This is a genomic window from Pseudomonas sp. 05N432 (assembly GCF_056396945.1).
This window is the reverse complement of sequence record NZ_JBFTMM010000022.1, coordinates 1-56,312: the sequence shown is the minus strand read 5'-3', so window position 1 is coordinate 56,312 and position 56,312 is coordinate 1. Positions and strand designations below refer to the sequence as shown.

The 56,312-nt window shown below is 58.3% G+C and carries 54 protein-coding genes and 4 pseudogenes (1 of these 58 running past the window's edge); 32 read left to right on the top strand and 26 right to left on the bottom strand.

Features of this window, described 5'->3' with window-relative positions:
- Window positions 1–449 carry the 5' portion of a GntR family transcriptional regulator gene (locus tag AC1DHT_RS24915; protein WP_427528246.1) on the bottom strand. The gene continues 274 nt to the left of window position 1, outside the view, so the window shows 449 of its 723 coding nt (coding positions 1–449); its start codon is at window positions 447–449; the stop codon falls past the left edge of the window.
- 270 nt (window positions 450–719) lie between these two features.
- Between AC1DHT_RS24915 and rloA the strand changes: the two genes are divergently transcribed.
- The 4 genes and pseudogenes from rloA to pabB all read left to right on the top strand — a co-directional run bounded on the left by rloA (window position 720) and on the right by pabB (window position 5,218).
- Window positions 720–1,256, top strand: coding sequence for a retropepsin-like aspartic peptidase RloA (rloA, locus tag AC1DHT_RS24910; RefSeq protein ID WP_427528248.1), 537 nt, complete (start codon window positions 720–722; stop codon window positions 1,254–1,256).
- Between the two features lie 5 nt (window positions 1,257–1,261).
- On the top strand, window positions 1,262–2,794 hold the full coding sequence (gene rloB, locus AC1DHT_RS24905) for an osmotic stress tolerance membrane protein RloB (RefSeq protein ID WP_427528250.1): 1,533 nt from the start codon (window positions 1,262–1,264) through the stop codon (window positions 2,792–2,794).
- Window positions 2,794–3,720: pseudogene (locus AC1DHT_RS24900) on the top strand (alpha-L-glutamate ligase-like protein); the annotation flags it as partial. The gene rloB and the pseudogene AC1DHT_RS24900, both read left to right, overlap by 1 nt.
- A gap of 154 nt (window positions 3,721–3,874) precedes the next feature.
- A complete protein-coding gene (gene pabB / locus AC1DHT_RS24895) occupies window positions 3,875–5,218 on the top strand; it encodes an aminodeoxychorismate synthase component I (RefSeq protein WP_427540278.1) in 1,344 nt (447 codons plus the stop codon).
- A 107-nt stretch (window positions 5,219–5,325) separates the two neighbouring features.
- Here pabB and thrH read toward each other — a convergent pair whose 3' ends face one another.
- A complete protein-coding gene (gene thrH, locus AC1DHT_RS24890) occupies window positions 5,326–5,943 on the bottom strand; it encodes a bifunctional phosphoserine phosphatase/homoserine phosphotransferase ThrH (protein WP_427540281.1) in 618 nt (205 codons plus the stop codon).
- Window positions 5,944–6,117: 174 nt separating this feature from the next.
- Here thrH and AC1DHT_RS24885 point away from each other — a divergent pair, with 174 nt between their 5' ends.
- Window positions 6,118–6,852 carry a phosphoadenylyl-sulfate reductase gene (locus AC1DHT_RS24885; protein ID WP_019689457.1) on the top strand — a complete coding sequence of 245 codons (735 nt, stop codon included), beginning with the start codon at window positions 6,118–6,120 and terminating at the stop codon, window positions 6,850–6,852.
- A gap of 212 nt (window positions 6,853–7,064) precedes the next feature.
- Here the strand turns inward: AC1DHT_RS24885 and AC1DHT_RS24880 are convergent, their stop codons facing one another.
- Complete coding sequence (locus AC1DHT_RS24880) at window positions 7,065–7,988, bottom strand: LysR family transcriptional regulator (RefSeq protein WP_427540286.1); 924 nt, start codon at window positions 7,986–7,988, stop codon at window positions 7,065–7,067.
- 125 nt (window positions 7,989–8,113) lie between these two features.
- On the opposite strand from AC1DHT_RS24880, the gene AC1DHT_RS24875 reads away from it, so the two are divergent.
- Entirely contained in the window at window positions 8,114–8,860 is a 747-nt protein-coding gene (locus AC1DHT_RS24875) for a 3-oxoacyl-ACP reductase family protein (RefSeq protein WP_477761499.1), read from the top strand.
- A 77-nt stretch (window positions 8,861–8,937) separates the two neighbouring features.
- On the opposite strand, the gene AC1DHT_RS24870 is transcribed toward AC1DHT_RS24875, so the two are convergent.
- Complete coding sequence (locus AC1DHT_RS24870) at window positions 8,938–9,630, bottom strand: HAD-IA family hydrolase (RefSeq protein ID WP_427540291.1); 693 nt, start codon at window positions 9,628–9,630, stop codon at window positions 8,938–8,940.
- Window positions 9,631–9,884: 254 nt separating this feature from the next.
- On the opposite strand from AC1DHT_RS24870, the gene AC1DHT_RS24865 reads away from it, so the two are divergent.
- Entirely contained in the window at window positions 9,885–10,139 is a 255-nt protein-coding gene (locus AC1DHT_RS24865; RefSeq protein WP_427540294.1) for a type II toxin-antitoxin system RelE family toxin, read from the top strand.
- A complete protein-coding gene (locus AC1DHT_RS24860) occupies window positions 10,120–10,446 on the top strand; it encodes a helix-turn-helix domain-containing protein (protein ID WP_019689429.1) in 327 nt (108 codons plus the stop codon). The genes AC1DHT_RS24865 and AC1DHT_RS24860 overlap by 20 nt, the downstream gene beginning before the upstream one ends.
- Before the next feature lie 131 nt (window positions 10,447–10,577).
- Here the strand turns inward: AC1DHT_RS24860 and AC1DHT_RS24855 are convergent, their stop codons facing one another.
- The 4 genes from AC1DHT_RS24855 to AC1DHT_RS24840 form a co-directional block, all read right to left on the bottom strand.
- Window positions 10,578–10,922, bottom strand: coding sequence for a hypothetical protein (locus tag AC1DHT_RS24855; RefSeq protein WP_054593274.1), 345 nt, complete (start codon window positions 10,920–10,922; stop codon window positions 10,578–10,580).
- 364 nt (window positions 10,923–11,286) lie between these two features.
- The gene (locus AC1DHT_RS24850) at window positions 11,287–11,478 is read right to left on the bottom strand and encodes a hypothetical protein (protein WP_427540297.1); all 192 of its coding nucleotides are present in this window, start codon (window positions 11,476–11,478) and stop codon (window positions 11,287–11,289) included.
- A 188-nt stretch (window positions 11,479–11,666) separates the two neighbouring features.
- Complete coding sequence (locus tag AC1DHT_RS24845; RefSeq protein WP_427540300.1) at window positions 11,667–11,987, bottom strand: YbjQ family protein; 321 nt, start codon at window positions 11,985–11,987, stop codon at window positions 11,667–11,669.
- A gap of 344 nt (window positions 11,988–12,331) precedes the next feature.
- Window positions 12,332–13,321: an SDR family oxidoreductase gene (locus tag AC1DHT_RS24840; RefSeq protein ID WP_427540303.1), complete on the bottom strand. Its 990-nt coding sequence runs from the start codon at window positions 13,319–13,321 to the stop codon at window positions 12,332–12,334.
- Between the two features lie 95 nt (window positions 13,322–13,416).
- Between AC1DHT_RS24840 and AC1DHT_RS24835 the strand changes: the two genes are divergently transcribed.
- Both AC1DHT_RS24835 and AC1DHT_RS24830 read left to right on the top strand, forming a co-directional pair.
- The gene (locus AC1DHT_RS24835) at window positions 13,417–14,322 is read left to right on the top strand and encodes a LysR family transcriptional regulator (RefSeq protein WP_427540306.1); all 906 of its coding nucleotides are present in this window, start codon (window positions 13,417–13,419) and stop codon (window positions 14,320–14,322) included.
- Between the two features lie 66 nt (window positions 14,323–14,388).
- The gene (locus AC1DHT_RS24830; protein WP_427528275.1) at window positions 14,389–14,967 is read left to right on the top strand and encodes a DUF4337 domain-containing protein; all 579 of its coding nucleotides are present in this window, start codon (window positions 14,389–14,391) and stop codon (window positions 14,965–14,967) included.
- Between the two features lie 52 nt (window positions 14,968–15,019).
- On the opposite strand, the gene AC1DHT_RS24825 is transcribed toward AC1DHT_RS24830, so the two are convergent.
- A complete protein-coding gene (locus AC1DHT_RS24825; protein WP_427528277.1) occupies window positions 15,020–15,355 on the bottom strand; it encodes a hypothetical protein in 336 nt (111 codons plus the stop codon).
- A 412-nt stretch (window positions 15,356–15,767) separates the two neighbouring features.
- Between AC1DHT_RS24825 and osmE the strand changes: the two genes are divergently transcribed.
- From osmE to AC1DHT_RS24805, 4 genes are all read left to right on the top strand, one after another.
- Window positions 15,768–16,133, top strand: a complete 366-nt coding sequence (osmE, locus tag AC1DHT_RS24820; RefSeq protein ID WP_103315390.1) for an osmotically-inducible lipoprotein OsmE — start codon at window positions 15,768–15,770, stop codon at window positions 16,131–16,133.
- Between the two features lie 231 nt (window positions 16,134–16,364).
- On the top strand, window positions 16,365–16,751 hold the full coding sequence (locus tag AC1DHT_RS24815) for a hypothetical protein (RefSeq protein ID WP_427540309.1): 387 nt from the start codon (window positions 16,365–16,367) through the stop codon (window positions 16,749–16,751).
- Between the two features lie 305 nt (window positions 16,752–17,056).
- Window positions 17,057–17,740 (top strand): response regulator transcription factor, encoded by a 684-nt coding sequence (locus tag AC1DHT_RS24810; RefSeq protein ID WP_427540312.1) that lies wholly within the window; start codon window positions 17,057–17,059, stop codon window positions 17,738–17,740.
- Window positions 17,718–19,097, top strand: a complete 1,380-nt coding sequence (locus tag AC1DHT_RS24805) for a sensor histidine kinase (protein ID WP_427540315.1) — start codon at window positions 17,718–17,720, stop codon at window positions 19,095–19,097. The genes AC1DHT_RS24810 and AC1DHT_RS24805 overlap by 23 nt, the downstream gene beginning before the upstream one ends.
- A gap of 72 nt (window positions 19,098–19,169) precedes the next feature.
- Here AC1DHT_RS24805 and AC1DHT_RS24800 read toward each other — a convergent pair whose 3' ends face one another.
- Together AC1DHT_RS24800 and AC1DHT_RS24795 are read right to left on the bottom strand one after the other, a co-directional pair.
- Window positions 19,170–19,580 (bottom strand): PA0061/PA0062 family lipoprotein, encoded by a 411-nt coding sequence (locus tag AC1DHT_RS24800; RefSeq protein WP_427528285.1) that lies wholly within the window; start codon window positions 19,578–19,580, stop codon window positions 19,170–19,172.
- 77 nt (window positions 19,581–19,657) lie between these two features.
- Window positions 19,658–20,062 (bottom strand): PA0061/PA0062 family lipoprotein, encoded by a 405-nt coding sequence (locus AC1DHT_RS24795; RefSeq protein ID WP_427540318.1) that lies wholly within the window; start codon window positions 20,060–20,062, stop codon window positions 19,658–19,660.
- Window positions 20,063–20,287: 225 nt separating this feature from the next.
- On the opposite strand from AC1DHT_RS24795, the gene AC1DHT_RS24790 reads away from it, so the two are divergent.
- From AC1DHT_RS24790 to AC1DHT_RS24780, 3 genes are read left to right on the top strand one after another with little or no spacing between them, the layout of a single operon-like run.
- Window positions 20,288–23,521 carry an efflux RND transporter permease subunit gene (locus tag AC1DHT_RS24790; protein ID WP_427540321.1) on the top strand — a complete coding sequence of 1,078 codons (3,234 nt, stop codon included), beginning with the start codon at window positions 20,288–20,290 and terminating at the stop codon, window positions 23,519–23,521.
- A complete protein-coding gene (locus AC1DHT_RS24785; protein WP_427540324.1) occupies window positions 23,511–24,677 on the top strand; it encodes an efflux RND transporter periplasmic adaptor subunit in 1,167 nt (388 codons plus the stop codon). The genes AC1DHT_RS24790 and AC1DHT_RS24785 overlap by 11 nt, the downstream gene beginning before the upstream one ends.
- Entirely contained in the window at window positions 24,661–26,085 is a 1,425-nt protein-coding gene (locus AC1DHT_RS24780; protein WP_427540327.1) for an efflux transporter outer membrane subunit, read from the top strand. Before AC1DHT_RS24785 ends, AC1DHT_RS24780 begins: the two co-directional genes overlap by 17 nt.
- 158 nt (window positions 26,086–26,243) lie before the next feature.
- Here the strand turns inward: AC1DHT_RS24780 and AC1DHT_RS24775 are convergent, their stop codons facing one another.
- The 3 genes and pseudogenes from AC1DHT_RS24775 to AC1DHT_RS24765 form a co-directional block, all read right to left on the bottom strand.
- Window positions 26,244–27,335 carry a methyl-accepting chemotaxis protein gene (locus AC1DHT_RS24775; protein ID WP_477761519.1) on the bottom strand — a complete coding sequence of 364 codons (1,092 nt, stop codon included), beginning with the start codon at window positions 27,333–27,335 and terminating at the stop codon, window positions 26,244–26,246.
- 198 nt (window positions 27,336–27,533) lie between these two features.
- A pseudogene (locus tag AC1DHT_RS24770) lies at window positions 27,534–27,809 on the bottom strand (PAS domain-containing protein); the annotation flags it as partial.
- 243 nt (window positions 27,810–28,052) lie between these two features.
- Window positions 28,053–28,889 carry an IclR family transcriptional regulator gene (locus AC1DHT_RS24765; protein WP_427540330.1) on the bottom strand — a complete coding sequence of 279 codons (837 nt, stop codon included), beginning with the start codon at window positions 28,887–28,889 and terminating at the stop codon, window positions 28,053–28,055.
- A gap of 243 nt (window positions 28,890–29,132) precedes the next feature.
- Here AC1DHT_RS24765 and AC1DHT_RS24760 point away from each other — a divergent pair, with 243 nt between their 5' ends.
- The 8 genes from AC1DHT_RS24760 to phaR all read left to right on the top strand — a co-directional run bounded on the left by AC1DHT_RS24760 (window position 29,133) and on the right by phaR (window position 36,518).
- Entirely contained in the window at window positions 29,133–30,161 is a 1,029-nt protein-coding gene (locus tag AC1DHT_RS24760) for an ABC transporter ATP-binding protein (RefSeq protein WP_427528295.1), read from the top strand.
- A complete protein-coding gene (locus tag AC1DHT_RS24755; RefSeq protein ID WP_427540333.1) occupies window positions 30,158–31,030 on the top strand; it encodes an ABC transporter permease in 873 nt (290 codons plus the stop codon). The genes AC1DHT_RS24760 and AC1DHT_RS24755 overlap by 4 nt, the downstream gene beginning before the upstream one ends.
- Before the next feature lie 3 nt (window positions 31,031–31,033).
- Complete coding sequence (locus tag AC1DHT_RS24750; RefSeq protein ID WP_427540336.1) at window positions 31,034–31,828, top strand: ABC transporter permease; 795 nt, start codon at window positions 31,034–31,036, stop codon at window positions 31,826–31,828.
- Between the two features lie 15 nt (window positions 31,829–31,843).
- Window positions 31,844–32,134 (top strand): (2Fe-2S)-binding protein, encoded by a 291-nt coding sequence (locus tag AC1DHT_RS24745; protein ID WP_427540339.1) that lies wholly within the window; start codon window positions 31,844–31,846, stop codon window positions 32,132–32,134.
- On the top strand, window positions 32,131–33,483 hold the full coding sequence (locus AC1DHT_RS24740; RefSeq protein ID WP_427540342.1) for an FAD/NAD(P)-dependent oxidoreductase: 1,353 nt from the start codon (window positions 32,131–32,133) through the stop codon (window positions 33,481–33,483). Before AC1DHT_RS24745 ends, AC1DHT_RS24740 begins: the two co-directional genes overlap by 4 nt.
- Window positions 33,480–34,631 carry an NAD(P)/FAD-dependent oxidoreductase gene (locus tag AC1DHT_RS24735; protein ID WP_427540345.1) on the top strand — a complete coding sequence of 384 codons (1,152 nt, stop codon included), beginning with the start codon at window positions 33,480–33,482 and terminating at the stop codon, window positions 34,629–34,631. Before AC1DHT_RS24740 ends, AC1DHT_RS24735 begins: the two co-directional genes overlap by 4 nt.
- Window positions 34,632–34,645: 14 nt before the next feature.
- Window positions 34,646–35,689: an ABC transporter substrate-binding protein gene (locus AC1DHT_RS24730; protein WP_427540348.1), complete on the top strand. Its 1,044-nt coding sequence runs from the start codon at window positions 34,646–34,648 to the stop codon at window positions 35,687–35,689.
- A 295-nt stretch (window positions 35,690–35,984) separates the two neighbouring features.
- A complete protein-coding gene (gene phaR / locus AC1DHT_RS24725) occupies window positions 35,985–36,518 on the top strand; it encodes a polyhydroxyalkanoate synthesis repressor PhaR (RefSeq protein ID WP_427528304.1) in 534 nt (177 codons plus the stop codon).
- A 35-nt stretch (window positions 36,519–36,553) separates the two neighbouring features.
- On the opposite strand, the gene phaP is transcribed toward phaR, so the two are convergent.
- Window positions 36,554–37,117 carry a TIGR01841 family phasin gene (phaP, locus tag AC1DHT_RS24720; RefSeq protein ID WP_477761498.1) on the bottom strand — a complete coding sequence of 188 codons (564 nt, stop codon included), beginning with the start codon at window positions 37,115–37,117 and terminating at the stop codon, window positions 36,554–36,556.
- Between the two features lie 251 nt (window positions 37,118–37,368).
- Between phaP and AC1DHT_RS24715 the strand changes: the two genes are divergently transcribed.
- Complete coding sequence (locus AC1DHT_RS24715) at window positions 37,369–39,687, top strand: DUF3141 domain-containing protein (RefSeq protein ID WP_427540354.1); 2,319 nt, start codon at window positions 37,369–37,371, stop codon at window positions 39,685–39,687.
- 13 nt (window positions 39,688–39,700) lie between these two features.
- Here AC1DHT_RS24715 and AC1DHT_RS24710 read toward each other — a convergent pair whose 3' ends face one another.
- Window positions 39,701–40,840: an AraC family transcriptional regulator gene (locus AC1DHT_RS24710; RefSeq protein ID WP_427540357.1), complete on the bottom strand. Its 1,140-nt coding sequence runs from the start codon at window positions 40,838–40,840 to the stop codon at window positions 39,701–39,703.
- 272 nt (window positions 40,841–41,112) lie between these two features.
- Here AC1DHT_RS24710 and phbB point away from each other — a divergent pair, with 272 nt between their 5' ends.
- The 4 genes from phbB to AC1DHT_RS24690 all read left to right on the top strand — a co-directional run bounded on the left by phbB (window position 41,113) and on the right by AC1DHT_RS24690 (window position 45,283).
- Window positions 41,113–41,859 (top strand): acetoacetyl-CoA reductase, encoded by a 747-nt coding sequence (phbB, locus tag AC1DHT_RS24705; RefSeq protein WP_427540360.1) that lies wholly within the window; start codon window positions 41,113–41,115, stop codon window positions 41,857–41,859.
- A 64-nt stretch (window positions 41,860–41,923) separates the two neighbouring features.
- Complete coding sequence (locus AC1DHT_RS24700) at window positions 41,924–43,102, top strand: acetyl-CoA C-acetyltransferase (protein ID WP_427540363.1); 1,179 nt, start codon at window positions 41,924–41,926, stop codon at window positions 43,100–43,102.
- A gap of 160 nt (window positions 43,103–43,262) precedes the next feature.
- Window positions 43,263–44,966 (top strand): class I poly(R)-hydroxyalkanoic acid synthase, encoded by a 1,704-nt coding sequence (phaC, locus tag AC1DHT_RS24695; RefSeq protein WP_427540366.1) that lies wholly within the window; start codon window positions 43,263–43,265, stop codon window positions 44,964–44,966.
- Window positions 44,967–45,016: 50 nt separating this feature from the next.
- Complete coding sequence (locus AC1DHT_RS24690) at window positions 45,017–45,283, top strand: hypothetical protein (protein ID WP_427528318.1); 267 nt, start codon at window positions 45,017–45,019, stop codon at window positions 45,281–45,283.
- A 198-nt stretch (window positions 45,284–45,481) separates the two neighbouring features.
- Here the strand turns inward: AC1DHT_RS24690 and AC1DHT_RS24685 are convergent, their stop codons facing one another.
- From AC1DHT_RS24685 to AC1DHT_RS24665, 5 genes and pseudogenes are all read right to left on the bottom strand, one after another.
- Window positions 45,482–46,111: a LysE family translocator gene (locus AC1DHT_RS24685; protein ID WP_427540369.1), complete on the bottom strand. Its 630-nt coding sequence runs from the start codon at window positions 46,109–46,111 to the stop codon at window positions 45,482–45,484.
- 281 nt (window positions 46,112–46,392) lie between these two features.
- Window positions 46,393–46,643 (bottom strand): annotated as a pseudogene (locus AC1DHT_RS24680) (carbamoyltransferase N-terminal domain-containing protein); the annotation flags it as partial.
- Window positions 46,644–46,738: 95 nt separating this feature from the next.
- On the bottom strand, window positions 46,739–47,362 hold the full coding sequence (locus AC1DHT_RS24675) for a LysE family translocator (protein ID WP_427540516.1): 624 nt from the start codon (window positions 47,360–47,362) through the stop codon (window positions 46,739–46,741).
- Between the two features lie 866 nt (window positions 47,363–48,228).
- Window positions 48,229–48,867 carry a LysE family translocator gene (locus AC1DHT_RS24670; protein ID WP_427540375.1) on the bottom strand — a complete coding sequence of 213 codons (639 nt, stop codon included), beginning with the start codon at window positions 48,865–48,867 and terminating at the stop codon, window positions 48,229–48,231.
- Window positions 48,868–48,911: 44 nt separating this feature from the next.
- Window positions 48,912–49,004 (bottom strand): annotated as a pseudogene (locus tag AC1DHT_RS24665) (hypothetical protein); the annotation flags it as partial.
- A 1,679-nt stretch (window positions 49,005–50,683) separates the two neighbouring features.
- Here AC1DHT_RS24665 and AC1DHT_RS24660 point away from each other — a divergent pair.
- On the top strand, window positions 50,684–51,094 hold the full coding sequence (locus AC1DHT_RS24660; protein ID WP_477749042.1) for a TadE/TadG family type IV pilus assembly protein: 411 nt from the start codon (window positions 50,684–50,686) through the stop codon (window positions 51,092–51,094).
- Window positions 51,095–51,115: 21 nt separating this feature from the next.
- Entirely contained in the window at window positions 51,116–52,231 is a 1,116-nt protein-coding gene (locus AC1DHT_RS24655; RefSeq protein ID WP_477749041.1) for a TadG family pilus assembly protein, read from the top strand.
- A 317-nt stretch (window positions 52,232–52,548) separates the two neighbouring features.
- On the opposite strand, the gene AC1DHT_RS24650 is transcribed toward AC1DHT_RS24655, so the two are convergent.
- From AC1DHT_RS24650 to AC1DHT_RS24630, 5 genes are all read right to left on the bottom strand, one after another.
- Window positions 52,549–53,520, bottom strand: coding sequence for a hypothetical protein (locus AC1DHT_RS24650; protein WP_477749040.1), 972 nt, complete (start codon window positions 53,518–53,520; stop codon window positions 52,549–52,551).
- Window positions 53,493–54,197, bottom strand: a complete 705-nt coding sequence (locus tag AC1DHT_RS24645) for a hypothetical protein (protein ID WP_477749039.1) — start codon at window positions 54,195–54,197, stop codon at window positions 53,493–53,495. Before AC1DHT_RS24645 ends, AC1DHT_RS24650 begins: the two co-directional genes overlap by 28 nt.
- Window positions 54,194–54,736 carry a baseplate complex protein gene (locus AC1DHT_RS24640; RefSeq protein WP_477749038.1) on the bottom strand — a complete coding sequence of 181 codons (543 nt, stop codon included), beginning with the start codon at window positions 54,734–54,736 and terminating at the stop codon, window positions 54,194–54,196. Before AC1DHT_RS24640 ends, AC1DHT_RS24645 begins: the two co-directional genes overlap by 4 nt.
- Complete coding sequence (locus AC1DHT_RS24635; protein ID WP_477749050.1) at window positions 54,733–55,656, bottom strand: hypothetical protein; 924 nt, start codon at window positions 55,654–55,656, stop codon at window positions 54,733–54,735. The genes AC1DHT_RS24640 and AC1DHT_RS24635 overlap by 4 nt, the downstream gene beginning before the upstream one ends.
- Window positions 55,653–56,312 (bottom strand): DUF4376 domain-containing protein (locus AC1DHT_RS24630; RefSeq protein WP_477761497.1); only part of this gene is annotated, 660 nt, incomplete at its 5' end. The genes AC1DHT_RS24635 and AC1DHT_RS24630, both read right to left, overlap by 4 nt.

Sequence of the window (56,312 nt, the reverse complement as noted above, 5' to 3'; positions counted from 1 at the left end):
ATTCGGTAGTGAAAGTCGAAATCGCCTTCCTGCTGGTAATAGCCAACGCCTGCCTGAAACGCCGCATCGCGCTCATGGGTTTCCAGCACCTGACGCAACTCGTCGATTTCTTCGGCGGTCATGCGCTCGGCGGCCAGACGACAGGCCATGCCTTCCAGGGACTCGCGGATTTCGTAGAGCTCAAGCAGTTCGGCGTGACTCAGCGACACCACCCTGGCCCCCACGTGCGGGACGCGGACCAGCAGGCGCTGACCTTCCAGACGATGGATCGCCTCACGTAATGGCCCGCGGCTGATGCCGTAAGTGCGCGCCAGTTCAGGCTCGGAGATCTTGCTGCCCGGGGCGATCTCGCCTTTGACGATGGCCGCCTGAATGCGTCGGAAGACGTTTTCGGAAAGGGTTTCCGAATCGTCTGACGCCATCACCGGAGGATCAAGTTGACCCAGCATATTGTCGACACCTCATAAGCCAATGCGGCAAAAACTAACCAATATCGCGCAATCAGTCAAAGGAAATAGAGCTATTGTCGACAATCGTCTAATAAACGCCTTAAGTAAAACCTAAGTAAAGGACAGACCCGCGGCTGGCGCCATAAAACCACCGTGCTAGAATGCCGCCCGCATTTGTCTGTCATCTTTTTATGGCAGGCACGAGAAGGAGCTTGTGCAGCAATGCCAGTCGCCTTGAACTGAAGAACGGACGGCACCGCGCCAGGATCTATGAGACTCAAGCCCTTCACCCTGTTGATCTGTCTACTCTGTCTGCCTGGTCTCGCTATCGCGGGTGAAAAGACTGTGTACGGTCTCAACGAATACGCGCAGCTGGCAGGAATTGACCTGGAAGTCGCGGCCAAACTCGACACCGGGGCCAAAACCGCCTCCCTCAGTGCCCGTGATATCAAGCGCTTCAAACGCAATGGCGAATCGTGGGTACGCTTTTACCTGGCCATCGACACCGCCCACTCGCACCCGATCGAGCGCCCATTGGCACGTGTGAGCAAAATCAAACGCCGCGCTGGCGACTTCGATCCCGAGGAAGGCAAGCAGTACACCGCTCGCCCGGTGATCGAGCTGGACATCTGCATGGGCACGGCGCTGCGCAGCATAGAAGTGAACCTGACCGACCGAAGTGCATTCCAATTCCCGCTCTTGATCGGTTCCGAAGCCTTGAAACGCTTTGATGCGCTGGTCGACCCGAGTCTTAAATACGCTGCTGGCAAACCCGCCTGCGCCACCGACGCTCATACCGCAGAGTAATGCCCATGCGCTCCCTTACCCTCCACCTGAAAATCCTGATCACCCTATTGGTGGTGCTGGGCCTTTCAGTTACGGCCTATCAGATTTTCGTGCTGGGCATTCCGGTGACCGAAGACGCCACCGACGACTTGTGGAACATCGACGCCAAGGTCCAGTTCGTCGCCAGTGCCAAGGACCCGGTCAAGATCCAGATGTTCGTGCCACCGCTGAGTCGCGACTACGTCAGCCTCAATGAAAGCTTTATCTCCAACAACTATGGCGTTGCGGTCAACCGCGTAGACGGCAACCGCAAGGTCACCTGGTCCGCACGCCGGGCCAAGGGCAACCAGACGCTTTACTACCGCCTGGTGCTGACCAAGCGCTACACCGGTGAAAAATCCAAAGTCAAAGGCCCGACCTTCCGCGACAGCATCGCTGTCGAAGGCCCGGAAAAAATTGCCGCCGACGCCCTGCTCGCGCCGATTCGCCAGCACTCGGCAGACGTCGAGACCTTCATCGGCGAAGCGATCAAACGCGTCAACAATGCCAATGACGACAACGCAAAACTGCTGCTGGCCGGCGATCCGTCACCGGCGCACAAAGCGAAAATCGTCGAGCTGCTGCTGTCCATTGCCCACGTACCGATGGAAAAGGTCCACACCATCCGCCTGGTCGCCGATCAGCCGCAAACCCCGGAGCTCTGGCTGCGTAGCTTCAATGGCACTGACTGGCTGTACTTCAACCCGGAAACCGGCGAGCAAGGCCTGCCCACCGACCGTCTGCTGTGGTGGACCGGCGATGACAACCTGATCACCGTCGAGGGCGGCAAGAAAGCCAACGTCACCTTCAGCCTGAACAACAGCGAAATGAACGCCATTCGCCTGGCCAAACTGACGGACGAAAATACCGACGCCAGCTTCCTTGATTACTCGCTGTACGGCTTGCCGCTGCAAACCCAGCAAACCTTCATGATCATGGTGATGATCCCGATCGGCGTGCTGGTTATCCTGATCCTGCGCAACCTGATCGGCTTGCAGACCCTCGGCACCTTTACCCCGGTGCTAGTTGCCCTGGCCTTTCGCGAAACCGGCTTGGGTTTCGGCGTTGCGCTGTTTACAGTGATCACGGCACTGGGGCTGTCGCTGCGCTCCTACCTTGAGCACCTGAAGCTGCAAATGCTCCCGAGGCTGTCGGTGGTGTTGACCTTCGTTGTGGTGCTGATTGCCGCCATCAGCCTGTTCAGCCATAAACTGGGCCTGGAGCGCGGGCTGTCGGTAGCGCTGTTCCCGATGGTGATTCTGACCATGACCATCGAACGCCTGTCGATCACCTGGGAAGAACGCGGCGCCGGGCATGCGTTGAAAGTCGCGATCGGTACGCTGTTCGCCGCCTCTCTGGGACACCTGATCATGAGCATTCCGGAACTGATTTATTTTGTGTTCACCTTCCCGGCGATCCTGTTGATCCTGGTGGGCTTCATGCTGGCCATGGGTCGCTATCGCGGCTACCGCCTGACCGAGCTGATGCGCTTCAAAGCCTTCGTCAAGGCCGATTCGTAATGTTCGGTTTCTGGAAGACCTGGAAGGCCCTGCACGCCCGGGGCATCATGGGCATCAATCGGCGCAACGCTGACTACGTACTCAAGTACAACAAGCGCAGCCTGTACCCGATTGTCGATGACAAGATCATCACCAAGGAACGCGCAATCAAGGCCGGCATTCACGTGCCGGAGATGTACGGCGTGATCTCCACCGAGAAAGAAATCGAAAAGCTCGGCGACATCATCGGCAACCACAGCGACTTCGTGATCAAGCCGGCACAAGGTGCCGGCGGTGACGGCATCCTGGTGATCGCCGACCGTTTCGAGGGCCAGTACCGCACGGTTTCCGGAAGGATCATCAGCCATGAAGAAATCGAGCACCAGATCTCCAGCATTCTGACCGGCCTGTATTCCCTGGGCGGTCACCGCGACCGCGCGCTGATCGAATACCGGGTGATTCCCGACCAGATCTTCAAAAGCATCAGTTATGAAGGCGTGCCGGACATCCGCATCATCGTACTGATGGGCTACCCGGTGATGGCCATGCTGCGTTTGCCCACCCGGCAATCCAGCGGCAAGGCCAACCTGCACCAGGGCGCTATCGGCGTCGGTGTCGACCTGGCCACCGGCATGACCTTGCGCGGCACCTGGCTGAACAAATTCATCCTCAAACACCCGGACACCACCAACGCGGTAGATGGCGTGCAACTGCCCTACTGGGACGGCTTCATGAAGCTCGCCGCCAGCTGTTATGAGCTGTGTGGCCTGGGCTACATCGGTGTCGACATGGTGCTGGACCAGGAAAAAGGTCCGCTGATTCTCGAACTCAATGCGCGGCCCGGGCTGAACATTCAGATCGCCAATGATTGCGGGTTGACCACGCGCACTCATGCGGTCGAGGCACGCCTGGAAGAGCTGAAAGCCATCGGAACGCCGCCCGGAGCCGGCTCCGGGCGGCGTTCCGACGATGGCAGCCTGACATTCACCCAAGCCTTCAGCCCTGCCTCCAACCTGCCAATCACCGACATCCCCTCTAGGAGCAAATCCCGCAGAGGACTACAATCGCCACCCCCGCCTCGATGGCTGATCTACCCCGCTCATGTTGACCTGCTCCGTATACCCGCTTCCCTATCGCGCCAACCCCGCCGAGTATTTCGCGGCGATTCGTCATGCCCCGGGCAGCGTGCTGCTCGACAGTGGCCGGCCGAGTGCCGAGCGTGGACGTTATGACGTGCTCAGCGCCTGGCCACTGGCAACACTGGCGGTATCGCCTGACGAAAGTGGCGGCGCGTTCCTGCAACGCCTGCGCGCGACGCTGGCCCGGCTCGGCGATGCAGCGATCCCTGCCCCCTACGAACTACCGTTCGCCGGTGGCTTGATCGGCTACCTCAGTTACGATTTTGGCCGTCACCTGGAGGCCATGCCCTCCCAGGCTCACGATGACCTGCAACTGCCCGACGCGCGCTTTGGCCTGTATGACTGGGCGTTGATCAGCGATCACCTGATCGGTAGCAGTCAGTTGGTGTTCCATCCCAACCTGATCGAATCCGAGCGCCAACGTCTGATCGAACTCTTTGGCCAGCCCGCGACTGCTGCTGTCGCGCCGTTCACCCTGAACGGCGCCATGAATCCCGACCTAAGCGCCAGTGACTATCAGCAGGCGTTCGTGCGTATCCAGCAGTACATCCAGGCCGGCGACTGCTATCAGGTCAACTTCGCACAACGCTTTCGCGCACAATGCCAAGGCGATCCGTGGACGGCGTATTGCGCGCTGCGGGCAGCTTGCCCAACACCGTTCTCTGGCTTCCAGAGCCTGCCTGACGGCGGCGCGGTGCTGAGCCTGTCGCCAGAGCGTTTCGTCAAAGTCAGCGAAGGCCACGTAGAAACCCGCCCGATCAAAGGCACCCGTCCGCGCGGCCAGAACGCCGCCGAAGACGCGGCCAACGCCGCCGAACTATTGGCCAGCCCCAAAGATCGTGCGGAAAACCTGATGATCGTCGACCTGTTGCGCAACGATCTGGGCCGCACTTGCCGCATTGGCTCGGTGCGCGTGCCCGAGTTGTTCAGCCTGGAAAGCTACCCCAACGTTCATCACCTGGTGAGCAGCGTCACCGGCGAATTGGCTGACAACAAAGATGCCCTGGATCTGATCGCCGGCAGCTTCCCCGGCGGCTCGATCACTGGCGCGCCGAAAATCCGCGCCATGCAAATCATCGACGAGCTGGAACCAACCCGCCGCGGCTTGTACTGCGGTTCGCTGCTGTATCTGGACGTACGCGGGGAAATGGACAGCTCGATCGCCATCCGCAGCTTGCTGGTCAAGGATGGGCAGGTCTGTTGCTGGGGTGGCGGTGGGATCGTCGCCGATTCGGACTGGCAGGCCGAGTATCAGGAGTCCATCACCAAGGTGAAGGTGTTGCTCGAAACCCTGCAAGGCCTTTAAAAACATCGTCGGAACGCCGCCCGGAGCAGGCTCGCCCCCACAGGTACAGCGTTGTCCTTGTGGGAGCGAGCCTGCTCGCGATAGCGCCATCAGCCCCGACACATGACCTACAGGCTCAGCTCACGATTCGAAGCCTTGATGAACTCGCGCTTGAGATCCTCGAAGCTGTGCACCGCCGGAAACTGCGGGAACTCGCGGATCACGTTGTCTGGTGCGTGGAACAGGATCCCTGCGTCCGCCTCGCCCAGCATGCTGGTGTCGTTGTACGAATCACCGGCAGCAATCACCCGATAGTAAAGGCTCTTGAAGGACAATACCGACTGACGCTTGGGATCTTTCTGACGCCGTTGATAGCTCGTCACCCGACCGGTGTCATCCGTTATCAGACGGTGGCAGAGCAAGGTCGGGAAGCCCAGTTGACGCATCAACGGCTGGGAGAATTCGTAGAACGTGTCAGAAAGAATCACCACCTGGAACCGCTCGCGCAGCCAGTTGACGAACTCGATGGCACCGTCGAGTGGCTTCAGGGTGGCGATCACTTCCTGAATGTCGGACAGCTTCAGGCCGTGCTCGTCGAGGATGCGCAGGCGCTGCTGCATCAGCACGTCGTAATCGGGAATATCCCGGGTGGTTGCCTTGAGGGATTCGATCCCGGTTTTTTCGGCAAAGGCGATCCAGATCTCCGGGACCAATACACCTTCCAGATCGAGACAGGCAATTTCCACAAGACACTCCTATTTGTACTGATTATTGAGTTGAGCGAGCAAAAGGACTGCCGAACTCTAGCGAGACATACCGACCGACGCAACGCAGAGGAGCGCCCCCGTCGCTTCGGGATTTTGCTACCATCGCCACCATATAGAGCGCTTAGCGCCACCGACCTGTAGGAAACCGCCCTGATGAGCCCATCGTTCGACGTCACTGAACTCGCTGCGACCTATGCCAACAAATCCGCCCAGGACATTCTCAAACTCGCCTTTGCCGAGTTCGGGGACGACCTGTGGATCTCCTTCAGCGGCGCCGAAGACGTGGTGCTGGTGGACATGGCCTGGAAGATCAACAAGAACGTCAAAGTCTTCAGCCTCGACACCGGACGCCTGCATCCGGAAACCTATCGTTTCATCGATCAGGTGCGCGAGCACTACAAGATCGAGATTGAACTGGTTTCGCCAGACCATACAAAGCTCGAACCGTTCGTCAAAGAAAAAGGCCTGTTCAGCTTCTACAAGGATGGCCATGGCGAATGCTGCGGCATCCGCAAGATCGAACCGCTGCGCCGCAAGCTGTCCACCGTCAGCGCCTGGGCCACCGGCCAGCGCCGTGACCAGAGCCCGGGCACCCGCAGCCAGGTTGCCGTACTGGAAATCGATAGCGCATTCTCGACGCCGGAGCGCACCCTGTACAAATTCAACCCGCTGGCACAAATGACCAGCGAAGAGATCTGGGGCTATATCCGCATGCTGGAGCTGCCATACAACAGCCTGCATGAACGCGGCTTCATCAGCATTGGCTGTGAACCGTGCACCCGCCCGGTGCTGCCAAACCAGCACGAGCGCGAAGGTCGCTGGTGGTGGGAAGAAGCCACGCAGAAAGAATGCGGCTTGCACGCGGGCAACATCATCCAGAAAGCCTGATCCTTCTGCTCTACGAAGTCTCCCCCTGTGGGAGCGAGCCTGCTCGCGATAGCGGTGTAACGATCAACATCGATGTTGAATGTCAGTCCGTCATCGCGAGCAGGCTCGCTCCCACAGGGGTTTTCCATTGATTGCAAATTTTGCAAACGACACGGAGCTGATGTGGGGGCGCGGCTTGCCCGCGATGGCAGCGACTCGGCCTGGAGGCCTACTCAAACAGCACTGAACCGCTGCGCCAATTGCTGTTCGGCGAACTGCTCGATAATGAAATCCACGAACGCTCGCGTTTTGCCCGGTAACAGTTTGTGTTCGGCATAGTAGATCGAGATGTTGCCGTCATCGACGTACCAATCCGGCAGCACGCGCTGCAAGGTGCCGGCGTTCAGGTAGCCGACCGCAAACGGCATGCTCACCAGCGCAATCCCCAAGCCTTGCGCCGCAGTAGCGCAAGCGGCTTCGGAGTCACTCATGGTCATCCGCGCCTTGAGGCTCAGCGGGCTGTGCTCCTGACGACGGCTGGTCAGTTGCCAGGAGCGCACGCGGCCGGTCTGCGGTGAACGAATCAGAATCCCGTCGCAGTCACTTAAATCATCCGGCTCACGAATCGCCTCGCGTTGTGCCAGATAATCCCTGGATGCCACCAATACCCGGTGAGCCGGCGTCAGCTTGCGCGCTACAACCCCTGGCGGCAGTTCAAAACCGCCACCAATCGCCGCGTCGAAGCCTTGGCCGATCAAATCGACCTGGCGGTTATCGAAATGCCAATCCGGGTTGATCGCCGGAAAACGTCGCAGAAACTCGCCCAGCAACGGCACGATGTACAGCCGTCCAAACACCGTGCCCATGCTGACTTTCAGTGTTCCGGCCGGGCGCCCTTCGGCGCTGGCCAGATTGGCCACCGCGTTCTGAATGGTGTGCAGACTGGCACTGACTTCACCGAGAAACAGCTGACCGGCTTCAGTCAACGTCAAGCTGCGCGTGCTGCGCTGAAACAGCCGAACACCCAGGCGCGCCTCAAGCTTGGCGACACTTTTGCCCACCGCCGCCGGGGTCAGGCTCAAGCGCCGCGCGGCTTCGGCGAAGCTGCCGACCTCGGCGCTGCGCACGAAGCATTCGATACTGCTAAAGGTTTCCATGGCCGCCACTATAAACTTTTGGTTTACACAGACTATAGCAATGACCGTCTACACAGGGGGTAATCCAGTATCGATACTAGGCTCCATCAACCGAGACATCTCGCCTCGGGACTTTGGAGATCGACATGACCACTCAGAACCTCAGCGGTAAAGTAGCTCTGATCCAGGGCGGCTCCCGCGGCATCGGCGCCGCCATTGTCAAACGCCTGGCCGCTGAAGGCGCAGCGGTTGCCTTCACTTACGTCAGCTCGGCAGCCAAGGCTGAAGAATTGCAAAACAGCATCATCGCCAGCGGTGGCAAAGCCCTGGCCATCAAAGCCGACAGCGCTGATGCAGTCGCCATTCGCAATGCCGTCAACAGCACCGTCGAAAGCTTTGGCGGCCTCGATATTCTGGTCAACAACGCCGGCGTACTGGCCGTCGCCCCTCTGGAAGATTTCAAACTCGAAGACTTCGACCAAACCCTGGCGATCAACGTACGCAGTGTGTTCATCGCGACTCAAGAAGCGGCCAAACACATGACCGAAGGCGGTCGAATCATCAACATCGGCAGCACCAACGCCGACCGCATGCCCTTCGCCGGTGGCGGCCCTTACGCCATGAGCAAGGCAGCGCTGGTCGGCCTGACCAAAGGCCTGTCCCGCGACCTGGGCCCGCGCGGCATCACCATTAATAACGTGCAGCCTGGCCCGGTCGATACCGACATGAACCCGGCCCACGGTGATTTCGCCGAGAGCCTGATTCCTTTGATGGCTGTTGGTCGTTATGGCACCGCCGCCGAGATCGCCAGTTTCGTTGCGTACCTGGTCGGCCCGKAGGCCGGCTACATCACCGGTGCCAGCCTGAGCATCGACGGTGGTTTTGGCGCCTGATTCAGCTTTTTTGCAGCATAAAAAAACGCCGGGCAACCTTTGATCAGGTTGCCCGGCGTTTTGTCGTTCAGCGTTCTTTACACCTGTTCGAGTGCCGGCAAGCCGTAGGTGTGCGGTTGGAACGCTTTCAACGTACGCAGAATGCTGTCGGCATGCGCGTACTTTTCGTCGGCCATGGCCGCATCCGGCACGGCAATCGCGGTCATCCCCGCGGCTTTTGCAGCGGTGACGCCAAACGGCGAGTCTTCAAACACCAGGCAGTCACGCGGTGCCACCCCCAAACGTCGCGCAGCGATGAGGAAAATATCCGGCGCTGGCTTGGCCGCGCCGACCTCAGGGTCATCAGCGGTCACAATGGTGTCGAACAGCGCAAACCAATCGCCATGCAACGTGGTTTTCTGCCCGAATGACTGACTCGAAGAGCTGGTGCCCACGGCAATCGGAATATTGTTCGCCTTCAGATGCTGAACCAGCTCCTGCGCCCCCGGCATCGCCAGCGCACGCGGGAAACGTTCACGCATCAATGGCTCGCGGATCAGCAGAAACTCTTCGGCGCTGATCGGCAGGTCCAGCGCCTCGACGACATAGCGCGCCAGATCGCCAGCACCGCGGCCGATGATGTTCTGCTTGATGTGCCAGTCGAAGGTTCGGCCGTAGCGTTCAGCAATGATTTGCGTGACCTCGGTGTAGATACCCTCGGTATCGAGCAGCAAACCATCCATATCGAAAATCACGGCCTTGATCGGGCCGAAGTCGAGCGGTGCATTCATCGCATCTGATCCGTTATCAACACAACATTCCGGGAAGCGGCTCAGGTACGGCCAGTGTCTTGATCGATCGAAAAAGGATCGACCAAAGGGCACAGCAGCATAACGAGCGCGGTTCACATGCGGCAACTGTTTGCCGTCCCCCCCCTCAGATCACGGCCTAGGGTGTGTAGTGAGCGCAAGGAAAGCGCCGCACGGTTACTTATATAAATATAAGAAAACCATTGCATAACTTATGGAAGACTTATTAAGCTCTCATGAACGAAATCTACTGGACCCGCAAAGCCGTAAAACAACTGCTCAGGGTACACACGGAGCACCGGGCGCAAATCCGCGATGCCGTAACGCAGCTGGAGCGCATGCCCGACGCAATAAACGTCAAGGCGCTGGCCCTGCACAATTGCGGGTATCGCCTGAGAGTTGCTAACTACCGGGTTCTGTTTGACTGGGACGGCTCGGTCCAGGTGGTCAGCATTCAAGAGGTCAAAAAACGTGACGAACGCACCTACTGACATACAAATCATCAACGGCCCGGACGGTGAGCCGGCCTTTGTGGTCATCCCCTACCAGCAATATGTCGCTCAACACGGCGGCACCGAGCTGATTCCTCATCAGGTGGTCAGCCGTATTGTCGACGGTGCCACCCCAATCCGCGCCTGGCGCGAACACTTGAACCTGACGCAGGAAGAAGTGGCAAAGCGAATGGGGATTTCACAACCTGCGTTCGCCCAGCAGGAGGCGGTAAACAAACCGCGCCGAGCCACTCGGGAAAAGATCGCCATGGCGTTCGGGATCAGGGCTGATCAGCTGGAGTTGTGAAGTCCCGGGCATTGCAGGCTCTGGATTCAGGTAGCGCACTAGCCTGGGGTGCCAGGGGTCGAATAACCGAAAACGAAAAAGCCCGGCAATTAGCCGGGCTTTTTCAAATCGTATCGCTGGAACCAGTGCGCTTACTTGCCCATGAGCGCGCCGCCGGCTGCGCCACCAAGGCCAGCACCAATGGCGGAACCGGTCTTGCCGCCCAGCGAGTTGCCGATGACCGAACCACCTGCTGCACCTACACCACCGCCGATTGCTGCTTTAGCGCGATGGCCCTTTTTCGCGCCGGCAGCACTGCCTGCAGCGCCTGCAACACCTGCACCGATCGCCGCGCCGGTGCTGCCACCAAGCTTCTGACCGACCACATTACCCAGCGCACCACCCAGGCCGCCGCCGAGGGCTGCGCTGCCATCACCGGCCATTGCGCCTTGAGCGACCAGAAGACCCAGAACCAGAGCAGGCAAAGTTAAACGCATGACATGAACCTCAAAAAGGGTACTGATTAGTAAAAAACCGGATGCTTAAAAAGGCCGTCGATTCAATCAAAGAACCGGCCCAACCCTCATGAGCGCGAGGGTTGGACAGTTTATACGCAAAGAGTTTTATCGCAGGCAAAAAAAAAGCCCGCTGGGGAGACGGGCTAATGGAATTGCTTTTTAACGGATGAGTTGAGCCTACGGATATGCTTGTGAAAGAAGCGTGAAAGAAACGCCCGAGAATCATTAATGTTGATACCGCGCATGACACGTCGTAAGCCTTCACGCCCCCTGCACCACGCCACACGCTTAGACACCACTCACAAAAAACCCCGCTCAATGGCGGGGCCAGTCTAATTTTCGATTACTTGCGTACAGGCGCTGAGATCTTGGGCATGAACGGCTTTGCGGTGGTTTTTGTCACCACCGGCAGCCTGGCCTTGCCCGGCTTTGTCGGCGTTTCACCAAACCCCGCCACATAATCCGTCTGGCCACATTGCACACAATTGTTGACCGGATACTCAGCACCATCATCTTCAATGTAAGGAATGCTCATCTATCAGTCCCTCCAGACAGATCGATACCGGCAAGCAACTGATCGCCTAAAGAAATACCGACCTCAAGGTTTTTGAGACTAGCCGGTCATTCCCGGACCACCGATTCAAATGCGCAACACCCGACGAACGGCCAGGAAAAGCCTCAGACCTCATCGACCTGTTTCTGACAGATAAAACGTCAGTCAGCCTACTTGAGCGTCACTGCCGTTCCCGTCACGAACACCATCAGCATACTGCCCTTGCCGGAGGGCATGCTGATCTCGAAGTCCACCCCGACCACCGCATCCGCCCGAAGACTCTGTGCACGCTCCTTGAGTTCTTCCGTTGCCTGGGCTCGTGCCTCCTTCAACGCCCTTTCCAGCGTCTGGGAGCGCCCGCCGAAGAAATCCCGCATTCCGGCGAACATATCCCGCACAACGTTGATGCCCTGCACGGATTCGGCGCTAACAATGTCCAGGTAGGCTGCGATCTGACGGCCTTCGATGGATTGAGTGGTGGTTATGATCACGTGGCATTCCTTTATTGACTGAGTATCAGCCATGCTGCTGGCTGAAGCTGGAGAGACATACATACTAAGGACTAAGTTCAGCCCACGGTTTTGATGTTGGGTGCATGGGAGGTCGTATGACAGTATTTTTGCTGCTGTACCTATGCACTGACGCCTCCCGTACTGACTGCCAGGTGATACCCGTCGAACACTGGGTACACGCTGACGCTTACAAACAATGCATGGCTGCAGCGAAAAAGCTGACAGTAGATCTCACTGCCAAGAATCGAAAGAGCAATTATTTTGTCTGCGAAACTCGAGGCAGTCAGTGACCGCCAATGGAGACAGTTGTTGGCGCTCTTGCATCAGGAATAAGTCGCCAAGCCGTCTTGACGGATACACCCCATGCCCAGCAACGCCGCTTCGACAGCTTCATCCAACGGTGTATGCGGCTCGCGCCCCAGCACCGCGATCAATCGCGCATTGTCCATCTGCACCGGCGTACGCCACAAATAACGCATTTCCAGCATTTCACGGAAGGTCACGACAAAAGGTGAAGCCAGCGTCAGCAACCACCACGGGAACGCTGTCACTCGCGGCTTGATGCCTATGTGCCGATTAACAACACGCTGGATAGCACCGCTCATACAGGTACCGTCGGTGTCCAGGTGGCCGGCCATATGAAAGCTTTCGAAGGCGTGAAGTGAGGTACGGCGCTCCAGCAACTCGACCATGGTCCGCGCAACATCAGGCAGATAGGCCCACTGGTGAGCAACGCCCTGCTCACCTGGATAACTCACTGCCTTGACGGGCCTCCCCGGCTTGATCAAGCCCATGGAAAACCAGTTGCTACCGGCTCGCGGCCCGAAAAAATCCCCGGCGCGAACGATCAGCGCACGAGCACCCTTTTCAGCAGCCTTGCGCAAGCGCTGCTCCATCTCCACCCGAATAGCGCCTTTTCGGGTAAGCGGCTGCTGCGGTGAGCTTTCATGCAATACCGGAAAAGCATCAGGGCCAAAGTTATAAACCGTGCCGGGCAGCACGATGGTTGCACCCTCGACCACGGCCGCAGCGATGGTGTTGTCGAGCATCGGCAACACCAGCTCCGGCCATCGACGATAGCCCGGCGGATTGACCGCATGCACAATCACCGAACAGCCCTTCGCGGCCTCGATAACCTCCTGCCGATTCAGTGCATCACCGCGCAACCATGTGATACCCGCGTGTTGATCGATACCCTTCTCAAGATGACGTGTTAGCGCGCACACCTCCCAACCGGCGTCTTTCAATTGACGCGCCACTTCCCCGCCAATCCCGCCTGTCGCTCCCAGTACCAGCGCTTTGTTGCTGTTCATCCCGACACCTTCAAGTGTTATAGAGGGCTTGATCCTGAGCGAATGGACGCTATAGATAAATTGCAGAAGATCAGCGTGACGCTATACATTTATGCATGGCATCGAATATTGGTTGGGAGCTCTATCGATCCTTCCTGGGGGTACTCAATGAAGGATCGCTGTCGGGCGCGGCGCGCTTGCTCGGCATCACACAGCCTACGGTCGGCCGGCACATCGCCGCGCTCGAAAAAGCGCTGGATGTGGTTTTGTTTACACGATCACAAACAGGGCTGATGCCCACCGAAGTGGCACTGACCCTGCGCGCCCACGCACAAACCATGGAAAATACAGCGGCCTCGATTGAGCGAGCCGCCTCAAGTCAAGGTGCGGCAGTTCAGGGGATTATCCGTATTTCAGCCAGTGATGTGATTGGCGTCGAGGTGTTGCCGCCAATCATCACGCGGCTTCGCCAACAACACCCGGCATTGAAAGTAGAACTTGTACTGACTAACCGCGTGGTGGATCTCTTGCAGTTGGAAGCGGACATCGCCGTGCGCATGATGCGCCCCCGCCAAGAGCAACTGGTGGCACGTCGGATCGGTCATATCGAACTCGGGCTGCATGCACACGCCGAGTACTTGAGCCAACATGGCATGCCGCGCGACCTCAACGAACTGGCCAGCCATTCGATCATCGGCTACGACCAGCCGAACGCCTTTATCCGCAGTATCAGCAAGTCCATCAAAGGCATTGACCGCCAGCTCTTCTCACTGAGCAGCGACAGCGATCTGGCGCAGCTGGCATTGATACGCGCGGGGGCCGGTATCGGCTTCTGCCAGGTTCCGCTGGCCAAGCGTGATGGAGCATTGCAACGTGTACTGTCGACGACGTTTTCGCTGGGATTGGAAACCTGGGTCACCATGCACGAGGACTTGCGCAACAGCCCGCGCTGCCGCGCGACCTTCGACGCGTTGGTTGAAGGGTTGCAGCAGTATGCAAGTCGCAATGGCCCGGATGATTGAGATAGCGCCTTTGGCATTCACTCCAGTTACAATTTGATACTTATTCACTCCCCAAAGACCAAAGTCATGACTGAAGACTTCGAAGTCCCTAGCCCGCACGAAAAGCATCTGGAACACGCTACCGAGCACGCCCAGGCCCGCGGAGACAGTTTTGCCAGCAAGATAGCGGTGATGACCGCGATCATGGCGACCATCGGTGCCATGCTCAGCTATCAGGCGGGCTCCACGGAAAGCGAAGCGGCGATGGACAAGAACAACGCTGCCATCAAGAAAACCGAAGCCTCCAACGAGTGGAATTACTACCAGGCGAAATCCAGCCGACAAAACCTCTCTGAACTGGCGATTCACATCCCCGGCCTGGATGCCGCGCACTACACCGCCGAAGCGCAACGCTACAAGACCGAAAAGGAAGCAGTGCGCAAGAAAGCGGAAGAACTCGAAGCCGAAGCTCGCGAGTGGGATGCAAAATCAGAATTGGCATTGCACCAGCATCACCGTTGGGCACAGGCAATGACGGCGATTCAGATTGCAATTTCGCTGGCGGCGATCACCTTGTTGACGCGCAAGGAATGGCTGAAACGGATGGCGTACAGTGCAGCAGGCATTAGCGTCGTGCTGGGTTCGCTGGCGTGGCTGCATCTATAAGTTTATTGAGGGGGGGCGACGTCAGTTTCCCCCCGCCCTGCTGACTCATGAGCTACAAACAGTCGTGCACCGACTTCATCAGCGCGCTGGATTTGGCCCACGGCGGGCCTTGATACAGCGATATGCGGCTCCCATTCTTGTACTTCACGATATCCAGCGTCTCATCGGCCGTCACAACGCTTGGCGCAGTAATCCTGTAGCCGTTTGAAATCGTAGTCTGGGTGGTTTTAGGGATCTCACGCTGCCAGGCCGGCAGAACGCACTGGGCGTAATCCTTGGGAACCTTGGCAGTGATCTCGCTGACATTGGGTTCACCCGGCACCAAGGATGCTGGCAAAGAGCACCCAGCCAACGCTGCAACAGCAAGCGCGCCGATCAAAATTCGCATAATTGTTCCCTGCAATAAAATGTGGCAAATGTAACGCGAGGCCGGGTAGACATCCAGCGTAATTGAGAGAACGTTCTGTTGCAGAATTGAGAACAAATCTATCGAAAAGGAACCTTTTCGCGCGCATCCGAACGTCGCTCCTGCTCCTTTTCGCAAGTCCCGCATGCTGGCCTGACGCTTCGTCGCCTCGTCGTTGATAGCCTCTGGGCCCAGGAGCACACTCCAGATCGCTGACGGACCCAGCCCCCAAACAAAAAGCCCACCACGCGTGGGCTTTCTGTTATCTGCCCTTCCCTCGCACGCCCCAATTCCTCAGCCCTGAGGATATTTGGCGTGCACCGCCGAACTCGACTTTACTTTTATTGATGTACCCAAGAGTTTCTTCACGACACTCACTTTCGGGAGCCCAGTCATGAACACTCGTCTATTCGCACTGGTCGTCGTGCTGTCCGCGGTGGCAGGATGCAGCTCCGAGACATCGGTCTATCGAGAGCAACCGCTGGTCGCAAAGGTAGAAATGGGCATGAGCAAGGATCAAGTCCAGCAAATCGGCGGCAAGCCTTTATCAATCAGCGATCGCACCGTCGAGCCCGGCACCTGTTTTGACTACATGCTCACGCAAGCCGGCCAAAAGCACACGTTCAACGTCAGTTTTGATGGTCGAGGCAAAGTCGACCACAAAAGCTTTATGACGTGTGCGGAATGGAGTCATATGCAGCAAAAGGCCAGAGAGCCATCTGGCAGTACGGGCGGCGGGATGGGCGGTGGCGGTTATTAGCCTTTGACAGCCCTTGTCCTCACAAACTTCTATCTCCCTCTCCGACATCAGTTCAACCGTATTTCGTCGCAGAGTCGTTGACGCGCCCCTTTTTGGGGCGTGGAATAATCTGGATCTGTTGACGTTTGGTGGCGAACCGGGTTGCGATGCCCTGCGTCAAATGGGCCGCCGTCGAGGTMATCACAAAACATCAATAGCCCCTGATGCAACAGATGTCGGGAGGATTTCCACATGGCTAAAATAAAAGTTCTAGCTGGTGATTTTCTTCATGGAGTGGGGGCGTACGAATCCGGTGTTGTCAGTATCGAGACAGCACTCTATCCGTGGCCTGGTATCAATGTCCTGGTTACCGATATCAAACACATCAACGTTGTAAACCAAACCCCGATCACACTGACACATGGCTGTGCCGGAATGGGCTTGGCCGCTGCAATGGCTATAGCCCCCACCTGGTCCATGACAGACACCGCCATGGCCCGGGCTGATGCAGAGGTTACGTTCTGGATTGAACTCAGGGATGGCAGGAAAATGCTCTGTTTGACAGATATCGACACCTATCGACATCTGGAAGCGGGATGCTCGCGGCCCACCTCGGGATACGAGCAAGAGGAGACGTGAAAATGGCCAACGGCAGCCTGATGATCAAAGGCGAAAAGAGCGTGCAGATCAAAGCCGAATAAGCCGGTGACAGCCCACCCTATTGCCGTGAAACCGGCAAGAGGCTTTATCAGATGGTCACCTGAACACCCTGCGAGGGCTAGCTTTCGCAGGGTGTTTTGTTTTCAGGCGGGATGACTCGAGTGCGCTGATCAACTGCCAGCCTGCGCCTTCGGCACACCAACATGAAATTTTCATCAGAAAGTCAGGCAATTTTTATTGGCAAAATTGGACATCCGGTAATGTCTTTTCATTAGGTAACCGATATGTCCCGTATTTTGACCATAGAAGATGATGCCGTTACGGCTAAGGAAATCGTGGCCGAGTTACAAAGCCATGGATTTGAAGTGGACTGGGTGGACAATGGCCGTGAAGGCCTGGTGAGCGCGGTCAGTGGCAATTACGATCTGATCACGCTCGACCGTATGCTCCCCGAGCTCGATGGCCTGGCCATTGTCACCACACTGCGTACCATTGGCGTGGTGACGCCCATCCTGATGATCAGCGCCCTCTCCGATGTTGACGAACGCGTACGCGGTCTGCGTGCCGGCGGTGACGACTACCTCTCCAAGCCGTTCGCCACCGACGAAATGGCCGCGCGTGTCGAAGTGCTGCTGCGGCGTAAAAGCCCGGTCAGGGAATTCGAAACCACCCTTAGAGTCGCCGATCTGGAACTCAACCTGATCAGTCACGAAGCCATTCGCAACAATCAGCCGCTGAATCTGCTGCCCACCGAATACAAACTGCTGGAATTCATGATGCGCAATCCGGGACAAGTTCTCTCGCGGATGATGATTTTCGAAGAAGTATGGGGTTATCACTTCGACCCGGGAACCAACCTGATCGACGTGCATATCGGGCGCCTGCGCAAGAAGATCGATCCTCCCGGCATGACTCCCTTGATCCGGACGATGCGAGGCTCGGGCTATGTCATTGCTGAACCCCTCTAAAGGCTGGAGCTCTTCGACCAGTCGCTTGCTGGCGCTCTACAGTACGTTGTTCGTGATCTGGAGCGGCGTCCTGATGGGCGGGCTCTATTACGAAGTTTCCGGTTACATGAACCGTCTGGCCAAACACTCGTTGATGCAGCGCCAGCACCTGCTCTCGCGTTTTCAAGGCGATCAACTGATCGAAGCGCTGACCACCAGCATGCAGTTCGATATGCCGAACGTGGATGCCTTTGGGGTATTCGACAGCCAAAAAAAACCGCTGAACGGAGCGATCCGGAAAATCCCTGCACAACTGCCTCTGGACGGCCAGATTCACGAATTGAACAGCTGCGTAGATTCCGACGATCCGGCGCTGCCGCAGTCCAGTTGTTATGCCATCGCGACCCACATCCAGAATGACCGCTGGCTGGTACTGGTTCGGGATAACGGTTCATTACTCGCAGTCACCCTGATCATTTGGCATGCGCTGCTCTGGGGTATTTCCCTGACCATCATTCCCGGCATCGCTGCCTGGCAATTGTTGCGCCGCCGCCCACTGCACCGGATTCGAGCGATTCAGGCCAGTGCGCAATCCATTGTCGCCGGCAAACTGACCCAACGCCTGCCGCTGTCGGATCGACGCGACGAACTGGATATGCTCGCGGCTATCGCCAACGCCATGCTTGATCGCATCGAGCGGTTGCTGAATGAAGTCAAAGGTACATGCGACAACATTGCCCATGACTTGCGCACCCCCCTCACCCATATACGGACGCAGCTCTACCGCATTCAACAACAGGCCAGTGAAGGTTCGCCGCAGGCCTTGCAAATGAACAAGGTCATTGCCGAAGCCGATACGTTGATGGCGCGCTTTCGCGGCCTGCTGCGCATCTCTGAACTGGAAGATCATCAGCGTCGCTCCGCGTTCATCCAGTTCGATCCAATGACGTTGTTGAAGGAGGTTCATGACTTCTATTTGCCGCTTGCCGAGGAGCGCCAACTCACCCTGCGGTTGCAGCTACCGCAATCGCTGCCGTCCCTGGACGGCGACCGGGCATTGCTGTTCGAAGCGCTGGCCAACCTGCTGAGCAATTCGATCAAGTTCACACCGCACGGCGGTGAGGTCATCCTCAAGGCCGTCAGTCATGAAGGCAGCACACGGATCGAAGTGTTGGACTCCGGCCCGGGAATTCCTCCCGCTGAACGAGAGGCGGTATTCCAGCGCTTCTATCGCTGCGACAGCGCTCACCAGCAGAGCGGCTTCGGACTGGGACTATCGATTGTTGCCGCGATCATCGATCTGCACGGGTTCAGACTGGAGGTCGGAACCCGTGAGCATGGAGGCGCTCGGCTGATTCTGGATTGTCGTCCCGATTAGATCCGGTTCGGGCAAAACCTTAGTGCGCCGATCTGGCCAGTTTCAGTCGCGCACGACGGCCCCTGGATGTGTTTACCCCGGCATGCATCTAAAGTCGCCAGTCTGTGCGACTTGCTGACCGTGGGAGTCCTCCAGACGTGCACTGACTTCCTGCCCCAGGCTCGACTCCACCAGTGTGTAGTGTTCGCCCGCCTTGAATTGGTTGTAGTGGACCTCGCCTTGACAGTCCTGCTGGTTCGAGTCACCACTCGGGATCTCGAACAGCGTCACGGCCAGATCATGAGCACCGGGGGTCACTTCGAAAAAGCGTCCGTCATCGATACGTTTGCCATCCACCCGTTCCGCCAGCATGTCATTGGGTGCCTCATCCCGAAGCCCGATCCAGGCCATGCCCGGATCAGGTTTTGGCATCGGGCCGGCACAGGCGGACAACAGACAGGCCACGCTCAGGCCAGGAATCAGCAGCAGTTGTTTAAGTGTCATCGAATGACTCTCTCTCATGTAAAAAACACAGACCCCGGCATGCCTGCAGGTCAATCACCAATCGTTGGAAAGCTGGTCTACAAACACTTGAAGCGGTCGCTTTGCGCGACTTGCTTGCCGTGGGAATCGACCAGGCGGGCGCTGGCGGACTGCCCCTCGCTCGACGTATTTATCTGGTAATGCTCACCTGCCTGAAAGCCGCTGTATTGAAGATGCCCCATGCAAGTGGGCTCGACCGAGTCGCCATCTGCCCCGGTCAGCAGCGTCATCTGCAGGCGATGAGCGCCAGGCTTGACCTCGAAATAGCGACCATCGTCGACTCGCCGGCCATCGACCCGATCCGCCAGCAAACTGCTGCTCGAGGGTTGTTGCAGACCAATCCAGGCGTCGCTCGGATCGGACTTGGGAACCGGCCCCGCACAGGCGGACAACAGGCAGGCCAGGCCAAGACCTGGAATCAGTAACAGGGGTTTGAATGTCATTGAAAAAAACCTCGCAAATGACAGCCGATGTCGTCGTCAGGGTTGAAAGCAGCCCATCGGCTTGAGCATCAGAGTGGCGAGACAGGCAGGTGCAGACAAATGAATCCAGGTGAAAGGATTTTCAGGAAATCGGTAAAAATTTCTTCATTCCGGTGAAGGCAAATTGTTAGTTTGCAACCGCAAGACTGCCGAGGATTGCAACTCAACTCCTCGGAGGTTTACGGCATGCTCGGGCTGGTAAAGACTGCACTGCTAAAGCCCTACACGTTTATCGTGCTGGCAATTTTCATCTGCATCATCGGGCCCATGGCTGCGCTGCGCACACCGACCGATGTCTTCCCCGACATCGGCATTCCGGTGATTGCAGTGGTCTGGCAATACAACGGACTGGCCCCGCAGGATATGGCCGGACGGGTGATCTATACCTATGAGCGCTCCCTGAGCACCACGGTCAACGACATCGAACATATCGAGTCGCAATCGCTGCCGGGCATGGGCATCGTCAAGATTTTCTTCCAGCCAGGCGTCGATATCCGTACCGCCAATGCCCAGGTTACGGCGGTGTCACAGACAGTCCTGAAACAGATGCCCCCGGGGATTACCCCGCCGCTGGTCCTGAACTACAGCGCCTCCACGGTGCCAATCCTGCAGATGGCGTTCTCCAGCCCGACCCTGTCGGAAGCGAAAATTCGCGACCTGGTGCAGAACAGTATCCGCCTGCCACTGACTTCGGTCCCGGGCTTGGCGATCCCCACCCCCATGGGCGGCAAGCAGCGCCAGATCACCCTCGACCTCGACCCTCAGGCGCTGGCTGCCAAGGGGCTCTCGGCGCAGGACGTGGGTAACGCGTTGGCGGCTCAAAACCAGATCATCCCGGTGGGCACCGCCAAGCTCGGCCCCAATGAATACACGGTGTTGCTCAACAACAGCCCGCAAGCCATCGACGAACTCAACGACCTGCCGATCAAGACGGTCGACGGCGCGCTGATCACCATCGGCCAGGTGGCCCACGTGCGTGACGGCTCACCGCCACAGACCAATATCGTGCGAGTCGACGGCCGACGCGCCGTGCTGATGCCTGCCTTGAAGAACGGCAACATCTCCACCCTGTCGATCATCGACGGCATTCGCCAGATGCTGCCGCGCATCAATGAAACCCTGCCACCATCGCTCAAGACCTCGTTGCTGGGCGACGCTTCGGTGTTCGTCAAACAGTCGGTGGGCAGCGTAGCCCGGGAAGGCATCATCGCCGCCTTGCTGACCAGCGCGATGATTCTGCTGTTTCTCGGCAGCTGGCGTTCGACCCTGATCATCGCAGCCTCGATTCCGCTGGCGGTGCTGTCGGCCATCGCCCTGCTGGCCGCCAGCGGCCAGACCCTGAACGTCATGACCCTTGGAGGGCTGGCGTTGGCGGTGGGGATTCTGGTGGACGATGCCACGGTGACCATCGAGAACATCAACTGGCATCTGGAACAAGGCAAGGCGGTGAAGACCGCGATCCTCGACGGTGCGAAACAGATTGTCGGTCCGGCCTTCGTATCGCTGCTGTGTATCTGCATCGTGTTCGTGCCGATGTTCCTGCTGCAGGGCATCGCCGGATACCTGTTCCGGCCGATGGCCCTGGCGGTGATCTTCGCCATGGCCAGTTCGTTCATCCTCTCGCGGACACTGGTGCCAACCCTCGCGATGTTCCTGCTCAAACCTCATGTGCCCGAGCAAGGTCCGGGGCATCACCCGGAAGATGAATTCATCAATCATCATGAGGGCGAACATCACCACACGCCTCGGCATCCGTTGCTGCAAGCGCTGCTGAATTTCCAGCAGGGATTCGAACAGCGATTTTCAAACCTGCGGGACACCTACTACGGGTTGCTGCAACTGGCTCTGGAATACCGCAAGCGATTCCTGTTGGGATTTCTGGCCTGTGTCCTGGCTTCCTTTGCGCTGCTACCGAGCCTGGGCCAGGACTTTTTCCCGGCCACCGACGCCGGCGCGCTGTCCTTGCACGTGCGCTTGCCACTGGGCACGCGGATCGAAGAAAGCGCTGCGGCCTTCGACCGGATCGAAGCACGCATTCGCGAGATCATTCCGGCCGAGCAACTGGACACGATCGTCGACAATATCGGTATCCCGCTGAGCGGTATCGACATGGCCTACAGCAACAGCGGCACCATCGGTCCCCAGGACGGTGACATTCAAGTCACCCTCAAAACGGAACACAGCCCCACCGCCGACTACGTGAAGCGGCTGCGCGAGGCCTTGCCCGAAAGCTTCCCCGGCAGCCATTTCGCTTTTCTGCCAGCGGACATCAGCAGCCAGATCCTCAACTTCGGCGCACCGGCACCGCTGGACGTGAAAATCTCCGGACCCGATAGCAACGCCAACCGTGCCTACGCGGTGGAACTGGAGCGACGCCTGCAACATGTGGCCGGTATTGCCGACCTGCGAATCCAGCAGTCCACCGGTTATCCGTCGCTGCAAGTCAAGGTCGACCGACTGCGGGCCAATGGCCTGGGCATCACCGAACGTGACGTGACCAACAGCATGGTCGCGTCCCTGGCCGGCAGCTCCCAGGTCGCGCCGACCTTCTGGCTAAACCCGGCCAACGGCGTGTCGTATGGAGTGGTCGCGGCCACCCCGCAATATCGCCTGGACAGCCTGCCATCGCTGGAAGCGTTGCCGGTCACCGGCAGTGACGGGCGCTCGCAGATCCTCGGCGGCCTGGCGAGCATTTCCCGGGGGCAGAGCGAGGCGGTCGTCAGTCACTACAACGTCATGCCGACCCTGGACCTGTACGCCAACGTGCAGGGCCGTGACCTCGGCGGCGTGGCCAAGGACATCCAGAAAATTCTGGACGACACCGCTTCCTTGCGACCCAAGGGTTCGGTGATCAGCCTGCACGGGCAAATCGACGCCCTGCATGAAGCCTTCAGTGGGCTGAGCTTCGGCTTGCTGGGTGCGGTGGTGCTGATTTATCTGCTGATCGTGGTCAATTTTCAGTCCTGGGTCGATCCGTTCGTGATCATCACCGCCCTGCCCGCAGCGCTCGCCGGGATTGTCTGGATGCTCTTTCTCAGTGGCACCTCGTTATCGGTGCCGGCTCTGACCGGGGCAATCCTTTGCATGGGGGTGGCTACCGCTAACTCGATTCTGGTGGTCAGCTTCTGTCGCGAACGCCTGGCGGAACATGGCGATGCCCTCAAGGCGGCGCTGGAAGGCGGCTACACGCGCTTTCGCCCGGTGTGCATGACGGCCCTGGCGATGATCATCGGCATGCTGCCGCTGGCCCTGTCCGAAGAACAGAACGCACCACTGGGCCGCGCCGTCATCGGCGGCCTGATCCTCGCGACCACTGCCACTCTACTGTTCGTTCCGGTGGTGTTCAGCCTGGTCCACGGACGTCAATCTCGCGCTATTGCTGAAGAAAATTTTGCTGGAGAAAGCTCTCATGTCGCCTGATCAAAAACCGTCGCGCAAACGCCTGATGCTGGTGGGCATCGGAGGCCTGACCCTGGCCGCGCTGCTGGTCGCTAACGGCCTGGCCGCCCGCACCCGCCATGAAAAAGCCGTAGCCGCCTGGACCGAAACCGCAGCCGTACCGCAAGTCAGCGTGTTCCAGCCGCAACAGAACATTCACGGCGATAGCCTGCGTCTGCCAGCCCATCTGGAAGCCTGGAGCAAGGCACCGATTCATGCCCGGGTCAGCGGCTACCTCAAGGACTGGAAAACCGACATTGGCACTCAGGTCAAAGCCGGGCAGATCCTCGGCGAAATCGACAGCCCGGACCTCGATCAGCAGGTCGCGCAGACCCATGCGCGGCTGATCCAGGAGCAGGCCAACGCACGCCTCGCCGAAACCACCGCGACCCGCTGGCAAAACCTGCTGGCGACGCATTCGGTGTCGCGTCAGGAAGCTGATGAAAAACGCTCCAATGCCGCAGCAGCCAGGGCCAACGCCCAGGCAGCCGCCGCCGATTACGCCCGGCTCTCGGCGCTGGAAGACTACAAAACCATTCGTGCTCCGTTCGCCGGGACCATCACCGCCCGCAACACCGATATCGGCCAGTTGATCAAGGCTGACAGCGACAGCGATCCGGAGCTGTTCGACATCGCTGACACTCATCAACTGCGCCTGTATGTGCCGGTGCCGCAGAACTACGCCAGCGTGATCCGCCCCGGCATGCAAGCCCAATTGATCGTGCCGGAACACCCCGGCCAGCACTTCAGCGCCAGACTGATCGGTGACTCCACCGCCGTCGACCGCCTATCCGGGACCTTGCTCGCACAGTTTGTCGCCGACAACCCGGACGGGGCGTTGCTGCCCGGTGACTATGCCGAAGCCACGCTGCAGATTCCGGCCGACACTCATGGCGTGAGCATTCCCGCCAGCTCGCTGATCTTCCGCGCCCAAGGCACTCAAGTGGCCGTGCTCGACCCGGATAACCGTGTGCACTTGCGCGATATTCATATCGGTCTGGACCTGGGTGCACGGCTGGTCATTGACCAGGGCTTGAAGCCTGCGGACCGTGTCGTCGACAACCCACCGGATGCGTTGCGTGAAGGCGACGCCGTACAACTGGCCGACGCCGGAGGTACTCATGCGCCCAAGGCTTGAACCTCTCGCCGCAGTGCTGGCCATGGCGCTGACTCTGCAGGGCTGTTCGCTGGCGCCAAGCTACAAGGCGCCGCCGATCAACTTGCCCGCACAATACCGCGAACAGACCAGCGACGGTCCCTGGCACATGGCCAAACCCACCGAACAGCTGCCTTCGCAATGGTGGCAGTTATACCAGGACCCGCGTCTGGACAACCTGCAACAGCAACTGCTCAAGGCCAACCCGGACCTGGCGGCAGCCCTCGCACACTTTGATGCGGCGCAGGCTTACGCCGGCCAACTGCATGCCGGGCTGTTCCCCCAGGTCACCGCCAGTGCGCAGCCGCTGCGCCAGCGCCAGTCGGACAACCGACCCTTACGCGGGGCCACCCAACCGTCGGTGTACAACAGCAATACCGCAGGCTTCGCACTGAGCTTCGACCTCGACCTGTGGGGGCGGATTCGCAACCAGGTGGCCGCCGGCGATGCCCAGGCCCAAGCCTCTGCCGATGACCTCGCCGCCGCTCGTTTGAGCCTGCAGCATCAACTGGCAACGCTGTATGTCCAGCTCAATGGCCTCGATGCCCAGAGCAAGATCCTCACCAGCTCCCTCGATGATTACGGCCAGGCCCTGCAACTGACCCACGACCGCTATCAGGGAGAAATCGCCTCGGAACTCGATCTGACCCGAGCCCAGAGCCAACTGGCCGAGGCCAAGGCGCAACTGGACGATGTCCGCGCGCAACGCAATCTGACCGAGCATGCGATCGGTGAGCTGGTTGGCCAACCGGCCAGTGATTTCCATCTGGACGCAAACAGCCAGGCCCTGAATCTGCCATCGATACCCGGCGCGCTTCCGAGCACCTTGTTGCAACGGCGCCCGGACGTCGCAGCAGCCGAGCGAAGAGTCTTTGCCGCGAACGCCGGCATTGGTGTCGCCCGAGCGGCCTGGTACCCGGACTTCAGCCTGACGGGGCTGCTCGGAGGGCAAACCGCCGGCAGCGGCAATCTGCTGGCCGCCGGCAACCGCTATTGGGCGCTGGGGCCGTTGGTCAATCTGCCGATTTTCGACGGCGGTCGCCTGGATGCCAACGAGCGCCAGGCCAAGGCCGAGTTCGAAGAAGCGGCCGCCCATTACCGCAGTCAGGTGTTGCGAGCGGTACGCGAAGTCGAAGACAACCTCGCGCAAATGCGTGACCTGCAGCGCGAGGCTGAGGATGAGCAGGCCGCCGTCAACGCCGCGCAAACGACCCAGGCATTAGCCATGAACAGCTACGAAGCCGGGGCCGTGAATTATCTGGATGTGGTGACCGCACAAACCGCCGCTCTTCAGGCGCAGCGACGCTTGCAGGATCTACAGACCCGGCAATTGCAGGCGAGTGTCGGGTTGGTCGTGGCGCTGGGAGGGGGCTGGAACAACGCAGACTGAAACCGACCGGCAACCCATCACTCATCACCCTGTGAGAATCAATCCACGAAACTCCACCGCGCAATCCAAACGAACCTGCCCTGCGCGGCTTGTGCCACGCCAACCCCACCTGCTTCGGGATCAGCGTGGCACTGCTGCCATATACGCAGAGAATCAGGCTATCGATTGAACCGCTCGACCAGTGAGTACTGAGTAGCCGCTGTTTTAGTCAGTTCGTTGCTGAGCTCTGCCGAGTGATGGGCTTGCTCTGAGGTCTGATCGGCCAAATGCGCAATGGTGCTGATATTGCGGCTGATCTCCTCGGCAACGGCGGTTTGCTCTTCGGTAGCGGCCGCGATCTGAGTGGTCATGTCGGTGATATTGGCCACTGCTTCACTGATCCCCACCAACGCCCGGTCTGCCTCAAGCACCCACGCCACACCTTCTTCGGCCTGACGGTGACCGCTTTCCATCGCCTGCACAGCGTTATTGGAGGACGCCTGGAGCTTGGTGRTCAGGCCATGGATCTGTGTCGTCGACTCGGACGTGCGCTGCGCCAACTGACGAACCTCGTCAGCCACCACGGCAAAGCCTCGTCCCATATCGCCAGCACGTGCAGCTTCGATCGCGGCATTCAAGGCCAGCAGATTCGTTTGATCGGCAATGCCCTTGATCACGTCGACGACTGTGCCGATTTCATTGCTGTCCTTGGCCAACTGCGCCACCGTTTGCCCGGTTTCACCGACCACGGCGGAAAGACGCTCGATGGCTTCGCGGGTGTCTCTGGCCACATCGCGTCCGCGCCCGGTCAGTTGGTTAGCCTCTTGGGTGGCGTCAGCGGTGCGCTGGACATGGCTCGCAACTTCCTGCGTGGTCGCCGCCATTTGATTGACCGCGGCGGACACCTGCTCGGTCTCGACACGCTGGCGATCAAGACCTTGTGAGCTATCGGACGCCAGAACGTTGGATCTTCCGGCAAGCCCGCTGAGTTGCTCTGCAGTGTCTTGAAGGCGCGTCAGGCAGGTCTTCAGGCGCGCGTCCTGACTGACAAAGGCCGTTGCCAATCGTGCTTGAGGCCCCCGCTCATCGCTGTACATCTGTGCAATGAGTTGATCGGACGTGGAAGGTTCAGCCATCTGCAACAGACGCAGCGTACTTTGCTTTTGCCAGCGGGACGTCATCAGCCCGAGCGGAACCGAAATGCCTGCCGCGACGACAAAAGCCAGCGTGGAATCGAGGAACATCCCTCCCACAGTGCCCGCCAGCCCCATCACCAGATACGGCAGGCATTCCTCGAGGACAGGTTGCCATTTGTCTCGAGTGGGAATGGCCGGTTTTCCCTGACTGATACGCTTGTAGAGGGCTTCGGCGCGGCGGATCTGTCCGGCGGTAGGTTTGACCCGGACCGACTCAAAACCAACCACCTGGCTGCCTTCAAAAATCGGTGTGACGTAAGCGTTGACCCAGTAGTGATCGCCATTCCTGGAGCGGTTCTTGACGATCCCCATCCAGGGATTGCCTTGCTTGAGAGCACCCCACATATGGGCAAAAACGGCGGGTGGCACATCAGGATGGCGAACGATGTTTTGAGGGGCGCCAATCAGATCGGCTCGGTCGAAACCACTGATCTCGACGAAGGCGTCATTGCAGTAAGTGATGACGCCTCGGGCATCTGTTGTCGAGATCAGTTTTTGTTGCGGTGCAAGCGCGATTTCACGTTGTGTAACGGGTTGGTTGTTTCTCATTCCTGCAGCTCCCTGTGTCCTGTAAACGTGCCATCGGCAGGCACCCGGAAAAGGTTAGCTGTGTTTTCTTAGAAATTCCTTTAATAACAATGAGTTGCATTATTCCAACTCGATTGTATTGGATCCAAAACAGCATGTCGCTCTATCGTTGAATACCCTGGATAAATAGCGTTTCGAACAGGCTGGAGACGTTCATGGACGACCTGAAAGCTCGCATCATTTCTATACACGCGAAATGAGATATCAGCCTTGCCCACCGAATATTTGCGAAGGCCGACGCAGGGTCGGATCGAACGGGTTGATCTTCGGCCCGATGGCCGCGGCCTCGCGCTTGAGCATTTCCACGACGGTAGGTAATCGGTCCGGCCCCAATCGGTCACTGATGGTCGCCACACTGAGTGCGGCCACGGCATGTCCGTCGCGGTTGAGTATGGGAACGGCGAGCCCTGCCATGCCTGGCAATGCACCCGTGTTGCGGGCGGCATAACCCAGACGACGGACATTTTCCACCTCCGAGCGCAGGAACACCTCGTCATACAGGTGGAAGTCCTTGAGCCTCGGCAGGTTGTAGCGGATCACTGTCTCGCGCTCGTCTTCGGGCAGGAACGCCAGAATCGCCAGACTGCCTTGCCCCACTCCCAAGGCCACCCGCCCACCAATATCGCCGGTAAAGGTGCGGATCGGATAAGGCCCTTCACTGCGGTCCAGACAGATGGCATCGAAGCCGCTGCGCGCCAGCAGAAATAGCGAATCCCCCAGCGAAGCACTGAGCCGCAGCATGCTCGGCCTGACCAGATCGCGCAGGTTGCCGGTGTTGCCGGCGCGGGCGGCCAAGGCAAAGAACTCCAGGCTCAGGCGGTAACGCTTGCTGCGCCCATCCTGCTCGACCATGCCTTCGTCCATGAGGCTGCGCAGCAAGCGATGAGTCGTCGGTTGCGACAAACCGACCTGCTGCGCCAGTTGGGTCACCCGCTCACCACCTTCAGGGGCCGAGCCAAGCGTTCGCAGCACGGCGAATAACCTGGAGACGCTACCAACGCCGACTTCTTTGGCACTTTCATTCCGATCAGTGGAATTCATTTTGAGTATTTCTCTATAAAAATTTGATCATTGAAAGAAACAGTAGAAATACTCCTTTCAGTGAAATTAGCGCTTTCACCCATCCTAATCTTCGTCCTAATCTGAGTCCACAGGGGCGATTCGAACAATATTTGGCAGCCGACTTACGATCGAGCGCCAGCGCACCCGCGGTATCCCTTCGCATCTGCCCATCACAAAAAAGCGCGTTTCGACGCGTCCAATAAATACAGGTGGAACGCAGGCATGGCATTTCTCCAACTCGAAGGTCTCAGCAAACGCTACGGTGCAATCGACGCTGTCATCGCCACAGATCTGGCGGTGGAAAAAGGCGAATTCGTTTCTCTGCTCGGCCCTTCCGGTTGTGGCAAAACCACTACCTTGCAAATGATCGCCGGTTTCGTCGACGCCACGGCCGGGCGCATCGTGCTGGACGGTCGCGACATCACCCACGCCAAACCGAGCAGTCGTGGCCTGGGGGTGGTGTTCCAGAGCTATGCGCTGTTCCCGCACATGACGGTGCGCGACAACGTCGCTTTTGGCCTGCGCATGCGCAAGGTCCCGGCAGCCGACATTGCCCGGCGGGTGGCCACGGTGCTGGCGCTGGTGCGCCTTACCCAACATGCCGAACGCTATCCACGAGAACTGTCCGGCGGACAGCGCCAGCGTGTCGCCCTGGCCCGAGCCCTGGTGATCGAACCGCCGGTGTTGTTGCTCGATGAACCGCTGTCCAACCTCGACGCCAACCTGCGCGAGGAAATGCAGTTCGAGATTCGTCGCATTCAGTGCGAAGTCGGCATCACCACCCTGATGGTGACCCACGATCAGGCCGAAGCGCTGTCGATCAGCGATCGTGTGGTGGTCATGCAGGCCGGGCGCGTGACCCAGATCGACGAGCCGTACAAGCTCTACGAACACCCACGCACCCGCTTCATTTCCGGCTTCGTCGGCAAGGCCAATATGTTGGCCGGGGACTTCGACACGGCGGGTTGCCCGCAAGTGCGTCACAGCAGCGGCGATGGCGAACTGACCCTCAGCCTGCGCCCGGAAAAGATCGATATGCTCGACGCCGGCAGCGGTCGTCTGCAAGGGCGCATCCTGAGCCGCTATTTTCTCGGCAGCCAATGGCTGTATCGCATCGAGACCGCTGTCGGTGAACTGACCGTGGTCCGCCGAAACGACGGCAGCGCCCCGCTGGCACAAGGCACTGCGGTAGGACTCGACTGGCAGGCCGAACTATTGCGCGTACTCGCAGCTGATGAGGTGTCGGCATGAGCACCCTTGCCGCCATGCGCCAAGGCGGGCGCGGTTACCTGCTGTCGATGCCGGCAATGCTGTTGTTCGTCTGCCTGTTGGTCCTGCCGCTGTGCCTGACGCTGGTGTTGTCCTTCAACGTCTTCGACTACCAACTCGGAGTGAAAAGCGGCGCCTACACCCTCTCCCACTACATCGGCCTGTTCAGCGACTCGTACTTCTACGAGATCTTCTTGCGCACGTTCTGGATCAGTGCCGTGGTGACCTTTCTATGTGTGCTGATCGGCGTGCCCGAGGCCTACATTCTCAGCCGCATGGGGACACCGTGGCGCTCGATCTTTTTGATCCTGATCCTCACCCCGTTGCTGATTTCGGTGGTGGTACGGGCCTTCGGCTGGAGCCTGTTGCTCGGTGCCGACGGCTTGGTCAATCAAGCCATTCAGGGACTCGGCGGGCGTCCGGTGAAGCTGCTCTATACCTCCTTCGCAGTGATCATCGCACTGGTGCACGTGATGCTGCCGTTCATGATCATCCCGATCTGGACCTCGCTGCAAAAACTCGACCCGGCCGCCGAACAGGCGGCGCTGTCCCTCGGTGCCAGCCAGGCCAAGGTCATGCGTTTGGTGGTGTTGCCTCAAGTGATGCCCGGCGTGCTCTCAGGGACGCTGATCGTGTTCGGCCTGTCAGCCAGCTCCTTCGCCATCCCCGGCCTGCTCGGCGGACGACGGCTGAAGATGGTCGCCACCGTGGTCTACGACCAATACCTGTCGGAGCTGAATTGGCCCATGGGCGCGACCATCGCGGTGGCCCTGTTGCTGGCCAATCTGCTGATCATGCTGACCTGGAACCGCATGGTCGAAAGCCGCTATAAAAAAACCTTGGGGGAATAAGGCATGTCCAGAAACGGTCCTCTGTCGCTGGGTTTCCATACGCTGGTGGTGCTGTTCATGATGGCCCCGCTGGTGGTGGTCTGCCTGGTGGCCTTCACCCCGGAAAACACCTTGAGCCTGCCCACTTCCGGCTTCTCTTTGCGCTGGTTCAAAGCCGTCTTCGAACGTGCCGATTTTATCCACGCGTTCTACAACAGCCTGATCCTGGCTTTCGTCGCAGCGTCCCTGGCGACGCTGATCGCAGTGCCCGCCGCACTGGCGATCACTCGCTACACGTTCCCGGGCCGGGATTTTCTCAACAGCGTGTTCCTCTCGCCGATCATCATTCCGCACCTGGTGCTGGGCGTCGCACTGCTGCGCCTGTTCGCCCTGATGGGGGTCAATGGCAGCTTCACCTGGCTGATGCTGGCCCACGTCGTCATCATCACGCCGTACGTGTTGCGGCTGGTCATTGCCGCCGCCATCGGGATCGATCGCAGCGCCGAACAGGCCGCCGAATCACTGGGCGCCAGCCGCTTCACGCTGTTCCACCAGATCACCTTGCCAATGATTCTGCCAGGAGTGGCCGGTGGCTGGCTGTTGGCATTCATCAACAGTTTCGACGAAGTCACCCTGTCGATTTTTGTCAGCTCACCGGCAACCCAGACACTGCCGGTGCGCATGTACGTCTACGCCACCGAATCCATTGATCCGATGATGGCCGCCGTCTCGGCGCTGGTGATTGCATTGACCGCAGCGACCATGATTCTGCTCGACCGGGTCTATGGTCTGGACCGGGTCCTGGTCGGCAAACATTGAAAGGAAAGGACTGAGATGGCGTTGCTCAAACGACTGGCCGAACAGGATCGACCGGGGCTGGCTTTTACCCTCGACGGTCAACCCGCCACAGGCCTGCAGGGCGACACCCTGCTGACGGCAGTGCTGACCTGCACCGAGCACTTGCGTGGCAGCGATTTCAGCGCCGAACCACGCGCAGGTTTCTGCATGATGGGCGCGTGCCAGGATTGCTGGGTGCGCCTGGACGATGGCCGCCGCGTGCGCGCCTGCTCGACCCTGCTGGAAGCGGGACAGGTCGTCAGCCGTGAACCGGGGCGCAAGCCATGAGCGTCGTTATCGTGGGCGCTGGCCCCGCCGGGATTCGTGCTGCGCAAACCTTGCTGGCGCACGGCGTCAAACCGTGTCTGGTGGATGAAGCGCCACGCGGCGGCGGCCAGATTTATCGCCGCCAGCCGGAAAATTTTCGCCGTTCGGCGCAGCAGCTGTATGGCTTCGAGGCCTCGAAAGCCGAGTCGATTCATCGTGCTGTCGATGAGCTGGCGACGCAGATCGACTACCGCCCCGAGACACTGGTATGGAATGCCGAAAATGCTCGGCTGGATACTCTGAGCAATGGTCGCTGCGGGGTTGTGGATTATTCCCGACTCATCGTCGCCACCGGCGCCACTGATCGCATTCTCCCGGTGCCGGGCTGGACTTTACCGGGTGTGTACAGCCTCGGTGCTGCGCAAATCGCGTTGAAGTACCAAGGCTGCGCCATCGGGGAGCGCGTGGCGTTTTGTGGCAGTGGGCCTTTGTTGTATCTGGTTGCCTATCAATACGCCAAGGCCGGCGCAAAGGTCGTGGCAGTGCTGGACAGCGCACCGTTCACAGCCCAATGCCGAGCCTTGCCTGCCTTGCTGGGTCAGCCCGGCACCTTGGCTAAAGGCATGTATTACCGCAGTTGGTTGACCGCCCACGGCATCCCGGTGCATCAGGGGACAACCCTCGAACGCATCGACGGCGAGCAGCGCGTCAGCGCCGTAGCCTGGCGTCAACGTCAACACCAACAACGACTGGAATGCGACGCGGTGGCGTTCGCCCACGCCCTGCGCAGTGAGACGCAACTGGCCGATCTATTGAGCTGTGAGTTCTACTGGAGCGAATTGAACCGAGCCTGGTTACCGCTACGCGACAGTGCCGGACGCAGCACGGTCGAGGGCGTGTATTTAGCCGGTGATGGTGCCGGAATCATGGGCGCCGACGCCGCGGAAATGACGGGCGAGCGCGCCGCCCTGGCGCTGCTCGAAGACTGCGGGCACCCGGTCGACAGCGCCCGCAGCAAGTACCTGGAACAAAAACTTGTCGCCATCGAACGCTTTCGGCATGGCCTGGAAACAGCGTTCCCCTTCCCGGCCGATTGGGCGGCGCAGGCACCGGACGAACTGATCATCTGTCGCTGCGAAGAAGTCTCGGCCGGTGAGGTGCGGACCGTCGTCGATGAAGGCCATTGGGAACTCAACCGGGTCAAGGCCCAGTGCCGGGTCGGTATGGGTCGGTGTCAGGGGCGGATGTGCGGCGCGGCGGCGGCAGAGATCGTCGCCCAGCGCAGCGGCCGGGCGCTGGCCAGTGTCGGCCGGTTGCGCGGCCAGGCACCGATCAAGCCGCTGCCGTTCGGTGTGGAGGTCGAGTCATGAGCACGCTGATAGAAACCGATGTGGTGATTCTCGGTGGCGGTATTGTCGGTGCTTCGGCGGCCTTGATGCTCGCGCGCAAGGGTCAGCAGGTCGTGCTGCTGGAGCGCGACTTTTGTGGCTCGCACGCCAGTGGCGTGAACTACGGCGGCGTACGTCGTCAGGGTCGGCCACTGAGTCAATTGCCACTGTCCCAGCGTGCCCACGAGATCTGGGGCAACTTGCATGAACTGATCGGGATTGACGGCGAGTATGTGCGCTCGGGGCATCTCAAGCTCGCCCGCAGTCATGCGGACATGACCGCGCTGCACGCCTACGCCGAGGCCAGTCGCGGCTTTGGCCTGGGGCTGCAACTGCTCGATCACGCCGAGTTGCGCGCACGTTTCCCGTGGGTCGGTGATGTCGCGGTCGGCGCCTCGCTGTGTCCAGACGACGGTCACGCCAATCCACGGCTGGTTTCTCCGGCCTTCGCCCGCGCCGCACAACGCCTGGGCACACGGGTGTTCGAGCAGACCAAGGTTATACAGGTCGAGCATGACGGGCAGGCGTTCCAGGTGCACAGCGCCAATGGTCTTCAGGTCCGCGCACCATGGCTGCTCAATTGCGCTGGTGCTTGGGCTGGCAGCGTTGCGGCGAAGTTCGGTGAGCCGGTACCGATGCACTCCGGGTATCCGGCGATGCTCGTGACTGAGCCACTGCCTGTGGTCATGGATGTGAGTACCGGTGTCGAAGGTGGCGGCATTTATGCGCGCCAGGTTGCACGCGGCAATTGTGTGTTGGGCGGTGGCCAGGGATTTGCCCTCGGCCCGGAGCAGGCTAGGCCAGGACAGGCGGCAGTGCTCGAGATCCTGCGCAACGCCGCCGAGCTGTATCCGTTTTTGGCGGGTGCCCAGGCGATTCGGACCTGGAGCGGCACCGAAGGTTATCTCCCGGACCGGGAGCCGGTGATCGGCGCCAGCACCACTCAAGCCGGTTTGCTGCATGGCTTCGGCTTCGCCGGGGCGGGTTTCCAGATTGGCCCGGCGGTGGGAGAAGCCTTGGCCGAACTGGTCTGTGCCAGTCACACAACACACCCCATCGAAGCGTTTTCAATCCGTCGTTTTTTATCCACTCCGGCCGCCGTCAGCGGGGACCGTCATTCAATTGCCTAGAGGAAGTCGCGCCAATGAAGAACGTCAATCGTATCGCCCTGTCTTGCCTGCCCTTGGCCAGCCTGCTGCTCACGGCCCCGGCACATGCCGAGCCGACGCTGTATCTGGGCATGAACGGCGGCACCATGGAACGTGTCTATGCCGACAAAGTGTTGCCGGCGTTTGAGAAAGCCAATCACGTCAAGGTCGTGATCGTACCCGGCACTTCCTCGGACATTCTGGCCAAGGTTCAGGCCAGCAAGGACAACCCGCAAATGCACGTCATGTTCCTCGACGACGGCATCATGTATCGCGCCATTTCCATGGGCTTGTGCGACAAGCTGCAGGACAGTCCGCCACTGGCGGACATTCCGGCAAAAGCCAGGATCAAGGATGAGGCCGTCGCCGTCACACTGGGTGTGACCGGTCTCGCGTACAACACGCGAATGTTCAAGGAAAAGGGCTGGACCCCGCCGACCTCATGGATGGATTTGGCCGACAGCCGCTTTAAAGACAAGGTGGTGTTCCAGTCGCTGGCCTCGTCGACCTTCGGCCTGCACGGTTTCCTGATGTTCAACCGCATCCAGGGCGGCAACGAATCCAACGTCGAGCCGGGTTTCAAAACCTGGCCAAAAACCGTTGGCCCCAACGTGCTGGAATACATTGCCAGCTCCGCGAAGATTTCCGAAATGGTGCAAACCGACGAAGCAGCGATCTTCCCGCTGACGCCGACCCAAGTCACCACCCAGAAACTGCTCGGTGTACCGGTTGAATACGCGCAACCCAAAGAAGGCGCAGTGGTACTCAACGTCGCCGAATGCACCATTGCCCACAACGACCAACCGGAACTGGCGCAGAAACTGGCGGCCTTCCTGTTGACCCCGCAAGCACAAGCACCGGCGCTGGAAGAAGGCGACCAGATCCCGTCCAACCCGAAAACCCCGACCACCGACAAGACTCGAGGCCGGGTCGAGGCCATGAACAAATACCTTGAGACGGCCATCTCTATCGACTGGGATCAGGTCAACCAACGGCGGCCGGAATGGAATGCGCGCTGGAGCAAGACGATCGAGCGGTAGGCCACTTCGGTTAACGCCTGCAAAAAGAAAGCACAAACAAAAGGCCCGTAGCGTGGATCGCTACGGGCCTTTTGTTTGCAACCGAGAATTGAGTAGCCCCCTCCCAGCCTGACGGCCTTTTCCCTGGAACAACGGGCGAATCAAAAAGTGCGTAACACACGGCGTTGTGCGGGATGACGAAGAAAGTTCTTACTCTGAACACCCGGCGCGTGCCGCGTGAGGCGACGCATTGGAGTGGCAGTGGTCAGAGTAGGATAAGATGCCTGTAAATCAGGCTCGCCATGAGTAGCCCCGCATGACAGATAACAGTCGGAACACCACCCGTCTGATCAAGAAGTACCCGAATCGCCGTCTATATGACACGCACACCAGCAGTCATTTGACCCTTGCGGATATACGCCAGTTGGTCGTCGATAAAATCCCGTTCGAGGTGGTCGACGCCAAGACCGGCGAGGATCTGACCCGAAGTATTTTGCTGCAGGTCATTCTGGAAGCCGAAAGTGGCGGTGAGCCGATATTCTCCAGTGAGATGCTGATGGGGATTATTCAGTTCTACGGTCCCTACCAGAGCGTCCTCGGCAGCTACCTGGATAAAAGCATCCAGACGGTCATCGACATCCAGTCCCAGACCGGAGCCCAGTCCTCTGAAGCCTGGAGCGAGTTCATGCACCAGCAAGCACCGGTCATGCAGGATTTGATGCGCCAGTATGTCGACCAGTCAAAAGCCCTCTACCTGAACACTCAGAACCTCTTCGGCCTGTTCGGCGGCATGGCACCTGGCAAGCCGGGTGCCGGTGGCGGGACGAAAAAAAATGGCGATGGGGAGTAACCCCATCGCCATCCGTTCAACCGCTCTAATGTGACTTACTTGTTGCCGCTTGTAGCCTTGGCACCTGGAGCAGCTTTGCCGGCTGCTGCGGTCGCTGCCTCAAAACCGCTCTGGGCAACGTCAGTAGCCTGTTTTACGGCTTTCTGTGCGCTTTCAAAAACGGTACCGGCATTCGCCAGCGACGACTTGAATGCAGCCACAACAGGCTCGGAGCCTGCCGGTGCATTCTTGCTGATCACGTCAACGAACTCTTGCACCTGCTGGGTGCCCGCCTCGACCTGACGCGAGRCCAGCTTGGTGATTTCCGAGTGAGTGCCGACAATCAACGCTTGCACCTGGCGATTGAACTCAGCCAGGCGTTCKGCTTGCACATTTGGCTGGGTGAAAGAAGCCTGGAGCTCAGCGAACCCTTGTGGATCACGGACCGCCAGCAGCTTGCGAAAGACTTCGAACTGCTCCTCGGTGGAGGCCTGCAGTGTCTTGAACTGCAATTGGCTGAGCTGTTCAACACTGGAGAAGATTTTGCCGCTGATTTGCTGCAGGAGGTCTAGGTTGGCTTTCTGAGCGTCTTGCAATTTTTCCGAATTGAAAAAAGACATGCTTGAATCTCCTGATTCTGAAAGGCCGACTTGGGCCTGAGGACGCGATAGCGATCCTGCCGGTCATCGCGCTAGACTTAATATTGCAGCGCACAATTTTTTTTGGCAATGGTTTTTTGTGCGGCGCACAAAAGTTTTTCCACCACTGCTGATATTCGCTATAGACTCCTGACATCAAGCGGACAGCCAAGGTCTCGTTCATCTATGAGCCGTAAGCCGCCGCTTCGCATGCATAACCTCAGGAGATCACCATGGGCCAGGAAGACATTATTGCATCGCAATATGAAAAACCTTTCTCTCAACGCGGCCTGTTCGAACACCTGAGTCATCTGCAGCGCCTCAATACGCTGAACATCCTTGATGCTTTGCGCCAGCGCCAGAAAAAAACCCTCGCGCCGCTGAAGCAGGGTCAACTCAGACAACCTACGCCCGCTGAATGGCAGGAATATGTCACTGACCTTGGCCAACGCTGCCTGCTGTTCTGGGACACCCTGCGCCAGCGCGGCGACAATACGCTGGCCCATGAACGCGCCGGGTATCCACTGCTGCTCAAGTTCGATCATGAAACCCTTATCGCAGGCGCCGATCTCCCGCGCCCGGTCAACTATTCACTGCTGCGAATCCTCCCGGGGCCCGAGCAAAAAATCGACAGCAATGGCCAGCCGGTGATCATCATTGACCCACGCGGCGGCCATGGCTCGGGAATCGGCGGCTTCAAACAGGATTCGGTACTGGGCGAAAGCCTCAGAGCCGGCCACCCCACTTATTTCATCTCTTTCAGCCACTCACCACAGCCTGGGCAAACCCTGGCCGATATCGTCGAAGCCCAGGCCCGGTTCATCGAGGTCGTCAGCGCCCTTCACCCAGCCAACAGCAAGCCGATCATTATCGGCAACTGCCAGGCCGGCTGGGCCTTAATGGGATTGGCGGCAACACGGCCGGAACTGCCGGGATTGATCATTATCAATGGTGCCCCCTTGTCGTACTGGGCCGGTGTCAATGGACGCAATCCAATGCGTTACACCGGTGGCCTGCTGGGTGGCGGCTGGATGGCACGCCTGGGCAGCGACTTGGGCAATAACCGTTTCGACGGCACTTGGCTGGTCAGCAATTTCGAAAACCTGGACCCGGCCAACACCTATTGGGGCAAGTACTACCAGTTGTTCAGCCAGATCGACAGTGAGGCTGCACGCTTTCTCGACTTCGAACGCTGGTGGGGCAGCCCGACCCTGCTCAATGGCGAAGAGATCGAGATGATTGTCGATGACCTTTTCATCGGCAACCGGTTGTCCGGCGGCCTTGGCCGCAAGAGCTCCGGTATTGACCTGAAACGGATCGAAGTACCGGTGGTGGTGTTCTGCTCCTACGGCGACAACATCACCCCTCCCCAGCAGGCGTTGAACTGGATCGTCGATGTCTATCCCAGCGATCTCGCCTTGCATGATGCAGGACGTACCATCGTCTACCTGCGACACGCCAGCATCGGCCATTTGGGCATCTTTGTTTCCGGCAAGGTGGCGCGACGTGAACACCGTGGATTGCTCGGTGCAGTCGAAGCCATCAACGCGCTGCCGGCAGGGCTATACGAAATGCTGATCGACGATCTGCCGGCCCCCTCAGGCAGCAGTGACGTGCAATACAGCGTGAGTTTCGAATCAAGGCGAATCGCTGATATCCATGATGATGTCGAGCCAGCCCGTGATGACGATCGCGAATTCTCTCTGGTGGAGCATGCCTCTGAAATCAACAGCGAGTTTTACGACGGGTTCATACGCCCGTGGCTGCGTCAGGTCGTCAACGAGCCCATTGCCGAACTGATGCGCAGGATGCACCCCTTCCATCAGCAGCAAGTGCTATGGAGCAGCCTGAATCCGGCGCTGTGGTGGTTAGCCGGGGCCGCCTCCCAAGTGAGCAGTGATCGTCGTCCCGCACGCCAGGACAACCCGTTGCTGGCGTGGCAGGAGCTGTTCTCCAACCAGATACAAGACGCCCTGAATGCTTATCGCGATGTGCGTGACGCCACTCAGGAGCTGTGTTTTTACGGTATCTACGGCGCACTGGGTACCCTCACCAACAACCACCCGGTGCGAAATCTCCAGGCACATGCCGACCAGCAGGACCAGGCCCTGATCGAACGCCTGCAGGATGCGCTGCCCCATGGCGGCACCCTGGAAGCGTTGGTGCGGATTCTGTTTTTGCTGGGCCGCAACAGCGACAAGGCGGGCAAGGAAAGCATAGAGAAACTGATCCAGCAGGTGCACTTGCTGGTCCAGGATTACAGCACTGAGCCCACAGCCCTGCGCGAAGCCATCCGATTGCAGAACCTGCTGGTTTTTGCCCACCCGCAAGAAAGCTTGCGCAGCCTGCCCTTGTTGCTACCCGAGGCCAAGGAACGCCAACAGGTGCTGACAGCCGTTGGGCAATTAATGCCTGAATTGCTCACGACTGCTGGAACCGAAGGCAAATTCTGGCGTGAACTGCACACGCTGCTCGAAGTCCCCCTGCCCGCTCCCGCCATCGTCGCTAAAGCCCCAAAGCGCCAAGCGACAAAAGATCCAAAGCCTCGATGACCCTCCATAGGGATTAGCGGTGTATCCGTTCGGCGTAGGCGCTGGCGAAGCCTGCGGTCTTATGGTCTCTGCGCTGACCGACGGAGTTCATGGCTCGGACCGGCACGGGCACGGACGCGACTTCCTCGAGCGCAAACAACGACTCATCGGTTCGATACTGACCGGGGGGCATGCCGAACCAGCGGGTGCATGCCTTATGGAAGCTGCTGTGATCATGAAAACCGAGCAGATACGTCACATGCTTCATGTTGAAACGAGAATGGCGCAAATAGAAGTCGGCCAGCTGCCGGCGTACATCGTTCAGGACATCCTTGAATTGCGTGCCATCCTTCTCAAGGCCTCGCTGAAGCGTTCGCTTGCTGATGTTCAGCGCCGCCGCAATCGATTCCATATCACATTGCACCTGGCCCTGCCCCTGGCTCAAGCGCTCGATAATCAGCGCGCGAATCCTGCCAACAATAGAGCCGCCGGACAACTGGTCCAATTGAGCCTCGGCATAGCTGTCATGGAGTATGGCAAGCGCCTCGTTGGCCATGCTCAAAGGACTCAGAAGCTCCTCGCCATCGAACAGGATGCTGTCATAAGCCGCCCCGAAACGCAGCGGGCAGCCAAAAAGCCGCTGATGCTCCGACGTGTCTTCAGGCTCGGGATAAGCGAACTCTACACTCAACGGTTGCGGCGACTTGCCACCCGCCAGCCAGCGGCAGAAACCCAGCAGCGAAGCCAAGCCCGCATCCGTATATTGCCGGGGTTTGACCGAGTCACGTTGCTGATGATCGAGGCTGGCCAGACGGAAATGTTGCTGCTCCTGGACAAAGAAAAGGCTGAATCCGGTACTAATCAACGGGCTGAAACGAACCAGGCGTTCGAGCGCCCTTTTCAGATTCGAACTGGACATCATCGTGTAGCCCACGATCTGAAACACGCCGGGGTGGAAACTCCCGTAGGCTTTCAAACCGATGTTCGGATCATTCGAGGCCTGAGCAGCCAGATCCCAAAGACGATAGATAACGCTCCGCTCGCAGTATGCTCCAGGTTTATTCACGAACTCGACGTCCAGTCCCGCCTCCTGGCACAGACCGGTAACGTCCAGTCCTTGAGCCAAAAGCGTATTCGCCAGCATGCCTGCATAACCTGAACTCATTCTATACATAGCGCCCTCAATAACCTGTGGAACCGAACATCCTGTCCGGAGCCGATATTGACCTACGCTGAACATATTTCAGCCATGTTTCACGAATATTAATTATCCGTTCCGTTTCAAGTATTGATCCCAGTATAGGTACTCCTCATTTTTTGCAAGCGGTCTAAAACGCCTGTGTGGCACCGATGGACACGAATACGTCACCTACCAACACTTCCGCACGAACCGTTGATATCGAACAATCTTCTCTCCTGCAGCGCAAAAAGAAGGGAAGTAGAAATATGGAGTCGCGTAGTCGTATTGCGGTAGTAACAGGTGGTATGGGCGGCATTGGTACAGCCATCAGCCAACGTCTGTACAAGGAAGGCTTCAAGGTTATTGTCGGCTGCAGTGCCAATTCCGGCCGCAAGGATGACTGGATGGCAACACAGCTTGCAGCAGGCTATCGATTCGACTGCGTCGAAACCGACATCACCGATTGGGAGTCGACCCGCAAGGCCTTTGAGATGGTGCGCGAACACTTCGGGCCGATCGACGTACTGGTCAACAATGCAGGCATCACTCGTGACGCGTCCTTCCGCAAGCTCACCCCGGAAGACTGGAACGCGGTGATCGGAACCAACCTGAACAGTTTGTTCAACACCTCCAAGCAAGTCATCGAAGGCATGCTCTCCAAGGGTTGGGGGCGGATCATCAACATCTCGTCGATCAACGGCCAGCGTGGCCAGTTCGGTCAGACCAACTACTCGGCCGCCAAGGCTGGCATCCATGGCTTCACCATGGCACTGGCCCGGGAAGTTTCCGGCAAGGGCGTGACCGTCAACACCGTCTCCCCAGGCTACATCCAGACCGACATGACTGCGGCAATCCGCAAGGACATTCTGGACGGCATGATTGCCGGCATTCCGGTGGGTCGCCTTGGCCAACCCGACGAGATCGCCTCGATCGTGGCCTGGCTGGCCTCCGATGAGTCCGCCTACAGCACCGGTGCCGACTTCTCGGTAAACGGCGGCATGAACATGCAGTAAGCCCAACCAGGGCATGAATGCCCTGGTGTGTTCGACGAATTTTGTCTTTTCAATGAGGTCATGCATGAACGAAGTCGTAATCGTTGCCGCTACTCGTACCGCCATCGGCAGTTTCCAGGGTGCTTTGTCTGCCATTCCCGCGACCGAACTGGGTGCCGCAGTGATTCGCCGCTTGCTGGAGCAGACGGGTATCGATGCTGCTCAAATTGATGAAGTGATCCTCGGCCAGGTACTCACTGCCGGCGCTGGGCAAAACCCGGCCCGCCAGACAGCAATCAAAGCCGGCTTGCCACATACCACCCCTGCCCTGACTTTGAACAAGGTCTGCGGCTCGGGCCTCAAGGCGGTCCATCTCGCCGTCCAGGCAATCCGTTGCGGCGACGCGGAACTGGTGATCGCTGGAGGTCAGGAAAACATGAGCCTGGCTCCCTACGTTCTGCCCAAGGCACGCACGGGTCTGCGCATGGGCCATGCGCAACTGCAAGACAGCATGATCCAGGATGGCCTGTGGGATGCCTTCAACGACTACCACATGGGGATCACCGCTGAGAATCTGGCGCAAAAGTACGAGATCTCTCGTGAAGCGCAGGATGCCTTCGCCGCCGCCTCGCAACAGAAGGCCGCCGCTGCCATTGAGGGCGGGCGATTCCAGAACGAAATCACCCCGATCCTGATTCCTCAGCGTAAGGGCGAACCACTGGTCTTCGACACCGATGAACAGCCGCGTATCGACAGTACTGCGCAAGCCTTGGCCAAACTCAAACCGGCCTTCCAGAAAGACGGCAGCGTGACCGCCGGCAATGCTTCGACCCTCAACGATGGCGCCGCCGTACTGTTGCTGGCCAGCGCCGCTAAAGCACAAGCGCTGGGCCTTCCGGTACTGGCACGGATCAAAGCCTATGCCAGCGCCGGTGTGGACCCGTCGATCATGGGCATCGGCCCGGTCCCGGCTACACGTCTGACCCTGAAAAAGGCCGGCTGGAACGTCGAGGACCTGGACCTCATCGAAGCCAATGAAGCCTTCGCCGCCCAGGCGCTGGCCGTTGGCAAAGAGCTGGGTTGGGACACCAGCAAGGTCAACGTCAACGGTGGTGCGATCGCCCTTGGCCATCCGATCGGCGCGTCGGGGGCACGGATTCTGGTGTCGCTGGTACACGAACTGATCCGTCGCGACGGCAAGAAGGGGCTGGCCACTTTGTGCATCGGTGGCGGACAAGGCGTCGGCCTGGCTATCGAGCGCTAACCAACGGCATCCGAGTAGCCAATGCGCGGACCTGGGAACTTGGTCCGCGCATCAGGCTGGCGTCAAACAAAACTGCCCGCATTCCTGCCGTCGCTACGCCGGAGTCCGGCAAAGCGCGGCTTTTTTCTGCCCGGCTCATCGGTATGGGCAAGGAACTCTAATGGACAACAACGCGCATACATTCAAGACCTATTGGTCAGGCCAGGTTCCGTTCATCGCGTCCTTGGCAGTACAACAATTGCGCCTATGGGTCAGCACTAATCCCTGGTTTTCCGGACATGAGCACAGCGCCTGGTTCGAGCTGCCTCGCGAAACGCTGGACAGCCTTCAAGCGGACTACCAGGTTGAATGGGGCCAACTCGGCCAAAAACTGCTGACCGGCCAATCCTTCAGCTTCGATGATCGACGTTTCGCCAGCGGCAACTGGAGCGAGCCAGTGTTCGGCTCCCTCGCTGCGTTTTACCTGCTCAACTCCAGCTTTCTCCTGAAACTGCTCGACAAACTGCTGATCGACGACAAGAAACCGCGCCAACGCCTGCGCTATCTGGTGGAGCAAGCCATCGCCGCCAGTGCGCCCAGCAATTTTCTGGTCAGTAACCCTGATGCACTCCAGCGTGCGGTTGAGACCAAAGGTGCCAGCCTGCTCACCGGTCTGCAGCATCTGGCCAGCGACATGAACGAAGGCAAAATGCGCCAGTGTGATAGCGGTGCCTTCAAGGTTGGCGTCGACCTGGCCAACACCCCGGGCGAAATCGTCTTCGAGAACCACCTCTTCCAGCTCATTCAGTACTACCCGCAAAGCGAGACCCAGTACCGACATCCGGTATTCGTCGTACCGCCGTCGATCAACAAGTACTACATCCTTGATCTGCGCCCGGACAACTCGATGGTCCGCCATCTGCTGGAAAAGGGACATCCCGTATTCCTGATGTCCTGGCGCAACTTTGACGAGGAGCACGCGGGCACCACCTGGGATGACCTGATTGAGCACGGGGTAATCGACGCCCTGCAAGTGACCCGTGAGATCAGTGGCGAGCAGCGACTCAATTGCGTGGGTTTCTGCATCGGCGGCACCCTGTTGAGCACTGCGCTGGCCGTACTGGCGGCACGCGGTGATCGAGAGATCGCCAGCGTCAGCCTGTTGACCACGTTCCTTGATTACCTGGATACCGGTCCCATCGACATTTTCGTCGACGAAGAACTGGTGGCCTATCGAGAGCGCACCATCGGCGGGATGAATGGTCCCATCGGCCTGTTTCGTGGCGAGGACATGGGCAATACCTTCTCCCTGCTGCGCCCCAACGAGTTGTGGTGGAACTACAACGTCGACAAATACCTCAAGGGCCAGAAGCCGATTCCACTTGATTTGCTGTTCTGGAATAACGACAGCACCAACCTTCCGGGCCCGATGTACTGCTGGTACCTGCGCCACACCTATCTGCAGAACGATTTGAAATCAGGTGAGCTTGAGTGCTGTGGGGTCAAGCTGGATTTGCGTGCAATCGACGCTCCCGCTTACATCCTCGCCACCCATGACGATCACATCGTGCCCTGGAAAAGCGCCTATGCCAGTACCAACCTGCTCTCCGGGACCAAGCGTTTTGTACTGGGCGCTTCCGGGCATATCGCCGGAGTCATCAATCCACCCGCCAAGCAGAAGCGCCATTACTGGACCAACAATCGGGTCACGAAAAACCCGGAGACCTGGTTCAAGAATGCCGAGCAGCAACCCGGTAGCTGGTGGAATGATTGGTTCAACTGGCTGGCGGGACACTCCGGCGAGCGCCAACCCGCGGTTGCGCACACCGGGAATGACAAATTCCCGCCTCTGGAGCCGGCGCCAGGCAGTTATGTAAAGCAATGAAAGTTGGCGGCACATTATTTGTTTTGTTTGGGTACAAGGAGAGACGACCCGTGATCACCCCGTTCCGCATCAACGAAGCACTTTTGATTGCCAGCCACGCATTCAAACCTTTTCAATGTGTCGCCTGGGCTCCGCAAGACGGTAATGGTGAACTGAGCCTGAGTGTCATCGACCAGGCCAACACGCGTATTTGTCGCAAACTGATTCCAAGCAGTGCCTATTCCGACCCGACGCAGCTGGAACGCCTGCTGGAAGAGGTGCGCACCGAGTTGAGCCAGGAGGGTTACACGCTGCAATCCTGGACAATGCCAGCGTAAGCATTCTCGCGGATCGCCAACGCTGACCCACCTACCGCTGAAAGCTTCGCCTGCCCTGTGTACTTTCCCATGGAACACCCCATTGGTTATGTCTAACCTTTGGGGTGCAGTCCAAATTCAGATGGACACCATCGCCTTTGGCGTCGGGGTCAGGAAGGCGTGAAGAATGCAGCGTGACATCCGGTTTTTGCATCAGCATTAAAACAACGAGCTGATAAACCCAATCGCGACGATCGAATAGAAGGCCGCGCAGATCATCCCGAACGATTTTCGCGTTCGAGTGAAAAACGGTTCAGCCGAATGGGCTGAAAACGCCAACGCGTAAGTACTGAAAATCATGAACCCGAGTACAGCGCAACCGGCCACCAGGACAAAACTGGCCCAGGCCGGTGCATTCGCACTAAGCCCAACCGTGGTCACGGTGAACCAGGTCAAGGCAGCTTTTGGGTTGGTGAGGTGAATACCCAGTCCCTGCAAATAATACCCAATGTGCCTGGACTGTTTGGTGCGAGCTCGCGCAACCGTGGCGGCATTGTGTGCCAGTGCACCGCGAATCGACTTGTAGGCCAGAAAGAACAAATAGCAGGCGCCGAGGACTTTCAGCCAGACCAGAATCTGCGTGTAGGAAAGCAGCAACGCCGATACCCCAGCCGCGGTCATTGCCCCCCAGCACAGCGAACCGGAAATGACCCCCGCCGCCAACGCCAGCCCAGGCGTACGCCCAAAGTTCAGGGAGGTATTGGCAATCGCCAGGTTACCCGGACCGGGGCTGGCAGTGCCGATGACGTAGACCGCCAGCGCGACTCCGAAGCTCGAAAGATCAAACATATGACGGTCTCTTATCAGTCGCACCAACGCGCGCAATGCACACCCTTCAGCCGCTATCGGCCTGAAGCCCCTCCAAAAAAAGCACTTATTTGAAGCAACGACGATCAGGCTCCTGGGCGCGAATTTTTTCCATCCAGGGTTTCAGCTCGGATTGCTTGTACAGCCACTCGCGCCTGCGTAAAAAGGGGAAACCGTCATTGACCGACGGCCTTTACAACTGCACTGAAACATTCGCCCCTCTCGGCGACTTCGGCCTCGCTGGAAATAAAGGACGGCGCCCCCCCCTGCCAGATGGTGGTCGAGTGCCATTCGCCGATACCGTCGATGCACATACCACGGCGGTCTCGAACGGCGACGGGTAGAACGCCGTAGCGGGTGGGAGCGATGGTGCTGGGACGCCTGGAAATACCGCATCGTGCCGCGCGCGGGTGAAACGTTCTTCCTGGGCAGCTACAACCGGGGCACCATCTTTCACCAAGGCGGCAGCACTGTCGTGATGGAAGGCAGAGATCCCTGAAACGTGAATAGCCATTGAAACGTGTATCCTCTTAGCATCATGCCAATACCTCGAATCCCTTCCGCCAACTGCATCTATTGGCGCCTCGGTAACTTTTTTTATAAATACCTTCAAGACCACCACTCGCCGAACGGCAAGCTTTTCAATACCGGTATCAATGACACCACCAGCACCAGGCTCATGGTGATATTGAACGCCTTCAAACGCTGTGGGTGAGTCAAGAAGCGCCGCAGGTATTGCCCAAAAAACACCCAGACCATCGAGCACGGCGAGCCGAACAAAAAGAACAGCAGCGCGATCAGCAAAATCTGAAAACCGTAGGCATCGACCGGCGAGGTATACGTCAGCACTGCACCCACCGCCATCACCCAAGCCTTGGGGTTGACCCACTGAAACAATGCCGCATGGGTGAAGCCCAAGGGCTTTCCAGACTTGTCGTCAAGGTCCACGGTCGGCGCGCTGGCGATCTGGTAGGCCAGGTACAACAGGTACAGCGCACCCACCACCTGCAACACATCGTGAAGCCTGGGGTACTGTTGAAAAACCGCCCCGGCCCCCACCCCGACGGCAATCAGCATCAGTGGAAAACCGATGTTGATCCCCGCCACGTGCCGCATCGTGCGCCCGATGCCAAAGTTCGCTCCCGACGACATCAACATGACGTTGTTAGGCCCCGGCGTGACGCAGGTGGCGATGACAAACAAAATGATCGAGTAGTAATCCAGGGTTTGCATCGTCACGCCCTTATCAACGGTAATCTTCCAGCGTCCCGCGCCGACGGATGTCGACCGACACGTCCAGGCCCCCGGAACGGCTCGTTCAAATCCAGCCGCCGGATGTCCAACGGCAGGCTTTTTCAGCCATCTGCGGAGTGCGTGTCATCCTTGCCGTCATGTCGCCTTCATCCTCATCAGTAATCGATGATCATGTGCCGGAAGCGTTCCAAGCCGCTACCAGACGTCTGAATTTGCAGGATTTTTCCAAACACATGGGGTGCCGCCTTAGAATTTTGCGACGAACGTCTTTACTGGACTTCGTGCCCCCCCCAAGAGAACTATCATCCCAAGGTGCCTGGGTGTATTGCAGATACAGCGCCGGCTATTTTTTTTAATACAGTTGGCTTTTTTTGGCGAAAAACATTTCAAAACAAGTCCAATCTGTAGCTTCTTAAGCTACAGATGACGCGCTACAGTCGGAGCCATGACGCTCTATATGAACCTCGCCGAATTCATCGCCACTGCCGGAAGATTTCGACGCCTATTCCCTAAATCGCCTGCTCGAAGCCCAAGACGTACAAGTCGCCAACGGCAACATCTTTTCGGCGGCCGGCAAATACCGCAACTGCATTCGGCTCAACTTCGCCAACGCACCTAATCGAAAAATCGAAATGGCCGTGAGCAAGGTCGGCCAGGCCATCAGCCAATTGATACACCTGAATTCAGGTTTCGGGCCTCCGGCACTCAACGCTTAGCGTTAAACAGACCGTGCGGCGTCGAAGACGGGACACAGCCCCGAAAAAAGCCCTGTCTCTCACTGGGAGACAGGGCTTTTTTAAATCGCAGACATGCTGTGCACCTGGATCATGGGGACGATCAAAAAATCACGCGGTACGACGTTGTTCGAGCATTAAACGCATCGCGAGCCCCGCCAGCACAAACCCCATGAAGTAGCGCTGCACCGCCAGCCACAATGGGTTGTGGACGAACCACGCGGCAATCCCGGAGGCGAACAGCGCGATCAGCAGGTTGACCGAAAAGCTTACGCTGATCTGGGTCAGGCCGAGGACGATACTCTGGGTGAACACTGAACCGTGCTCGGGGTTGATGAACTGCGGAAACACCGACAGGTAGAACACCGCGATTTTCGGGTTCAGGGCGCTGGTGAGAAACCCCATCAGGATCAGTTTCTTTGCCGAGTCCGGCGGCAGTTGCTGGGCCTCGAACGGCGAGCGGGCCCCAGGTTTGAGCGCTTGCCAGGCCAGCCACCCCAGGTACAGCGCACCGGCCCATTTCAGCACTTCATAAGCCATCGGTACGGCGAGGAACACTGCCGTCAAACCTGCAGCGGCGGCAAATAGATGCACGAAGAAACCCGCCACCACCCCCAGCAAAGAAGTGACACCGGCCCTGCGGCCCTGGCAGATCGAACGGGAAATCAGGTAGATCATGTTCGGCCCGGGTGTGAGTACCATGAGCAGCGCGGCGGCAACGAACACGACTAAGTCTTGAGTAGGAATCATGGGGCAGTCCTTTGTCCTCTGGAGATCAACCCGATGGCGATAGCTCGGGTGGTGATGACTAGGCTACCGATGCGCATCCCGGAAGTCACGAACGGTCAGCGCGGGTCGTTGGGCACCGAGTTTTTGTTGGCAGTGATGCAGGGCGGACGCTCATCGAAGATGATCGAACATCTGCTGCATGCAGTCGACGTTTTGGAGAGCCTGGTTCTTTGTGCCCGTTCGTATCCAGATTGGGTTTGGATGATCTCGAAAGCTGGCTTGTCAGTACGCTCAATAGACTGAACGAGAGGGTGGGGGAACAGAAACCGCAGAATGCAAAAAGGCCCCATAAATGGGGCCTTTAAGTTCAAATTTGGCGGTGAAGGAGAGATTCGAAACTACCCGTGAGCGATTTTCGGAACTTCCCCCCCCCGGTTTACAAGGGCTGCAGCCTGGTAGTGCGCGTAGAATCTGTCCCAGCGTGGTCCCAGAGGTTAAATGCACCAGGTTGCAGAACACGGCGGCAACAGGAGTTTTCCGCGTTTTATGTTGAGCCATGGGAAAAAGGTAATTTTGGTAATGAGCTGTCGAAAACCGGGCAAAAGCCAATAGAATCGGATAGTTGATATAGTTTTATAGAGGTAATAATAAGGTAAGTAAATGGTTATAAAATTACTTTCAGTGCAAGTAATGCCAATCCGCTACCAAACCCAGTAAAATGGGACCTTGAACAAAATATTACCCCTCCCCTTACCTTAAATTACCCTCTGAGGTAATGGACGAAAGCCACGTTCTATAAGGGCTCCAGCCCGTTTTGATCACTCGCTTACTAAAATTACCCTTTTCCCGCCCCACACCTGAAAAATGGCTGTGCGCCTTCTGTTTTTGTGTTTTTTTCGCGCCCTCTAAATCGACACTAACAGCCACGAAATTCGTGGTGATGCTGTGCAATGCCGCAAAACACCGGAAAGCCGCACGGGCTGGGCCTCACAGCTGTTTTTCTATTGGGCTGGCCAGTGACTAATTCGCACCTGGTGCGAACGGTTCCGAAAACGAAAACTCCGTCTGCAGCTGGTTTTCGCAAACGTAGCCCCTGTAGACCGGGTGTCTCACTCCCCTGACCAATTTGCCGCCGTCCCATAACGCAGTGCAAGGCCGCTGCACTTCTTCGCAAAACCTTGCACTCCGTGCAATTGCGAAACAACCCACAGACCCCGCAGCAGGCTTGGGCGGAGCCACCGTTTGCACCCCACCCCGCCTTTGCACAAAAAAGGGACGCAAAGCCCGTCGGCGGGAGGGGGATAAGTGCTTTTTCATCTATTTTTTTGTCTTGGCTGGTTTTTTTGCCGGCACGGCTATATTTGTGTGCGTCACTTGACGCAATCCGACTGAAATCCCTCTCGCCTATAGACTCCGGGCATAACTAAGCAAGCTAACCACTTCAATCGCCAATTAATATTGCGAAAGCTTGGGTAACTACAGACTCATGGAGCGATTTGGAATAAACCCTTAATGAACGTGCCGGTAGCGCGCAATTACTTATATCGTTGATTTATATTGGTAATGCGTAAAATTGAGTGGGAGTTGACTTCTGTGGCAGTTACTTCAGCAGCCAGCTATGCAACCACTGTGCGGGTTAAGGCTTTTTGGAAATCCACAAACGGACGAGAGGCAGGCTTTACTTCTGACCAAATGGATCTATGGTAAATACGTAGTCGACTGATTATTTTACGATACCAATAGAATTGCTAGTGATTTCTATTTGGGTTGCACATGTAGCTCTAGGGCATACACCATCGTAAAAGTGAGTATATATCAGGTAGCGAAGGTGGATAACATGAAGAAAAAACAACAAGGGCTTGCCGCTGTCGAACTCTCACTCGTGCTACCAGTTCTTTTCCTAATAATATTCGTCATTATTGAGTTTAGTATTGCCCTTTATGACAAGGCTATAATAACGAATGCCAGCCGAGAGGCAGCAAGAGCGGGCATAGTGCTAAAGAGCCCCAAACTCACCACTGCTCAAATCCAGAGTGTTGCTAACAACTATCTGGGCACCAACTTGATAACATTTGGATCGGCCGTCACCCCGGTAGTAACTGTTCCCTCGGGAGCCGGAGGACTTTTTGGCACACCGCTAACTGTTCAAGTCTCATACCAATACTCCACCATGGTTCTGGGCGGCATTCTCCATGTAGTCAACAATCCGATTAACTTATCGGCGACAACAGTGATGCTAAATGAGTGACTTCAACTTAGGATACTCACCATGTGTACAATGGTTGAAATAAAAGCATTGCCACATACCCATATGGCCCCCAAAAAAAAGGCAGGTCATGTTCAGATTAAGAAAAACCAGCAGGGCGCAGCGTTAATTTTAGTGACCATTGCACTGCCCGTGCTGTTCGGCGTTACAGCTTTGGCTGTAGATTTTGCTTATGCTTACGTTGTGCGTAACGAACTTCAAAACGCCTCTGATGCCACAGCCCTTGCAGGCACGGGTTGTTTATACCCGCGTACCGAGTGTGGAAACTCAACCAGTAGTGCACCCGATTTCACTACGGCATCCAGTCACGCAAATACGGCGATTTCGCTCAATAAATCCGGAAACACCACTATAACCAGCGGCAGTATTAGAACCGGTTACTGGAATGTTACAAACACTTCAATTGGTGTGCATGCTTTGCCGGCCGCATCAGATTTCCCTGCGATACAGGTGACCATCACGAAAGATACCGGCCTGAACGGCGGGCCTGTAAACACTTTTCTTGCGAGCATCTTCGGGGTTAAAACCGTACCCGTAACTTCCACTGCTACTGCGATAATAGCAAGCCCCGGCACCGTTGCGCAGGGGCTTCTCCCCGTCGTAATGACTAAGTGCATGTATGATAATTATTGGAATTCAAGTTCATATCCACCACAACCAAAAAATGACCCCGCCACGGGAAAGCCCTATGTAATTAAAATTGGATCATCTTATCATACCGGGGCTTGCGAAGCTGGGCAGTGGACATCATTTGGCGTTGACAGCAACAACGTCCCAACGATAAGAGACCTTATTACTAATGGAAACCCAACACCACTTAGTATCGGGGATAGCACCTGGATTCAGCCCGGAACTAAAACCACACTTTTCTCCTCGATAAACAGTTGCAGTGCAGCAGGTGACAAAAGCTGCGAGTATGTTACGATTCCTGTTGTTGTAAATATATCCACTCATTCATTCGCTCCTATTGTGGCCTTTGCTTGCCTCCACATCGACTTAGCAGATGGGGGGTCAGGAAAATACATTCAAGCTGAAATGAGTACAAAGTGCCCCCCTCTTAACTCAAGTGGAGTCGGCCCAGCGTATGGTGCCATTACACCACCACGACTTGTTCAGTAAGGCAAAGGCAGTAGTATCATTGGTACTATCTATGGCGGTGTTGTCGTACTGCCGTTCAGGCTTATTACTCTTCGAGCATCTGAAGGATTGGGCCTAACTGAATCTACAAGCCTAGAAAGCGCCCAACAAAAATAAGTAAAATTCGGTTAAGATCRGAAGAAATATCCCGAGACATAGTTAATTAAACCACAGATCAACCTTTATTAATCCTGGGCTAATTAATTCACAACCGCTAGAAGATCGAGTATCAAAAACTCTGCCTATCAATGGAGAACCTATCAGCTCCGATTGGCTCCACAGCTAACATCAGAGGCTAATCAAAGGGTGATCGGCTTCATCTTACCGGCCAGTTGCTTGGCGGCCCCTGACGCAGCAGTAAACGCGGCGGCATTGGTGGGCGGTGGTGTTGATCCGTGAGTATGCCCAGCCAGTTGGCTATTCATCTGCGCCACCAGATCGAGCAGATCACATAGCACCTGCAGCACGTTCACCCCGCCCGATCCGATCCAGGTCTTCGGCGCCTCCAGTCGTTGACTGACTCCCACCATACACTGGCGCAGCCCCTGAATCCGCTCCTGCATATCGCCACCCACCGTGGCGTTGTGCGTCTGCCCCACCACCAGGTTCAGGTCACGGCCGGTGGCCTGGTGCAGATCGTCCACGGCCGCCAGGCTCGCCGATCCGCCCGAAAGCAGCTTGAGCGCGCCCAGAGCCTCGATCTTCTTGATCCCACCCACCGACTCGGTTGAATGGTCGTCGATCGTCTGGGTGTGGTTCTGGAAGCGTTCGGTGTTGCCCATGGCTTCCACGTCGCGCTCGATCGCCTTATCCGTGATCTTGCCGTCGGTCTGGCGCAACCAGTTGCCATCGGCGTCGACGCGCTGCTGGGCGGCTTCGCTGTGCTGCCAGACCTGATCACCTTTCGGCACCTTGGGCATGCTCAGCCCATGCGGCAGGATCGTCTGGATGTAGGGCTTGTTCGGCAGGCCATAGGCAAAGCACACCACGACCTGAGTGCCTTCCTCCGGAAAGGCATAGATGCCCATTTCCTCGCCACCGGTGGGCAAAGGCAGCGGCACGCCGGCGAGCTGCGGCAACTGGGGATCGGGCTCGCCGTCTGGCCCCAGGACCTCGATGTCGACCGCATAGCGTGGCCGGAAGTCGTCACAGATCCCGGCACCGCTGGGCGCATCGGCCACCGCGACAACCCGGGCAAAGCGCGGCAGGTGGTAGCCGCCCGTCAGTTCTGGAAATTGCCGCTCTACGCTGCGGCGGATTGCGTCGTCCATCGGATGGCCATCTGGCTATGGGCAAGCGTCACGCTGGTGATGCGCTCGCCCTGGTTGATCGTTGCACCTGGTCGTAACCCGGGAAGGGCCGCGACCATTGCACTTTGGTTGCCCTGGTAGCCGTCGAACAGCTCTACCGGCAGTTGCAGCGCGGGTCGGGCGCCAAAGAAGCTGTCGACCCAACGGCCCACGAAGACTTCGCCGTCGCCCTGTTGCTGCCAGATAAAGTCGGGGATGTTGAACACCCGGGCCAGGCTGTCCATGGCTTGGTAACCGGCGGCCAGGCTGTAGAAATACGGCGCTTTCACGCTGGCGTAAGGCTGTTCCGGTACACGAAAGCGCAGGCCAGTCTGGTGACTGATCTCGGTCAGCACGGCGCGCAGGTCCACATGACGCAGGTTCAGCGGCAGCGGCTTGGCCAGAATCGCGGCCAGCTCACGGCAGAACAGCACCTGCTGTACGCCGTTGGCGGCGGTGCAGCGCTCCACGTAACCGATGAAGTGACGCTGCAGCGTGCCTTCGTTGTAACCAATGTCGAGCGTCACCAAGCCTTTCACCGGCGCCGTGGCCTGAATCGTAAACGTAGCGCGTCCGGGATTTTTCAGGTCCAGCCGCACTTCGTCTTTGACCAGGACAAACGGCGCGCCGTTGATGGTCAGCAGCTTGTGTAGCTTCATTTCTGTTCACTCCCGCCTAACCAGCTGTCCACCTTTTTCAGGGTCGCCTCGAAGCCCGTCAGCTCCTGCGGGTTGCCGGTCGACTCACCGCTGGCCCCAACGGCACCACCTGGTCCTCCTTGCGCGTTGACTGGATTCCCGGGGCGGCGGCCTTCCACCCGTTCCGGGTTCGAGAGTTTTTCGGCCAGGGTGAACTGGACCAGCCAGGCGTTCAGCAAATCGTCTTCGCGTGCGCTGACACCATCGGAAAATTGCACCTGGCGAACCCCGAACGCAGCGGCCGTGTCATTGACCACGCGATAGGTCTTGAGCTGACCGCCGCCGGCGGTGGCTTCGGCCAGGCGCATCAGGTCCACCAGTTGCGACTGATCCACAAACGGGATCATCAGCGAGACGGTCAGGGTTTTCGGTTTGAAACCCTTGTGGGCTTTCTCGGTGTTGCTGGTCTGCCCCGACATGTCGTCGCTTTCGATACGCAGCGACGCGGTGATCTTTAGGCGCTTGCCCTGCACCTGCTGGCCGTCGAGTAGTAAGGTCATAGGCCCACCAGCTCCCGGACAAAGCTTAGCCCTGCTTCAGAGCCCACCAGCAAGGCGCCGGCGCAAAATACCCATTCATGCCCGGGCGGCTCGTCCTCGAGCAGCAAACGGCGCAGCTCACTGGCATTCCCTGGACCGATCAGGCGAGCCCGCATACTGGTGTCGGCATTGCCGCCGGCCAGCAAGGCTTTCAGATCGTCCAGTTGCTTGTCGCGGCCCTGTTGCTGGGCAGCCTTACGGGTGGCCAGCGCGGCCAAATCGCCCAGAGGCGAACTGTCGGCGGCGTAACTCTCCAGCACCGCCAGCTGACCCGCCATGGATTGCTGGGCGGCCTTGACCACCGTGCAGCGCTCCAGCGGCAGGGCGTGCCAGCGTGGCAACGTCCCGGCGCCGGGGATCTCCCACTTTTCGGTTTCCAGCTTCGACAGGTGCCGCGCTCGGCGCTCGGTGCGCACCAGGTCCGGCATCGGCAACAGCGCATTGAAGCGCGCCAGGCTGTCGGCCAGTTGGTCAAAGCGCGTGCCCAGGAACAACAAGCACAACGCGTACTGAGGCCCTTCAGGTCGGCCGCTGTCGTTGCCGTCCAGCAACTTGGCGCCCAGCTGTTGCAGCAAGTTGGGCGCGGACAGAAAGCGTTGATAACCCCGGCCCTGACCCACGCCACTTTGGAACGGCGTCACGACCAGGCACGCCGGTGCCTCGCCCATTTGCTCTGCCAGAGCTGCGCGTCCGGCAGCAATCGCGCCCTGGGCAGCATCACCCACCGGTCCCGGGGTGGTGGTGGCCAACCCCTGCAAACCGGTCAGGCGTAACCCGGTGCTGGCCAGCTCGCTGCCAGCCAAACCCTTAGCCGCGGTTAACTGGTCCATCCAGCCTGTGGCCTGTTCTGGCCAGCGCATGGTGACGGGCGCCCAGGTCATGCCGGCGGCGTCCATTCAATGGCTTTCATGGCCCGCAGTTTCTTGTCTTTCAGTGCGGTGGCCAGCGCCTGTTTGAGCGTGTCGGCGTGTTGCAGGGCGGCCTGTCTGAAGCGCACCAGGTCCTGGCCCACCAACCCCAGTTGCTGGGCGCTGTGCGGCCGAAAGGCGCGCACCTGGTCGACGTCATAACAGGCGTAGCTGGAGTCCAGGCCACTGATAATCAAACTGGTCAGGTTCAGTTGGTCGTCCATTGCGCTGCTGTAGCGGTAAGGCTTGCCCAGCACCTCGGAGCTGAACCCGCTTTCGATGTAGCGGCTACAGGCACTGCCGATCGCCTCCAGCTTTTGCTGATACAGCGCGGCCAGAATGGCGGCGATATCGTCGACCCACTGGCCATTTTTCCAGACCTGGTCCGGCCCCGGCTTTTGCAGGGTGTAGCCATCCGGAATCGGGCCGACGTCGGTGAGCGTCTTCGGTTCACCGGTGGCGATGCTGTACACAATGACCCCGCCGAAGTAGTCGAGTAACACCCACTTTTCGTTCACCCAGCAGGCGGCTTTGTTTTCAGGGATCGACGGCGGTGGCGTCTCCACACAGYCACCCGGGACCAAGAAAACACCCGGTTCCAGTGGCGATTCCTCAGCCTGCGCAGTGCC

Bases quoted from the DNA above. Each gene is read 5' to 3' on its own strand.
- rloA (WP_427528248.1), top strand. From the start codon at position 720: ATGAGACTCAAGCCCTTCACCCTGTTGATCTGTCTACTCTGTCTGCCT.
- rloB (WP_427528250.1), top strand. From the start codon at position 1,262: ATGCGCTCCCTTACCCTCCACCTGAAAATCCTGATCACCCTATTGGTG.
- pabB (WP_427540278.1), top strand. From the start codon at position 3,875: ATGTTGACCTGCTCCGTATACCCGCTTCCCTATCGCGCCAACCCCGCC.
- AC1DHT_RS24885 (WP_019689457.1), top strand. From the start codon at position 6,118: ATGAGCCCATCGTTCGACGTCACTGAACTCGCTGCGACCTATGCCAAC.
- AC1DHT_RS24880 (WP_427540286.1), bottom strand. From the start codon at position 7,988: ATGGAAACCTTTAGCAGTATCGAATGCTTCGTGCGCAGCGCCGAGGTC.
- AC1DHT_RS24870 (WP_427540291.1), bottom strand. From the start codon at position 9,630: ATGAATGCACCGCTCGACTTCGGCCCGATCAAGGCCGTGATTTTCGAT.
- AC1DHT_RS24865 (WP_427540294.1), top strand. From the start codon at position 9,885: ATGAACGAAATCTACTGGACCCGCAAAGCCGTAAAACAACTGCTCAGG.
- AC1DHT_RS24855 (WP_054593274.1), bottom strand. From the start codon at position 10,922: ATGCGTTTAACTTTGCCTGCTCTGGTTCTGGGTCTTCTGGTCGCTCAA.
- AC1DHT_RS24850 (WP_427540297.1), bottom strand. From the start codon at position 11,478: ATGAGCATTCCTTACATTGAAGATGATGGTGCTGAGTATCCGGTCAAC.
- AC1DHT_RS24840 (WP_427540303.1), bottom strand. From the start codon at position 13,321: ATGAACAGCAACAAAGCGCTGGTACTGGGAGCGACAGGCGGGATTGGC.
- AC1DHT_RS24835 (WP_427540306.1), top strand. From the start codon at position 13,417: ATGGCATCGAATATTGGTTGGGAGCTCTATCGATCCTTCCTGGGGGTA.
- AC1DHT_RS24830 (WP_427528275.1), top strand. From the start codon at position 14,389: ATGACTGAAGACTTCGAAGTCCCTAGCCCGCACGAAAAGCATCTGGAA.
- AC1DHT_RS24825 (WP_427528277.1), bottom strand. From the start codon at position 15,355: ATGCGAATTTTGATCGGCGCGCTTGCTGTTGCAGCGTTGGCTGGGTGC.
- osmE (WP_103315390.1), top strand. From the start codon at position 15,768: ATGAACACTCGTCTATTCGCACTGGTCGTCGTGCTGTCCGCGGTGGCA.
- AC1DHT_RS24815 (WP_427540309.1), top strand. From the start codon at position 16,365: ATGGCTAAAATAAAAGTTCTAGCTGGTGATTTTCTTCATGGAGTGGGG.
- AC1DHT_RS24810 (WP_427540312.1), top strand. From the start codon at position 17,057: ATGTCCCGTATTTTGACCATAGAAGATGATGCCGTTACGGCTAAGGAA.
- AC1DHT_RS24805 (WP_427540315.1), top strand. From the start codon at position 17,718: ATGTCATTGCTGAACCCCTCTAAAGGCTGGAGCTCTTCGACCAGTCGC.
- AC1DHT_RS24800 (WP_427528285.1), bottom strand. From the start codon at position 19,580: ATGACACTTAAACAACTGCTGCTGATTCCTGGCCTGAGCGTGGCCTGT.
- AC1DHT_RS24795 (WP_427540318.1), bottom strand. From the start codon at position 20,062: ATGACATTCAAACCCCTGTTACTGATTCCAGGTCTTGGCCTGGCCTGC.
- AC1DHT_RS24790 (WP_427540321.1), top strand. From the start codon at position 20,288: ATGCTCGGGCTGGTAAAGACTGCACTGCTAAAGCCCTACACGTTTATC.
- AC1DHT_RS24785 (WP_427540324.1), top strand. From the start codon at position 23,511: ATGTCGCCTGATCAAAAACCGTCGCGCAAACGCCTGATGCTGGTGGGC.
- AC1DHT_RS24780 (WP_427540327.1), top strand. From the start codon at position 24,661: ATGCGCCCAAGGCTTGAACCTCTCGCCGCAGTGCTGGCCATGGCGCTG.
- AC1DHT_RS24765 (WP_427540330.1), bottom strand. From the start codon at position 28,889: ATGAATTCCACTGATCGGAATGAAAGTGCCAAAGAAGTCGGCGTTGGT.
- AC1DHT_RS24760 (WP_427528295.1), top strand. From the start codon at position 29,133: ATGGCATTTCTCCAACTCGAAGGTCTCAGCAAACGCTACGGTGCAATC.
- AC1DHT_RS24755 (WP_427540333.1), top strand. From the start codon at position 30,158: ATGAGCACCCTTGCCGCCATGCGCCAAGGCGGGCGCGGTTACCTGCTG.
- AC1DHT_RS24750 (WP_427540336.1), top strand. From the start codon at position 31,034: ATGTCCAGAAACGGTCCTCTGTCGCTGGGTTTCCATACGCTGGTGGTG.
- AC1DHT_RS24745 (WP_427540339.1), top strand. From the start codon at position 31,844: ATGGCGTTGCTCAAACGACTGGCCGAACAGGATCGACCGGGGCTGGCT.
- AC1DHT_RS24740 (WP_427540342.1), top strand. From the start codon at position 32,131: ATGAGCGTCGTTATCGTGGGCGCTGGCCCCGCCGGGATTCGTGCTGCG.
- AC1DHT_RS24735 (WP_427540345.1), top strand. From the start codon at position 33,480: ATGAGCACGCTGATAGAAACCGATGTGGTGATTCTCGGTGGCGGTATT.
- AC1DHT_RS24730 (WP_427540348.1), top strand. From the start codon at position 34,646: ATGAAGAACGTCAATCGTATCGCCCTGTCTTGCCTGCCCTTGGCCAGC.
- phaR (WP_427528304.1), top strand. From the start codon at position 35,985: ATGACAGATAACAGTCGGAACACCACCCGTCTGATCAAGAAGTACCCG.
- AC1DHT_RS24715 (WP_427540354.1), top strand. From the start codon at position 37,369: ATGGGCCAGGAAGACATTATTGCATCGCAATATGAAAAACCTTTCTCT.
- AC1DHT_RS24710 (WP_427540357.1), bottom strand. From the start codon at position 40,840: ATGTATAGAATGAGTTCAGGTTATGCAGGCATGCTGGCGAATACGCTT.
- phbB (WP_427540360.1), top strand. From the start codon at position 41,113: ATGGAGTCGCGTAGTCGTATTGCGGTAGTAACAGGTGGTATGGGCGGC.
- AC1DHT_RS24700 (WP_427540363.1), top strand. From the start codon at position 41,924: ATGAACGAAGTCGTAATCGTTGCCGCTACTCGTACCGCCATCGGCAGT.
- phaC (WP_427540366.1), top strand. From the start codon at position 43,263: ATGGACAACAACGCGCATACATTCAAGACCTATTGGTCAGGCCAGGTT.
- AC1DHT_RS24685 (WP_427540369.1), bottom strand. From the start codon at position 46,111: ATGTTTGATCTTTCGAGCTTCGGAGTCGCGCTGGCGGTCTACGTCATC.
- AC1DHT_RS24675 (WP_427540516.1), bottom strand. From the start codon at position 47,362: ATGCAAACCCTGGATTACTACTCGATCATTTTGTTTGTCATCGCCACC.
- AC1DHT_RS24670 (WP_427540375.1), bottom strand. From the start codon at position 48,867: ATGATTCCTACTCAAGACTTAGTCGTGTTCGTTGCCGCCGCGCTGCTC.
- AC1DHT_RS24660 (WP_477749042.1), top strand. From the start codon at position 50,684: ATGAAGAAAAAACAACAAGGGCTTGCCGCTGTCGAACTCTCACTCGTG.
- AC1DHT_RS24655 (WP_477749041.1), top strand. From the start codon at position 51,116: ATGTGTACAATGGTTGAAATAAAAGCATTGCCACATACCCATATGGCC.
- AC1DHT_RS24650 (WP_477749040.1), bottom strand. From the start codon at position 53,520: ATGGACGACGCAATCCGCCGCAGCGTAGAGCGGCAATTTCCAGAACTG.
- AC1DHT_RS24645 (WP_477749039.1), bottom strand. From the start codon at position 54,197: ATGAAGCTACACAAGCTGCTGACCATCAACGGCGCGCCGTTTGTCCTG.
- AC1DHT_RS24640 (WP_477749038.1), bottom strand. From the start codon at position 54,736: ATGACCTTACTACTCGACGGCCAGCAGGTGCAGGGCAAGCGCCTAAAG.
- AC1DHT_RS24635 (WP_477749050.1), bottom strand. From the start codon at position 55,656: ATGACCTGGGCGCCCGTCACCATGCGCTGGCCAGAACAGGCCACAGGC.